This window comes from Collimonas sp., assembly GCF_035566375.1.
Classification (GTDB): Bacteria; Pseudomonadota; Gammaproteobacteria; order Burkholderiales; family Burkholderiaceae_D; genus Collimonas.
In genome coordinates this window covers 1-57,671 of the sequence record NZ_DATMRK010000029.1, presented here as the reverse complement: position 1 = coordinate 57,671, position 57,671 = coordinate 1, and the positions used below count along the sequence as shown (strand labels likewise).

Here is a 57,671-nt window from a genome sequence, read left to right as displayed (position 1 = left end):
TTGCTTGTGCGTTGTTTGCGGCGATGGCTGGCTCCTCGCCGGCGACTTGTTCGGCAATCGGTTCTGCCGGGATTCCGGAAATGCGGCGGCGCGGTTATTCGCCGGGCTTCGCGGCCGGCATCATCGCCGCCGGCGGCACGCTCGGCATCTTGCTGCCGCCTTCGATCACCATGATCCTGTACGCGGTGGCGTCGGAACAATCGCTGGGGCGTTTGTTCCTGGCTGGAGTCGGCCCCGGTGTGCTGCTGGTGATCCTGTTTGCCGGCTACGCCGTGTACCGGGCCCGCAAGGAATACCGGATTGCGCACGAGGTCTATCGCCAGGGCGGGGTCAAATCCGCCTATCTGGATGATGAGCATTTCACCCTGGCGCAAAAAGTCGAAATGCTGCCGCGCGTGCTGCCTTTCCTGATTTTGCTGATCGGCGTGATGATCGCCTTGTATGGCGGTTTTGCGACGCCGTCCGAGACTGCCGGCTTGGGCGCATTGCTGGCGATCGTGCTGATCGCGGTGGTGTATCGCATGTGGCGGCCGCGCGACCTGGCGCCGTTCCTGAATTCGACCATCAAGGAATCCTGCATGCTGCTGCTGATTATCGGCATGTCTCTGCTGTATTCGTATGTGATGAGTTACCTGCATATCAGTCAGTCGGCGGCGCAATGGGTGGTGGCGCTGCATCTGTCGAAATGGCTGTTGCTGGCGGTGATCCTGCTGATGGTGATCGTGCTTGGTTTCTTCCTGCCGCCGGTGTCGATCATCCTGATGACCGCGCCTATCATCTTGCCGCCGCTGCGCGAGGCCGGGTTTGACCTGATCTGGTTCGGCGTGGTGATGACGGTGGTGATGGAAATGGGGCTGATCCATCCGCCAGTGGGCTTGAACCTGTTTGTCATCAAGAATATCGCGCCCGATATTCCTTTGTCGGATGTGATCAAGGGCACGCTGCCGTTCCTGCTGCTGATGTTCCTGGCGATCATCCTGTTGTGCCTGTTCCCTGGCATCGTGACCGGGGTGCCGGATCTGTTGATGGGAGCCAGGTGATGAATGACGCCAATGCCAACGCCAACGCGAACGGCAGCCGGCGCTGGGATTTGCGCAATGCCAATCGGGCACAGCGCTTGCAGCGCGCCGCTGGCGTCCTTGGCAGTGCCTGCAAAGGCAAACTGGTAGAAGCGGCAAGGATCGCCGATCTGCTGTACAGCGTGCTGGAATCCGGCGACCGGGTTTGCCTGGAGGGGAATAACCAGAAACAGGCCGATTTCCTGGCCAAGGCGCTAGCCAGGCTCGATCCGGCCCGCATCAACGGTTTGCACATGTTGTTGTCAGTGCTGGCCTTGCCGGAGCATCTGGATGTGTTTGAAAACGGCGTCGCCGAGCGCCTGGATTTTTCTTTTTCCGGGCCGCAGGCGGTGCGGCTGGCGCGGCTGGTGGCGGCCGGCAAACTGAATATCGGCGCGATCCATACTTATCTGGAATTGTTTGGCCGTTATTTCGTCGATTTGACGCCACGCGTAGCGCTGGTGGCGGCGCAGGCAGCAGACCGCCACGGCAATCTCTATACCGGGCCGAATACCGAGGACACGCCGGCGATTGTCGAAGCCACCGCCTTCAGCGGCGGTATCGTCATTGCGCAAGTCAACCAGATCGTAGACGTCCTGCCACGGGTGGATATCCCGGCTGACTGGGTCAGCTTCGTGGTGGAGGCGCCGACGCCGCACTATATCGAGCCGCTGTTTACCCGCGATCCGGCGCAGATATCCGAGATCCAGGTGTTGATGGCGATGATGGCGATCAAGGGTATCTATGCCGAATACCAGGTGCAGCGGCTGAACCACGGCATCGGTTTCGATACCGCCGCGATCGAACTTATCCTGCCGACCTATGCCGCATCGCTGGGTTTGAAAGGCAAGATCTGCCAGCACTGGGCGCTCAATCCGCATCCGGCACTGATCCCGGCGATTGAAGCGGGTTTCGTCGAGTCGATCCATTGCTTCGGTTCCGAACTGGGGATGGAGGATTACATACGGGCCCGCTCGGATGTTTTCTTCGTCGGCGGCGACGGCTCCATGCGCAGTAATCGCGCCTTCAGCCAGATGGCCGGCCACTATGCTTGCGACATGTTCATCGGCTCAACCCTGCAAATCGATTTGCAGGGCAATTCATCGACCGCCACCGCCGGCCGCATCGCCGGTTTCGGCGGTGCGCCGAACATGGGCGCCGATGCGCGTGGACGGCGCCACGTCAGCCCGGCCTGGTTGAAAGCCGGACGCCAGGCGCGCGACGGCAAGAATCTGATTCCGCGTGGACAAAAACTGGTGGTGCAAATCGTCGAGACTTTCCGCGAACACATGCAGCCGGCCTTCGTCGAACGGCTGGACGCCTGGGAACTGGCAGAACAAGCCGATATGGCGCTGCCGCCGGTGATGATTTATGGCGAAGACGTGAGCCACATCCTGACCGAAGAAGGGCTGGCCAATTTGCTGTTATGCCGCAGCGACGAAGAGCGCGAACAGGCAGTGCGCGGCGTCGCCGGCTACACGCCGGTCGGGCTTGGGCGCGACAAGCGCATGGTGGAGAACCTGCGCGACCGCGGGATTATCCAGCGGCCTGAAGATCTCGGGATAGACAAGCGGCTGGCGACGCGTGACTTGCTGGCGGCGAAAAGCATGAAGGACCTGGTGCGTGCTTCTGGCGGTTTGTACAGCCCGCCAAAACGCTTCAGAAACTGGTAAAGACGGATGAACAGGCTCTAGGAGCTGGTGAATGGAAACCTTGAATTTTCGTTTTGAACACGGTCAGCGTCGCTTGCCTGCTACTGCCCAGTTATCCGGTGTAGTCAGCTCGGGCAATCTGGAAGTGCTGGTCGAATCAGCCGCGCTAAACGGCGCTTGCACGATTGAAATCAAGACCGCCGCACGCGGTTTCGGCGCCATCTGGGAAGCGGTGCTGGGTGATTTCCAGCAACGCTGGCAACTGGCCGATGCGCGTATCGCCATCAACGACATGGGTGCCACGCCGGCGGTGGTCAGCCTGCGCCTCGACCAGGCGCTGGAAGCCATGACAGGGGGCATGCCATGAGCAGTTACCTGGAAGCGAATGCGCGCGAACGTTTATCCGCCGTGCTGGACGCTGGCAGCTTTTACGAATTCCTGCCGCCCGCATTGCGGTTGGTCAGCCCGCATCTGGATCAACTGGATGCGCCGGTATCGTTTGACGACGGTGTCGCCATCGGCCAGGGCCGCTTGTTCGGCGAGTGTGTATTCGTGGCGGCGCAAGAGGGCGGTTTCATGGGCGGCGCGGTGGGCGAGGTGCACGGCGCCAAACTCACCGGTTTGTTGCTGCGCGCAGTACGCGAGCGACCGTATGCGGTAGTGCTGCTGCTGGAAAGCGGTGGCGTGCGCCTGCACGAAGCCAATGCCGGCCTGATCGCCGTGTCCGAGGTGATGCGCGCCTTGCTGGAGGTGCGCGCTGCCGGGATTCCGGTAATCGTCCTGATCGGCGGCTCCAACGGTTGTTTCGGCGGCATGGGCATCGTCGCCCGCTGCGCCAATGCGATCGTGATGTCGGAAGAAGGGCGGCTGGCGATGTCGGGGCCGGAAGTGATTGAAACCGCCAACGGCGTCGAAGAGTTCGATTCACGCGACCGGGCCCTGGTATGGCGTACCTGCGGCGGCAAGCATCGTTATCTGCTGGGCGATTGCCAGCTGCTGGTGGCTGACAGCAGTGCAGCGTTTCGCCAAGCCGCGTTTGAGCTGGCGCAGCAATGCCACGCCAAGGCCGACAGCATCGGCTTGACGCTGGCGGCGCTGGAGGCCGAACAACAGCTATTGCAGGATCGCGTCGACCGCTTTGGCCAGGCTGCCGATCCGCTCGATATCTGGGCCCAGATCGGGATTGCCGATGCTGCCCGGTTGCCGATGCTGGAAGCAGAGGCTTTCGTGACCGCTACCGCCGCACTGCGCTTGGGAGCATGAATATGAGAAAAAGCGTGAGCACAAGCGTGGATTGGAAAACCCTGGCGGCGACGCTGTTCCCGGGCGGCCATACGGTGGTTGAACAAGATAATTTTTTAACCGGTACGGCGCAGGTCGACGGCAACACCGTGACGGTGATCGGTACCACCGGCCATGCGGCGATCGGGGTTGAAATCGCCTTGATGCAGGCGCAGGCGATCCTGGCCACGGTGCGTAATTTTCCGCAGCGGGCTATCGTGATCCTGGTCGACACCCAAGGTCAGCGCCTGCGTCATCGCGATGAAATGCTGGGCATCAACAGCTATATGGCGCAACTGGCAAAATGCATAGATCTGGCGCGGCGCCGGCAACACAAGATCGTCGGCCTGGTATACGACCAGGCCCTGTCCGGCGGCTTTATCACCAGCGGCTTGATGGCTGACGCTTGCTACGCCTTGCCGCAAGCTAGCATCCGCGTCATGGGCCTGGCCGCCATGGCGCGGATTACCAAGGTGCCGGAAGCAAGATTGACGGAACTGGCCAAGAGCAATCCGGTATTTGCGCCCGGCGCCGTCAATTATCTGCATATGGGCGGCATCGAAGCGATCTGGGATGCCGATCTGGCGCAGCAATTGATACTGGCGCTGAATAGCGCCAACCCGCAAGACCAGCGCAGCGCAGCCGGCCTGCAGCGCGGCGGCCGCAGCCAGGCCTGGACGGTAACGCAGGCGGTGATCGATCATGCTGGCCCGCCATAACCTGGTCTGGCTCAGCGCCGACGGCTGGCAACGCGCAGCGGCTTCGATGGCGGCGGACTATAGGGCTGTGCTGGAGCGCTGGCAACTGAATGCCTGGCCGGCGGTCATGCGTCGGCGCGAAGCCGATACCCCGCCGGATCAATTGTGCCTGGGCTTGGCGCTGCCGCCCGACGCCAACGGCGACAAGACCCGCATTCCGTTCAAGGCGCAGCTTGCCGACATCCAGCGGATTACCGATCCGCTCACATTGAGATTAGCCCTGATGCACGCGCCACCTGGCTGGAGCCCAGCGCTGCACGCCTTTGCCGGCGATTGTCTGCACAGCGGCATCGCGCTGCGGATCTATGGCTCATGGGCATGGCAAATCCTGACGCAGCAAGACTATGTACGCTCGGCTTCGGATATCGATCTGCTGTTTGCGCCCCGCACCGTGGCTGAGTTCAATTGTGGCGTCGGCTTGCTGGCGCAATATGCAACGCAGCTGCCGCTGGATGGCGAGATCGTTTTCGCTGACGGCCAGGCGGTGGCCTGGAAGGAGTGCCTGCAAGCGCTGCAGGCAGGCAGCCAGCAACGGGTATTGGTGAAGAGCGGGGACGCCGTCAAGCTGACACCGTTGGCCAGCCTGATCGCAACCCTGGAACACGCATGATGTTGAGCAACTTCCCGGCTGACTCACCAAGCAGAGCGGCGCTGCCGTCGCCACAGCTGCGCCGTGAAGACATGCAACGGCAGTGCGTGCGCCAGCAGCGGACGTTTTGCCTGAGGCTTGGGCAATTGGCCTTGCGCAGCCTGTATCGCGAATTGCAGCTTTATCCAAAACCCGGCCTGGTGTCGCCGCTGGACAGCGGCAGCCATGATGACATGGACGCCGGCACTTTCATGCGCAGCCTGTTTGCGCTGCGCCATTATTTCATCCGGATTACACGGGCCGGCATGGCAGGCAAGGAATTCGCCATGTTGAAGCAATTGGGCATGGACGCCGAGCAAACCATGTTGCAAGCCACCGGCGGCGTCAACACCCATAGGGGCGCGATTTTTTGCCTCGGTTTGCTGTGTGCTGCGGCCGGTTATTGCCGTGGCCGCAGCATGCCCTTGCCCTTGTCGGCCGCGGCGATCCGCGCCACCCTGCTGATCCAGTGGGGCGATGGCTTGAGTCGCCATATGCAAGAGCGGGCGGTGATCTCGCATGGCCGCCAGGTGGCGCAACAATATGCGGTCAGCGGCGCCAGTGAAGAGGCAGCCCTGGGTTTCCCATCATTGTTCGAGATCGCCCTGCCACGCTTTCTGCAGACGCTGGGCGCCGCGCGCGGCTACGATGCGGCCGCGATCGATACCTTGTTCGCCTTGATGGCGAGCATCAGCGACACCAATCTCTACCATAGGGGCGGCCCGGCCGGGGCCGACAAGGTAAGAAGCAGCGCACGCCAGTTCCTGGAGGCGGGCGGCAGCGCAACAAATGATTGGCGCGAGCGTGCAATTAGTTGTCATAAGGTATTTATTCGGGATAAGCTATCACCCGGTGGCGCAGCCGATTTATTGGCCGCCACTTATTTTCTGCATGGGCTTAGCTACCTGCGGTGATCGAGCGCCTGTGCCGATCGGCCCAGCCGTTATCGGTCTACACGCACTCCATTGAATTGACAGTGATCGGCAAGGATGGTTACGTACTGCTGTATTCCACAGCGTCCACATAGAGATCGAACATGACTGCGCGCCTGGCGCTTCTGTGCCCGGGGCAGGGCGGGCAGCATGCCGCCATGTTCGATCTGGCGGGCTCCGATCCGGCTGCCGCAGCATTGTTGCAGCAGTGGTTGCCAGAGACGCAGCTAGGGCAGCCGCTGCAGCAGATACTGGCTGACGATGCGCTGCTGTTTTCGAACCGGCTGGCGCAGCCCCTGATTGTGGCGGCGACAGCCGCGGTCTGGTCGGCTTTGCAGCCGCTGTTGCCAGGTCCCGCATTGGTGGCCGGTTATAGCGTAGGCGAGATCGCCGCCTACCATGTCGCCGGCGCTGTTTCGGCGCCGCAAGCGATCCGGCTGGCGGCTTCGCGCGCAGAATTGATGGATGCTTGTTTGCAGGCGGAATCACCTCAGGTCTTGTTCGCGGTGAACGGCGTCGCTGTCCGCTCATTAGCCGCCTTGCTCGCGCAGCACTCTTTGTATGTGGCGATCGAGACCGACGCCGATAGCTGTATCGCCGGTGGGCTGGCGCGGGATATGCATCTGGCGGCAAAGGAGATTGCCCATCTGGGCGGCAGAATCCGCCTGCTGCCGGTGACGGTGGCTTCCCACACGCCCTTGATGGATGGCGCTGTGCTACCGTTCGCGCAGCAGTTGCGGCAGGAGTTTTCAGCAGATCCGCAGTTGCCTGTGTTGTCGGGATTAAGCGGCCAGGCGCTGATAAAAAAAGAACAAGCGATAACCGTGCTGTCGCAGCAAATGGCGCAAACCATACACTGGAGCGCATGCATGGACGCCTGCGCCGAGCAGGGTGTGACGGCGGCGCTGGAACTGGGCCCGGGAGCGGCGTTGGCGCGCATGTTGCATGCCCGTCATCCGCAAATTGCCTGCCGCTCGGTAAGCGAATTCCGTTCGCTGCAGGGTGTGCGCAGCTGGCTGCAGCGCTTGTAAGATGAGCAACAGAAAACAAGGGCTGCTGCTGATTATTTACGTTTCGTCTACGCGATCAATCAGCATGTTTACAAAATATTTACCTGGTAACTGCTAGTCTTATTTACGAGCCTGCCGGTAGCCACGATTGCGGACGCGATCATGCCGTCAGTTTTTTTGTAAGCGAGATGAAAGATGCAAAAGATACTGGTCCCGGTTGACGGCTCTGACTATGCGTTGCGAGCCGTGCAATACGCCGGTTCGATGGTCAAGAGCGTGGTCAGGAGCGGCACACCCGCACAGATCCATTTATTGAATGTGCAAGAACATCTTGATGGAAAAATTCAAGCTTATTTATCTCTCGATAAAATCAAGGCGATGGAAACTGCGGCGGCCGATCAGGTATTGCAGCCAGCCAAACGGATGCTCGAAGAGCTAGACGTTCCTTACATCGCCAGCACCCGTATCGGCCCGATTGCGAAAAGCATCGTTGATTACGTTCAAGACGAAAAGTGCGACTGTATTGTCATGGGCACCCATGGCAGAGGAGCTCTGGGCAACCTGATCCTGGGTTCCACCATGAACAAAGTGATTCATCTGGTGCATGTGCCGGTGACGCTGATTAGATAACCGAATGCGCGCATCACGTCGTCGTCAAAGGTTTTATGTGTAGCCAGCCCCGGTAGTCAGCCCCTCAGCCCACCTTCATCGGCAGCAGCACCATGTGCTTGCCCGTCAAGTGGAGGCGTTGCTGAATTTCCAGCGGCGTCTGGTTATGCAGCCACGCGGTGAGGAAATTGACGCGCGCGAATACCAGCTTGCTGGCGAAACATACGCTGTTGGGGTATTCATCCATGACTTTTTCGGCGAGCGTGGCGAACTCCGCAACCGGATCCGTGCCGAATGCGACGCGATACTCTGTGGCCAGCTGGTGCCGGTTGCAACTCGCCGCGTAGTAGCGCAAAGAGGCTTCGATCACCTCCCGCAGGCGATGCAACTGCTCCTGGCCTTCGTAACTCTGCGCATCCACCTCGCCCACGGCGAGGAACACGAAGTTCTTGAAATGGCCCGGGAACAAGCGCTGCACCCATAACAAGGCGTGCATGCTGGCGCCACGGTGTTTCCCCACCAGCACTATCGCGGTCGGCAGTTCATGATCGATCTCAGGTAAATCGCCAGCTTCTGTGACGGGCGCCGGTTCAGAAAAAATTGCGTCAGCCTGAGCCAATTGCTCCCGCGTTTCGTTGTAATGGCGGCGGATCAGGAAACACAGCGCGATCACGCTACTGGTGATGACAACCGTCAGCCATCCGCCCGCCGCAAATTTCTCGTACAAGGTGACCGCCAGCACACTCGCTGTGAGGGTAAAACCCATGGCTGACAGTCCCAGCCGCAGCAGCCAGTTGCTTGCTTCTTTGCGGTTGCGCCACCAGTAAATGCACAAACCGAATAATGACAGGCTGAACGTCAGGAACACGTTGATGCTGTACAGGACCACCAGCACCGACACATCGCCGCGCGTCCATAGCAGTATCGCGAGGCTGGCGGCGCCCATCACGATCACGCCGTTTTGCCGCACCAGACGGGTCGACAAGTCGCGGAAATGGCGTGGCACCCAATAGTCGGACGCCATGTTCGACAGCACCGTCGGGCCATCCAGAAAGCCGGTTTGCGCGCCAACCAGCAGCAAGCCCGCTTCCAGCGCCAGCACCAACGCCAGCAAGCCCTGTTGCAGGACAGGCGTGCCCCATCCGAGCTGCTCGATGATCCGATGAAACACCACCGCATTCAGGGTTTGTCCGGCAACCGGCTTGGCTTCCCACAAGACGTATAGCAGGATGATGCCGCCGGCGGTAAATGCCAGCGACGCCGCCATGTAAAACATGGTCCACTTGCCGTTGAGTACGCGCGGTTCCGCCAGCATATTGACATTATTGGAAACCGCTTCAAGTCCGGTATACGTCCCGCCCCCCAGGGAATAGGCGCGCAACAGCAAGGAAGCGACGAAGATCCAGCCCATGTTATGCGACAGGGTAGACGTCACCTCCAGCGTATGGGGAATCAGCATCGGCAGGTGTTGCGCGTGGCTGAACACGCCATACAGGATCAATCCCAGATGGAGCACGACGAAACCGACGAAGATCGGCAGCAAGACCAGGATCGATTCCTTCATCCCCCTGAAATTCAGAACGCACATCAACAGGATCAGAATCAGTTCGGTTGCCAGCTTGAAGGTCTGGGCGCCGAGCGGCAGCAGGCTGAAAAACGCATCGACGCCGCTGGCGAGCGAAGTCGAGATGGTGAGGACATAGTCGACCAGCAGTGCGGCGCCGGATACCAGCCCGGCACGCGGCCCGAGCAGTGCGGTGGCAACCTTGTAGCCGCCGCCGCCAGTTGGGAATAACTCGATGACCTGGTTGTAGCCGACCGAGATGATGAACACGGTAAGCGCCGTGGCCAACGCTAAAAACAAACCTAGTTGCGGATAGGAACCAAGGGCCAGGAAGGCTTCTTCAGGACCATAGCAGGATGACGAGAGACCATCCGCACCGAGGCCGACCCAGGCAAGTATCGGTGTTACGGCAATGGCATGGCGCGTGCTCGGATTCAGCGGATCAAGAGCGGCGCCGATAACGAATTCGCGGATTTTTTTTAGGGAAGCCATGTTGCTCCCGTGTAAAGCTTGGATGCGTTGTCGAATATGCCGATACGCGCATCCCGTGGCAATCACGGAGAGCCGTATCGTTCCATACTAATCCACGGATCCAGGCTTATCAATCTGATTACGCGCAGATTTGCTGCGCTCGGGCGCAGCGGTGCGGCGATATCGATCAGAGTCCGGGATATCAATTCAGTTACAACTCAGTTGCGACAGTGGGTCAAATCAAAATTCAGCACCCCTTCGTAAGCATTCATCATGTGGGCCAGCTCAGAAACCGAGCTGCCTTTCTTGCTATCAATGGCGAAGGCGATGAAATGCCATTTCGCATGTCTGTCCTGAGAATTGATCGACAGCGAGCCGGCGGCAATCTCATAGCCATGCTCCAAAGCGATCTTGCGCAGCGCATCCTCGCGCGGGACAAAGCCCTTTTCGAACTCAACCAGGACGGCCACGCCGGCACGCGACGGCAGCCAGTATTCAAGCTTCGCTACCCAAACCATGCACATGGTGGATAGCAGCGTGAGCGATATCGCCGCTATGTAAAAGCCGACACCCACCAGTATCCCAATCGCCGACGACGCCCAAATCGACGCCGCGGTGGTGAGTCCCCTGATATTCAGGCCTTCTTTCATGATTACACCGGCGCCAAGAAAGCCGATGCCGGTGACGATACCTTGCACTACCCGGGTCGGGTCCGGATTGATGGGCAGGCCGGCGTGGCCGCCGTACCAGAGCGCCGGGTAGCCGACGAAGACAGTCAGTCCGGCCGAAGCCATGCATACCAGGCCGTAGGTGCGCATGCCGGCGGCGCGGCCGTGATAAGCCCGTTCGTAACCGACCAGCGCGCCTAAAAACAAGGCTCCCAGCAAGTTGAAGAATATGAGGATATTGGCTGTGGTCTCGGGGGCAGACCAATACGCGGCCAGCGCATTAAATGAAAGAATGTCCATACCTTTTCTTTTTGGGTTTTTTTTCAGTATCCCGGGAATCGGCTTTAGAGTAAACCTCACTGTGAAATGGCGCCTTTGGCGTCGTCGGTGAAGTAAGAGATCGTTGCCAGGACCGTAAGCAGCAGGCTGAGCGGGTTTTTGTAGCGATGCCACAAATGCTTCCACCAGCGCAAAGTCTGCACCTGCCCGATTTCATTGAGCTCGCCGTTGATAACGGCTGGTGCTATTCAAACGCAGCTAAGTGGGGTCAGAGTGAACTTTCTGCGCGCCTTTTGCAGAAACTTCACTCTGACCCCACTTAGCGGGCCACGGAGTACATACCTCATCGCTGAAGAAGTACAAGACCACTTGGTGCGCTCTGCCTTTCTCCGAATCCGTCATGTGGGGTCGGAGTCAAGTTGGCGATGAAGCACTGCAGAAATTGACTAACCCCGTTGACTCTGACCCCAGATGACTCTTGCTGTGGCGATGTCCTCAGCCCTGCGCTGTTTGCGCCGGCAGAATTATCTCAACCGCATGCTCATGCTTGTCGTCCTGCAGCGCAATCACCATGTCCGCCTGCGCCACCCCGTCCACGGTGACTTGCGTGCTGGCGCCATCTGCACCGCTTTGTTTCACCACGATCTGGTACCCGGTGTCGCGATAACGGTAATCGATGCGATAGCCGTCCCAGTAATGCGGCAGGCATGGCGTGACGTATAGTTTGTCGCCTTCCAGCTTCAAGCCCAGCAGCGATTCCACGATCAGACGGTACATCCATCCGGCCGATCCGGTATACCAGGTCCAGCCGCCGCGGCCGCTGTGCGGCGCGCCGGCATAAACGTCGGCTGCAACAACATAAGGCTCGACCTTGTAAGTGGCAATTTTCCGGGCAGTCTTGCCATGGTTGATCGGGTTGATCAGCCGCATCAATTCCCAGGCTCGCCGCTGGTCGCCGAGCTGGGCAAACGCCATCACGGTCCAGATCGCCGCATGGGTGTACTGGCCGCCGTTTTCGCGCACGCCGGGAACATAGCCACGGATATAGCCAGGGTCTTGATCCGATTTGTCGAACGGCGGATCCAGCAGCTGGATGATGCCCTCGTTGCGCCGCACCAGGTGCTGGTCGACCGCCAGCATTGCGGTCCGTGCCCGTTGCGGATCGCCGGCGCCGGACAAGACTGCCCAGCTTTGCGAAATCGAATCGATCTGGCATTCGACGTTCTGGGCGGAGCCAAGCGGCGTGCCGTCGTCGAAATAGGCGCGCCGGTACCAGCCGCCGTCCCAGCCGTTGGCGTCGATATTCCGTTTCAGCAGCAGCGCTTCAGCCTGACAGCGGTCGGCGAACGCCTGGTCTTTGTGACCGGCGGCGATGGCGGCAAAGCCTGTCAGCACCTCATACAGGAAAAAGCTGAGCCAGATGCTTTCGCCCTTGCCTTTGTCGCCGACCTTGTCCATGCCGTCATTCCAGTCGCATGATCCCATCAGCGACAAGCCATGCACGCCAAATCGCAGGCCTCTCTCGATGGCGCGCACGCAATGCTCATACAGCGTCGCCACCTGACTGGAACGGGTCGGCAGGTCATAGTAGGAATCCTCATCCGGGTTGAGTGCGCGCCCTTCCAGAAAATGCGCACTCTCGTCCAGCACGGTGGCGTCGCCGCTACTGCTGATATAACGATGGACTGCAAGCGGCAACCACAGATAATCGTCGGAGCAATGGGTGCGCACGCCGCGATCGCTAGGCGGATGCCACCAATGCTGGACATCGCCTTCGATGAATTGATGGGCCGCGCACAGCAGCAGATGGGCGCGCAGCAGCTGCGGCTGGCAGTGCACCAGCGCCATGGCGTCTTGCAACTGGTCGCGGAAACCGAAAGCGCCGCCGGACTGGTAATAACCGCTGCGCGCCCACAGACGGCAGGCGATGACCTGGTACATCAGCCAGCCGTTGGCGAGCAGATTCAATTCCTGGTCCGGGGTTTCGACCTGGATTGCGCCCAGCGTGCACTGCCAGTACGCGTGCACCGCTTGCAAGGCCTCATGGGCGGCAGCCGCACCGCGATAGCGTTGCACCAAGTTGCTGACATCGGTGTGGCGGGTATCGGCCATGCCGAGGATAAAGACGATCTCGCGTTGCTGGCCTTGGTTGAGTTCGAATTGCATCTGCAGCGCGGCGCAAGGGTCGAGACCGGCGCCGATCTTGCCTGACAGGCGCTGCCTTTCCATTGCCGCCGGCTTTTGCAGAGAGCCGTTGCGGCCGATGAATTCATTGCGGTCGCCGCTGACGCTGCGCGCACTTGCATCGACATCGAAGAACGCGGTGCGCTCGGTGAATTCGGTGTTGTAGGGATTGCGTGCAAACAGCGCGCCGGTGGCCGGATCGGTTTCGGTGACAATGTGCATCGCGGTTTTTGGGCGCAGATCGCCGAGCACCCATTCGACGTAGCCGGTGGCGGACAGCTTGCGCATGCCGTCGGATTCGTTACGCACTCGCAAAACCGAATATTTGACCGCCGCATCCATCGCCACATACACCGTCAGCTCAGACACAATGCCATCCTCGACATGTTCGAACACGCTATAGCCAAAGCCATGCCGCGTTACGTAGTCGCCCGTGCCGCGCCGTGGCAGCGGGGTGGGTGACCAGTAGCGCCCGCTTTCCTCATCGCGCAGATAGAACACTTCGCCGCCGAGGTCGCTGACTGGATCGTTGGCCCATGGCGTGAGACGGAATTCATGCGCGTTTTCGCCCCAGGTATACGCTTGTCCGCTTTCCGAAACGACGCTGCCGAACTCCGGATTAGCGAGGATGTTGACCCAGGGCGCGGGTGTGAGCTGGTCGCTGGAAGTTGTGATGACATATTCCCGGCCGTCAAGCGTGAAGCCGCCGACGCCGTTGGCCAGTTGCAGATCGCGGCCAGGCAGCTTGAATTCCCGGGCGATTGCCGGCGGCGCCGATTCGAATGAAGACGCAAGTGGCGATGTGAATGAAGACGTCAATCCAGGCGTCAGGCGCGGCACGCGGATTTCCATCAGGCTGCGGCGGTTGATCTGTTCGGCCAGCGTGCCGCTGCTGTCGCTCAGGATGATCCGCGCCACCGATTGGAACAACACCCGGTCTTCATCGGAAATCTGATCGATCAGGCGCACGAATATGCCGCCCGGGCGGTCGATCTGGTGGGCGCCGGTAACCGATGAAATCAAGCCCAGGATCTGCTCTTGCAGCAATTGCCGATAACTGGCGTGGTCCTCGTTCCAGATCACCAGGTCAACCGCCAAGCCTTTAGAACGCCAATAGGCGTGCGCCTGCACCAGCTGGCGCACCAGTTCGATGTGTTCCTGGCTCTTGAGACGGACTAGCACGATCGGCAGGTCACCGGAAATGGCGTAACCCCACAAGCCGGATTGGCCCCGGTGATTGCGGAGCAGGACGCTGGCGTCGGCGCGCAGCAGCGGGTTAACGTAAATCACCGAATTGGCGAGCCGGCTATAGAGTTGCGCATCGGCTTCGCTGGCGTTGAGCTGGCGCAGCACCACCTGGCTGTGCGGCCAGGACAACTCGACTACGCGGTCAGCCAGATGGCGGTCCTGGTATTTCTCGATCAGGCCGAGGCAGATATCGCGTGAATCGCCGATGCCGGTCACCATGTCGATGGTGGCGGTTTGTTCTGCATCCAGCGTGATCTGGTAACGGATGGCGACGATAGGATCGAGCACCGGGCCGGCGTTGCCTGCCAGCGGCCCCGGCTCGCGCATCGCTCGCGGCGCGGCGACGGTATTGCCACGGCCGATAAACTGCATGCGATCGGTCTCATACGACACCGTGCCGATATCGGCGCCATGCAGGGCCATCAGATGGAACATCCATGGCATTTTTTCATGCATCGAACGCGGCCGGCGGGTGCACAGGATGGCGCGCTGCGGCGCCACAATTTCGGTTTGTACGAACAGCTTGCTGAAGGCCGGGTGGGTGGCGTCGGCCGCGGCCGGCGCCAGCACCACTTCGGCGTAGCTGGTGATGTCGATGGTGCGGCGGCTGTGCGAACGATTGACGATGCGGGTCCGGCGCAGCTCGATATCATCTTCTTGCGAGACGACGATTTCGGTATGCATGTCGAAATTATTGTCGCGCCGGCGGAATTCGGCGCGGCCTTCGGAGAAAATGACTTCATAACTATCCGCTTGTGTCAGCGTCGGCTGAAATGCGGTTGACCAGAAATTGCCGGGTTCGCCGTCGTTCAATTCACGCACGTAGCAGAAGGTGCCCCAGTTGTCGCGCGTGCTGTCTTCCTGCCAGCGGGTGACGGCCTGATCGTTCCAGCGGCTGCGGCTGCCGCCGGCGCTGGTGACCATCACGTGATAGCGGCCATTCGACAGCAGTTGCACTTCCGGGGTACGCGGATCGGGGCGTTGCAATAGCCGCATCTGTATCCCTTGATCAGCTGCGACGGTGCGGATGTCAGCCAGTTCTGTGGTGTTCGAATAAGTTGCGCTGGCTTTTGGCACACGCTCGTGCAGCAGCGACATGGTGGCCTGGAACATGGGGTCGGATTCGAAGCGCTTTTGCATCGGGCGCTCAAGCAGCAGGTAGGCTAGCGACAGGAAGCCCATGCCTTGGTGATGGGCCATGAAGGAGCGGATGACAACGCTGCTTTGTCCGCGCGGCAGGCGCGACGGCGTGTAGTCGATCGCTTCGTAGAAGCCGTATTCGCCCTCGAAACCTTCGGCCGACAATTGCTGCAAATTGCGGCAGGCTTCTTCTGGCGCCACCATCAAGGCCATCATCGATGCATAGGGAGCAATCACCAGGTCGTCGCCCAGGCCGCGCTTGAAACCGAGGCCAGGCACGCCGAAGGCGCGATACTGATAATTGAGACTGGCGTCGAAGATGTGATAACCCGATTCCGACATGCCCCATGGCACGCCGCGTTGTTGGCCGTAGTCGATTTGCCGCCTTACCGCCGATGCATAAGTCTGGCCGAGCAGGGTGTTTTCAAAGTTGGGCATCACCAGCAAAGGCATCAGGTATTCGAACATCGATCCGCTCCATGACAGCAGAATCGGATCGCCGCCGGCGATGGTGAGCTGGCGCCCCAATGCGAACCAGCTTTCTTGCGGCAGCTGGCCTTGAGCGATGGCGACGAAGGTGGCTAGCCTGGCTTCAGAGGCCAGCAGATCGTAGAAACTGCCATCGCGCCGGCGCTCGGTGACGTTGTAGCCGATGGCCAGCAGATGGGTGGCTGGATCGTACAGGAAGCCGTATTCCATGCGGCCGAACTCGGCGGCTTGCGTCACCAGCTGTTCGACCAGTAGCATGCGTTCGGCGGCGTGCTGGCTGCCTTCGGCCACTAGCCGGCTGAGCAGCGATAGCGTTTCGGTCTGGCGCTGATCGGTGTGGCCGAGAGGCTTCGCTTCAAACAGCGGCGCCAGATCGGCATGGATACGCGCCAATTGACGCAGCGTCGGGATCTGATCGAGTTGCGGCAACTCGCCTATCCATTCCGCCGGCGCCAGCGCGGCTATCCACGGCGCCAGGATATTCAGTTCGTCCAAGGCTTCGCGGCACTGGCCGGCTAAGGCGCGAGCCCAGACATTGAGCTGGGTATCCGGAACGGGGGTGAGGCCGGCGACGAAAGCGGCGGCGCAGTGGCTGAGGCCTTGCAGGCAATCGTGGGCCACGGTCAAGGTGGCCGGCGCCGATTCGCAAGTGGCCATCAAGTCTTTTTCGAAGGAAATCAGTTTCGCCAGCGGTCCACCGCCCGCGGTGTCGCGCAGGATTTCGTAAGTATCGCGGATGCCGGTGAATACGCGCGCATTGAATATAGGCGTATCGAGCAGGTCGCTCAAGCCCGGCCGCAGCGTCAGCAGATGGCCGGCCAGATTGCCGCTATCCACCGCCGAGACATACATCGGGTGCAGCGGTTTCAGATACTGGGTGTCGTACCAGTTATAGAAATGTCCCTGGTAGCGCTCCAGCGAGGCCATGGTCTGGAAAGTGTTCTGGGTTCGCTCCAGCAGTTGCCCCGCAGGGATGTAGCCGAAATCATAGGCTGCCAGATTGGCCAGCAGGGACAGGCCGATGTTGGTGGGGGAGGTGCGCCGCGCTACCACGGCAACCGGGTATTCCTGCACATTGTCGAGCGGCAGCCAGTTGTCCTCCGGGCCGACATAGGTTTCGAAAAACAGCCACATCTTGCGCGACAGCGATTTCAGGAAGCGTGTCTGTTCAAGCGACAGCTGCGCCGGGCGGCGTGCAATCGGCCGGCTGATCCAATACGCAATCAAGGGCGAGAGCCACCACAGCAGCAGGATCGCCGCAGCGGCGCCCAGCGCGGATGGATTCTTGACCACTAACCCGGCCGTCGTCGCCAGCGCAAGGGTGGGAGCGATCCACATCATTCGATAGTAGGACAACAAGCCGGACAACCAGCCGTTGCTGGCCTGGCGGTTGAGTTCGCTGGATGGCTTCCATTCCAGCAGTTTGCGGTGCGAGATCAGTATCCGCCACTGGGTGCGGATGATGGCGTCGAGGTTGAGCGCAGCTTCATACGGCAGGAAAATCAAGGTCAAGGCCGCATGCGAGAAATGCTGGACGGCGGCCCGCAGCGAGGCCGAGAAATGCTGGCGCAACAGCACATCGTCCGGCTTGCGCAGCAAACTCAGGATGCTGGCGCAGATGGATGGCGTCAGCAAGATGCCGAGCCCGGCGCAAGTCCAGAACCAGGCCGCAGGCAACGCTATCCAGCCGATCAGCAGCAAGACCGTCAGCGCCAACGGCGCCACGCTGCGCCGCAGATTGTCGAACAGTTTCCAGCGCGACAAGGCAGACAGCGGATTGCGTTGATGGCCGATCTTGCCGCTGGCAACATCGCGGGCGCCCGGTACCCTGGGCAGCAACCAGGAAGCTATCTGCCAGTCGCCGCGGATCCAGCGGTGACGGCGGCTGATATCGGCGCTGTAGCTGGATGGATATTGCTCGTACAACTGGACATCGCTGAGCAGGCCGGCGCGTGCATAACATCCTTCCAGCAGGTCATGGCTGAGCACCCGGTTCTCGGGCATGCGGTCCTTCAATGCTTGTTCGAAGGCGTCGACATCGTAGATGCCCTTGCCGACGAAAGAGCCTTCGCCGAAGATATCCTGGTAAACATCGGAGACGGTGCGGGTGTAGGGATCGATGCCGGTTTCGCCGCCGCACAGCAGTGCGTAGCGCGAGGCGCCGGCGCCCGGCAGGCTGGCCGCGACGCGTGGCTGCAGGATGCCGTAGCCGTCGATCACACGCTGGCGGCCGGCGTCGTACAAGGCGCGGTTCAGCGGGTGCGCCATGGTGGCCACGAACTGCCTGGCGGCGTCGCGCGGCAGTTCGGTATCGGTATCGAGAGTGATCACGTAGCGGACGTTGCCCAGTCCTTCTGTATTGCCGACGATGCGCGAGAAGGCCGCAGTGGCAGCCGCGCCAGCGCGCAAGAAGGCGTTCAGATCAGCCAGTTTGCCGCGCTTGCGCTCGTAGCCCATCCAGGTTTTTTCTTGCGGGTTCCAGAGCCGCGGGCGATGCAGCAGCAGGAAACTGTCTTCCTGATTTTCTTCCTGATTTCCTTCCTGCCTCTGATGGTATTTTTTGTTCAGTTCCAAGATGTTGTGTTCGATGTGTTGCAGCAAGCCGTCATCGCCGGGCATGATTTCGCTGTCGGCGTCGGCGAAATCGGTCAGCAGGCAAAAGCGCAGGTTGATGTCGCAATTGGCAAGGTAACGGACCTCAAGCGCTTCTGTCAGGCTATCGATATTCTGTTGTTCCGAGAGTATCGTCGGCACCACCACCAAGGCCCGCGATGCGGCCGGAATGCCCTCTGAAAAATCCATGCGCGGCAACGGGTGCGGTATGGCGATCACGGTAATCAGCCAGTTGACCATGGCGTGCGCCAGCTGACTGCCGGCGATCAGGGCCAGCACTGCGACCAGCGCCAACAGCCAGTCGCTGGCGCCGCCGGCATAGGCTTTGGCAACGATGGCGCCGCTGACGATCAAGGTGAGCAGCAATATGCTGGACAGATAGCTGCTTAGAGGCGTGGCCTTGCCTGCGCGTCGCAGCGTCTCTATCGAGGGTACTTTAAAAGCCACGGCTTGTTCCAGCTGCGGCAGGCCTTGGCCGATCAGGTAGTAGCCGACATGCGCGCTGCGCTGATCGGCGCCGTTCGGTATTGCATCCTTGCTTGCAAGCCGGATTGCGTGCTCGGCGATTTCAGCTTCCGTGAAACTGCTGTGCCTGGCAATTCTTTCAATCACATGCCGATACTGATCGCGCGTAGAGAAATCCATGCGGGCATAGACGTCGACCGGATCCTTACGCAGGGTATGGTCAACCACGCTCATGGTTTCGACGAACTCGCGCCAATCCATGGCGCTCAGAAAACGCAGGCTGCCGATGCTGTTGCTGATCGATACCTGATCGGCGGCTTGTTGCTGGGTTTCGATCTGGACCAGTTGTTCTATGGTGTGGCCGGATTCCGCCAAGCGTTGCGAGAGCCAGGTCAAGGGCAGGGTCAGCGCCGAGCTGTGCCCTTGCAGGCGGCGTACCAGTTCTGCCACGAATGAACTATCCAGCGGCGGATTGGAGCGCGCCATGTCGGCTACCAGCAGGATCAGGTTGCTGGGGTCGCTTTCGGCGCTCTCCACCATGGCGTCGGCCCAGGAATCGGCCAGGTTGCGGTTGAGGCGGGTCTGCGCCAGATGGGCGGCGACGCGCCGCAGGTTTTCGATCAAGGCCAGGCGCAGCATGATAGGAATCGCCCACAGCTCACCCAGTTTCAGCGGCGTGACTTGCTGGTAGGCGGCGACAAAGCGGCTCAGGCTTTCAGGATCGACGCGGCCGTCGCCGTGCGAAATGGTTTCCAGCGCAATGTCGTACACCCGTGGCCGTCCGGCCGAGCTGCCGCGCAGCAGACGGGGCAATTGCTTGCTGTAGTTTTTTGGCAGATGGCGCTTGGCGGTGCGGATCTGTTCTTCGATCAGATAGAAATTATCGAGCAGCCATTCCGCCGCCGGCGTCACCTGGCGCCCGGCCTTGATGGCCTCGGTCAATTGGCTGCAGGCGTCGATGATGGTGTTTTCATTGTCGGCCAGACGCGCCAGCAACTGGTCGCGCCAGCGCTCGCTGCTGAGCTTGTGAGCATTCGCCAGGACCCGGCCATGTTGCTCCATCTGCAGGGCGCTGAACAACTCTGCGCGCAGCGGCAATTCATCATTCGCCGGACCATTGCGCGTGCTGCCGGGCAGCAAGGCGTGTTTGATGTCGAGCAGATTATCGGCTAGGGATTTGTTGTCTGATTTCAATTCTGGCGTTTCTTTTTATGCAATGAAACTGGAGGAATCGGATCACACGGTGTAGATAAGATGTCAATGATCTGATTCAGGCCCTGTCGGGCATCGCTTGTGTTTGCTTGTGTCGCTTGTATCGAAGCCGACAACGAAGCAGACAACAGAAGCAGACAACAGAAGCAGCTTGCCGCAGCGGCAGCAAACGCAGGACAGGGGACGGTAGAGATTGGGGCCGTAGGAATACCGACGAATGCGCCGCGGATTGATTTCCTGCGGACCGTCCTACTAGGAAACGAGCATACACCGATTTTTGCGGATGACGGCGGTATCGATGCGTGGCGTAGGTGCGCTGGCGCACAGAATTCACCGCTTGCCAGGCATATCTTGTTGGTAGGTCCTGCCGGGATAACGCCCAGACCTGCACTCAAGTGCAAGCGACGAATACGGTATTTCCCATTGAATGGAGTCTGATATGAAACTGAAAACAATTATTTCCGCCCTCATGGCTATATCCCTGGCCACAGGAGGTTTTGCCTTTGCTCAAAATTATGGCGATCGCAATGAGCAGCAACAACGCAACGATCAAGGCGATCGTCGCGACAACCAGAAATGGCAGCAGGACCATCGCGATAACCAGGGACGGCCGCAAGATAATCGCGATAACAGGGGCCGCGGGCAGCTCAGCGGCGAACAACGCGGTGAACAACGCGGCGAGCAACGAGGTGAGCGGCAAGGTGAACGAGGCGCGGGCCCCGACCATCAGTTCTACCGAGGCCAGCGCCTGCCGCCCGAATATCGCAACCGTCAATACGTGGTCGATGACTGGCGCGGCCACCATCTGAGTGCGCCGCCACGCGGCTACCATTGGGTGCAAGCCGGCGGCGACTATGTGCTGGTGGCGAATTCCAACGGCGTCATCTTCCAGCTTTTTCTGAGTAACTGATAAAACTGCGCCTGCCGTCTTGCATCTGATGGCAAACACACAGGCCCTTCTGATCAGGCGATCAGAAGGGCCTGTGTGTTTGCTGTGTGAGAAAGCAGCTCATTCTCCCAGCGTCAAAAACATCGTCAATACGGCAAGCGCCATGACCCCGGTGCAGACCCAGCCCAATATCTTCAATCTGACGCTGATCACGAATTGCCCCATGATTTTGGGTTGCGCCGCCATCAGCATCATGACCGCCATGATGGGTACCGAAATGACGCCGTTGATGACCGCGCTCCAGTACAGCGCCTTGATCGGATCGATGGGCGTAAAACAGAGCGCCACACCGATGGCGGTTGAGACCGCAATGATGCCGTAGAATTTTTTGGCTAGCAGAGGTTTCAACTCCAGGCCGTTTTTCCAGTGGAATGCTCCCGCCATGGCGTAGGCGGCGGAACCTGCCAGTACCGGAACCGCCAGCAGCCCGGTGCCGATGATGCCGGCGCTAAACAGCCAAAAGGCAAACTCGCCGGCGATCGGCCGTAGCGCCGACGCCGCTTGCGCCGAAGTCTGGATATCGGTAACGCCGTGCAGGCCGAGCGCCACCGCCGTGGTCAGCATGATGAAGTAGGCGACGATATTGGAAAACCCCATGCCGATAATGGTGTCGATCTTGATCCGGCGAAAGTTGGCGTTAGCCTGGTCCGGCGCATCTCGCAACGGTTTTGCTTCCGGCCTGGCTTGTTGCTCCTGGACTTCCTGCGAGGCCTGCCAGAAAAACAGATATGGGCTGATGGTGGTGCCGAAGACCGCGACCATCGTCGTGATATAGGCCGGCTTCCACGATAAGCGCGGCCAAGCGGTTCTGGTGAAGACTTCGGTCCACGGCGTATGTACCACGAAGGCGGTGGCGACATAGGCCAGCAAAGCCAGCGTTAGCCATTTCAATAAACGCACGTAGCGATTGTAGGGGATGAATATTTGCAGCAACAGCGACAGTGCGCCGAACCCCAGCGCATAAAAATGCGCGGGGCCGCCCGCCAGCAGTCTCAAAGCCTCACCCATGGCGGCGACATCTGCTGCGATATTGATGGTGTTGGCAATCAGCAGCAGGCCGACGATGGCATATAGCAGCCAGGGCGGATAGTGGCGGCGGATATTGGTGGCCAGGCCGTGGCCGCTGACGCGACCGATTTTTGCACTGATAACCTGAATCCCGACCATCAACGGATAGGTGAAAAACAAGCTCCACAGCAGATTGAAGCCGAACTGCGCCCCTGCCTGCGAATAGGTGGCAATGCCGCTAGGGTCATCGTCGGCGGCGCCGGTAATCAAGCCTGGCCCGAGTTTTTTCAGCCAGGATTGTTTTGAGGTCGGCATTGTCATTGGTGGGCTGTCTGTCGGAAAGTCAGTCTTTTTAGCCGATTGGCCATTCGCCCGGGTCCGGCGCCTGCCTGTCGTGCGCATCGGTTATAGCAGGTATTTCATGCTATTGCTAAAATGAATCCTACGGCGCGAAGACTATTCAAGTCTGTACGCTGGCCCACTAGTCCGGTGGCGCCGGAATCCTGTGTGCGAATGTTATGAGCTTGCTAAAAAATTCTCCTGTTTGTTGCGCGGCTGCGTCAGCGCTATGTGCGTCAGCGCACCGATTTCTCATCCTGTTCGTCATACATTGAGCGCATTGTATTGGCGTTGCTGAAACCCGCTTGACCACCAATTCGAGGAGAATATTTTGTTGGAATCAAATTTGAAAGCCGTCAATGATGACGTGAAGAAGCTGACCAAGGACGCGCAAGCCTTATTCCAGGCAGCCGCTGAACTGAGCGGAGAGAAGGCAGACGAAATGCGCAATCGCGGCATGCGTTTGCTCGACAGAGCCGTGCTTACAGCCCAGGATGCGCAAGCCAGCGTCAGGGTCGCCGGCAAGCAGATGGCGGATTCGGCGGAGAGCTATGTGAAAGAAAATCCATGGGGCGCGTTAGTGACAGCCGCCGGCATCGGATTTTTGCTTGGGGTGATCATTACCAAGAAATAGCGCTATTGCTGTGGGTAGCGATAGCAGATTGTGCACCGGCCTCGAAGGGCGCGGCGTGGCGCAAATCGCGCCACGTTTTGCTTGATTGCGGAAGTGTTTTTAAAGTCGCCCGGTCAGCAACATGACGATCAGGATGATGACCAGCAAGCCGGTGATCCCGCTCGGGCCATAACCCCAGCTACGGCTATGTGGCCAGCTCGGCAAAGCACCGATGACAATCAGGATCAGCAAGATGAGTAAGATGGTGCCCATAGTAGGCTCCTAGAGAAGTTAAACGGCTGGTGAGCAAGCAAGAACGCAGAGCTTGCAACAGGAACTTAGTGCTGTGATTTGCCGTGATTCATCCACCAGCTAAGTCTGCAACCAAGGTATGCCGGAAAGATCACAAGGTCTGTGCGCTGCCGTACAAAAGCGGAGCGCAGTGCTGTCGATATTTACAGTGGTAGGATTGAACAAAACATGGTCTGATCGAAAACACTGCGTTTATTGTGACAGAATACAAAGTCCAACAGATGCCGGCAAACCGTTCTGCACACCGTCTGGAGATTGCAATGCGTACCGAAACAATTGGCGAATATGAAATCGAATATTCTGGAATCCAATTACCTGACAGCGAAGACTGGGTCGCCAACCTGGCGATTTATGCGCCATCCACCAATCCCATGCATAGAAATGATATTTTCCCGTCGCAACGGGTGGCGGTTGACAGCGTTTTTCCCAGCGAACAGGAAGCCGAGGCGGAGGCGCGCGTGTTTGCCCTTTCGCTGATAGAAAAAGGAAGAAAAAGAGAGACCTGACGGGCGACGAAACAGGCGATGAAAAAAACGCTTGGCGCAGCCAGTTCGTAGCCAGTATCCGGAATAAAGATTATTCAGCGAGGAGATGCACAATGCAGCTAGGGATGATTGGATTGGGGCGCATGGGCGCCAATATGGTGAGGCGCCTGACCAAGGGCGATCATCAATGCGTGGTGTATGACTTGCACCCCGAGGCGGTCCAGGCGCTGCTGCATCCCGGCGCAACAGGGGCTTCTTCGCTGCAGGATCTGGTCAGCAAATTAAGCCGGCCGCGCGTGCTGTGGCTGATGTTGCCGGCGGCCGTGGTGGATCAGAACCTGGCCTTGCTGACGCCTTTGCTGGAGGCCGGCGACATCGTCATCGACGGCGGTAATTCCTACTACCACGACGATATCCGCCGTGGCGCCGAACTCAAAGCCCGCAACATCCATTACGTTGACGTTGGCACCAGTGGCGGCGTCGCCGGTTTCGATCGCGGCTATTGCCTGATGATAGGTGGCGAGAAAGAAGCGGTGCAGCATCTGGCGCCGATTTTTGCCACGCTGGCGCCGGGCGTCGATGCCGCCAGCGCCACCCCCGGCCGCAACAGGTCAGATAGCAGCGCCGAGCAAGGTTATCTGCATTGCGGCCCGCAAGGCGCAGGACACTTCGTCAAGATGGTGCACAACGGCATCGAGTACGGCATCATGGGCGCCTACGCCGAGGGTTTGAATATTCTGCGCAACGCCAATGTCGGCAAGCGCAGCGGCGGCGATGCGGATGCGGAAACAACCCCGCTGCGCCATCCGGAATATTATCAATACGACCTGGATCTGCCCGAGATCACGGAACTTTGGCGGCGCGGCAGCGTGATCGGTTCATGGTTGCTGGATCTCACCGCCGGCGCGCTCTTGAACTATCCGAAACTCGAACACTATGCCGGCCACGTATCGGATTCAGGCGAAGGGCGCTGGACCATCAACGCTGCCATCGATGAGGCGGTGCCGGTGCCGATTTTGAGCGCCGCGCTGTTTGCGCGCTTCAGTTCACGCGGCGAGGGTGATTTTGCCGCCAAGGTGTTGTCGGCGATGCGGCAGGGATTCGGCGGCCATGTAGAAAAGCCGGCTGATCCGACAAAGCAACAACGGGACTGACGACGGCAGCGTAAAAAATGTCACTGTCCACTGCCCAGGAAAAATATCATGCAAATAAACCCCCTGGCCGGCAAGCCAGCGCCTTTGGCGTTGCTGGTGGACGTGCCGAAACTGGTCTCCGCTTACTACACGAATAGCCCTGATCCGGAAGTGCCTGAACAGCGTGTCGCTTTCGGCACCTCGGGTCATCGTGGCTCATCCTTCGAGCTCAGCTTTAATCAAGCGCATGTGCTCGCCATTACCCAGGCGATTTGCGCCTACCGCAGCAAGCAAGGGATCAACGGCCCCTTATTCCTCGGCATTGATACTCACGCACTGTCGGTTCCCACTGCCGCCAGCGCACTTGAAGTGCTGGCTGCCAACGGCGTTGATGTGATGCTGGCGGAAGGCGATGAATACACGCCGACGCCGGCGGTTTCGCACGCCATCCTCAAGTACAACCGCGGGCGTAGCAGCGGCTTTGCCGACGGTATCGTGGTCACGCCGTCGCACAATCCGCCGCAGGATGGCGGCTTCAAATACAACCCGCCGAACGGCGGCGCCGCCGATACCGATGTCACCGGCTGGATCGAAACCGCAGCCAATGCACATCTGAAAAACGCTCTCAAGGATGTCAAACGCATACCGCTGGAGCGAGCCTTGCGGCTGTCCACCACGCATCGCTACGACTATTTGAATACCTATGTGAATGAGCTCGACCAGGTAATCGACATGGCCGCGATTCGCAGCGCCGGCATCCATCTCGGCGTCGATCCGCTGGGCGGGGCCGGCGTGCATTACTGGCAAAGAATAGCTGAGCGCTACCGGTTGAACCTGAGCGTGGTCAGTGACGAAGTCGACCCAACCTTTCGCTTCATGACGGTGGATTGGGATGGCCGGATTCGCATGGATCCGTCATCGTCTTACGCCATGCAACGCCTGCTTGGAATGAAGGATCAATACGATATTGCCTTCGCCTGCGATACCGATCACGACCGCCACGGCATCGTCACCAAAAGCGCCGGCCTGCTGCCGGCCAACCACTATCTTGCAGTTGCCATCGACTATCTGTTCCAGCATCGCGCCCTATGGTCGAAGACGGCCAGCGTCGGCAAGACCGTCGTCAGCAGCCAGCTCATCGATCGTGTCTGCGCCAGGTTGCAGCGCCATCTGTACGAAGTGCCAGCCGGTTTCAAATGGTTTGCCGACGGCTTGAGCGATGGTTCACTCGGGTTTGGCGGTGAAGAGAGCGCAGGCGCCACCTTTCTGCGGCTTGACGGCGCGGTCTGGACTACCGACAAGGATGGCCTGGCGCCGGCCTTGCTGGCGGCAGAGATCACGGCGCGCAGCGGCCGCGATCCGGGGGAAATCTATCGCAAATTAGCCGCCGAGCTGGGTGATCCTGTCAGCACCAGGGTCGAGGCCAGCGCTACGCCGGCGCAGAAAAAAATGCTGGCGGCGCTATCGCCGCAGCAGATACACAGCAGCGATCTGGCCGGTGAAAAAATTCAAACTATCCTCAGCCAGGCGCCCGGCAACCACGCTGCGATTGGCGGCATCAAGGTAGTCGCCGCGAACGGCTGGTTTGCGGCGCGGCCGTCCGGCACGGAAGATATCTACAAGATCTACGCCGAGAGTTTTCAGGGCGAAGAGCATTTACAGCGCATCGTGCAAGAGGCGCAGGCGATTGTCGATGCCGCGCTGGCTGGCAGTCCGCAAGCGCCGCCTGGTGCCAACAAATGAGCCGCAAAGCGCTGACACTGCCCGCCGAGCTGGATATGCTGCAGCGCGAATCGTTCAGCTATTTCATGCACGAGACCAATCGCTGCAACGGCCTGGTGATCGATAAAACCGCGCCCGGCTGGCCCGCTAGCATTGCCGCCGTGGGCCTGGCGCTGGCGGCATATCCGGTGGCGGTGGAGCGTGGCTTCATCTCGCGTACGGCGGCGCTCAGGCGGGTGTTGCGGACTTTGCAATTCTTCTGGAACAGTCCGCAAGGGCCGCAGCCGGACGCCACCGGCTATAAGGGTTTTTATTATCATTTTCTGGATATGCAAAGCGGCCGCCGTGCGTGGCAATGCGAGCTGTCGACCATAGACACCACTTTTCTGCTGGCAGGCGCTCTGACTGCGGCCGCCTATTTCGATGCGGCCAGTACGATCAGTGCGGACGAAGCGGAAGTGCGGCGGCTGGCGGAAGCGCTGTATCTGCGGGTCGACTGGCCCTGGGCGCAGGATGGCGGTAAGGCTGTGTCGATGGGCTGGAAGCCGGAATCCGGCTTTTTGCGCAGCCGCTGGGATGGCTACGACGAGGCGTTGCTGCTATACGTGCTCGGACTGGGTTCGCCGTCGCACCCGTTGCCGGCGGATAGTTATTGCGACTGGACCGCGGCCTATCAATGGCAGCATAACTACGGCTACGATTATTTCTATTCGGGCGCCATGTTCACCCACCAGCTATCGCATATCTGGGTGGATTTTCGCGGCATACAGGATGGCGCCATGCGCAGCAAAGGCATCGATTATTTCGAGAACAGCCGCCGCGCCACCTTGGTCCAGCAGCAATATGCGATAGCCAATCCCGGAGGCTTTGCCGGCTACGGCGAGTATTGCTGGGGCATCACCGCCAGCGACGGCCCTGGTCCGGCGGTACTTGAGGTCAACGGCGTCAAGCGCGAGTTCTACGATTATATGGCGCGCGGCGTGCCGCATGGTCCGGATGACGGCACGATTGCGCCGTGGGTGGTGGTGGCCTCGCTGCCGTTTGCGCCTGAAATTGTGTTGCCGACCATCGCCTATTTCGTGCATCAGGTCGCACTGAAAACCGGCAACCCTTATGGCTTCAAAGCCACTTTCAATCCGAGTTATCCATGCAATTGCGCTAACCCATATGGCTGGGTCTCGCCCTGGCATTTTGGCATCGACCAGGGGCCGATCATTTTGATGATAGAGAACTACCGCAGCGAAATGCTATGGCATTTGATGCGCAACTGCCCCTATATTGTCACCGGCTTGCGACGCGCCGGATTCAGTGGCGGCTGGTTAGGGAGTGCTTAGTTAGGGCCGAACTAAGGCCAGCGCCCGTTGGCACACATTAGCTACGCTAAAACCGTATTCGCGCATCACAATTTCACCCGCAGCCGAGGCGCCGAAATGCTCCACGCCGAGCACCTCGCCATGCGCGCCGACATAACGATGCCAGCCCTGCGTCACGCCGGCTTCTACCGCCAGTTTTGCGCCAACCGCGGGTGGCAATACCGAATCGCGATAGGCCTGTGGCTGCTCATCGAACAATTCCCAGCTTGGCATCGAAACTATCCGCGCCTGGATGTCTTGCGCCAGCAATTGCTGGCGCGCAGCGACAATCAACGCCACTTCCGAACCGCTGGCAATCAGGATCAGATCCAGTTTGCCGTCTGGCGCATCGGCCAGAATGTAAGCACCGCGCCGTAACTCTTCGGCCGCAGCAAATTGGGTGCGATCCAAGGTCGGCACATTCTGCCGTGTCAATACCAGCGCCACCGGCCGTTGATGCGATTGCACCGCTACTCGCCAGGCCACCGCAGTTTCGTTGGCATCAGCCGGGCGCAGCACCAGCAGATTGGGGATCGCGCGCAAGCCGGCCAGTTGCTCCACCGGTTGATGGGTGCCGCCGTCTTCACCCAGCGCGATGCTGTCATGGGTAAACACATAAACCACGTGCAAGCCCGTCAGGGCGGCGAGGCGGATCGCCGGCCGCATGTAATCGGAGAACACCAGGAAGGTGGCGCCGAACGGCAAAGCGCCGCCATGTGCCGCCATGCCGTTGAGAATCGCGCCCATGGCGTGTTCGCGCACGCCGAAATGCAAGTTGCGGCCGGTGTAACTCCAGCCGGCGCTGTCAGAACCTTGCCTGTCGCCGGCGGTGATGTCGTCAGCTTCGAAATCGCCCAGTCCTTTCAATGCGGTATAAGTCGAGGGATTCAGATCTGCCGAGCCGCCGATCAGTGCCGGCAGATGGGCGGCGATAGCATTCATCACCAGGCCCGATGCGACCCGGGTCGCGATGCCTTTGGCGTCCGCTGGAAAGTGCGGAATAGCGGCGTCCCAGCCAGGCGGCAAGGCGGCTGCGCCACCTTGCATAAGTTGCTGCAATTCCAATCCAAGCACGGGGAATTGTTGTTGGTAGACGGAGAATTTTTCGCGCCAGGCCGATTCAATCTTTTGTCCCAGTGCATTGGTTTCCAGAAAATGCGCAGCTGCTGCTTCGGGAATATAAAAAGAAGGCTGTTCTGGCCAGCCGAGTTTCTGTTTGGTCAAACGCAGTTCTTCGACCCCGAGCGGAGAACCGTGCGCTTCGAAACTGTCTTGTTTATTGGGCGAGCCGTAACCGAGATGCGTGCGTACCAGTATCAGAGAGGGTCGTCTGGTCTCACCGCGAGCGGCGTCCAGTGCACGCGCTAGCGCCGCCAGATTGTTGCCGTCTTCTACCGTTTGCGTGTGCCAGCCATAGGCGTCGAAGCGCCGTGCGCGATCTTCGCTAAAGGTGATGTCGGTGCCGGCGGAAAGCGTCACCCGGTTGTCGTCGTACAGGTAAATCAGTTTTCCCAACTGCAAGTGGCCGGCCAGCGACGCCGCTTCCGAGGCGATCCCTTCCATCAGGTCGCCGTCGCTCACGATGCCGTAGGTAAAATGATTGACGATATCCAGGTCGCCGCGATTGTAGCGCGCCGCCAGATTCGCCTCCGCCATCGCCATGCCGACGCCGTTAGCAAAACCCTGGCCGAGCGGCCCGGTAGTCACCTCGACGCCAGGTGTCAGACCGCGTTCCGGATGGCCCGGCGTGCGGCTGCCCCACTGCCGGAATTGCTGAAGCTGCGCCAGCGGCAGATCGTAACCGGTGAGATGCAACAGACTGTATAGCAGGGCCGAACCGTGGCCTGCCGAAAGGACAAAACGATCGCGGTCGAACCAGTGCGGATTAGCGGGATTGTGTTTGAGAAATTGTGTCCACAGCACATAGGCCATCGGCGCCGCGCCCAGCGGCATGCCGGGATGGCCGCTATTGGCTTGCTGTACGGCGTCGACCGCCAGGAAGCGCAAGGTATTGATGCACAAATCGTCGAGTGTAGAAGCGGCAAGCGTTGAGCTCATTCGGCAACTCCTTGAATTCGACAGGTGGATTTGCTGCTGCAGTCCGATGCAAGTGTACTTAAAGGCGCACTCAAAAGCGCAAGCAAAGAAGATAGCATTCTTTGCGACGTTTTTCGTCGGTTTAATGTAACTGACCTGGCAGGGGAGTTTGATGAGAGTGGTGCTGGTATGTTTCCCGACCGCCAGCCCCGGTAGTCCGATATTTACACTCACTTCTTCCGATGAAACTGTCTGGAAAACAATCTCGTCTTCAAAGCGCACGCAGCGTACTTATCGCTAAGCTTAAACTACCAGGCTTCGGAGGCCGGGCAGGGAAGATGGGAGTACTTTAGCTAACTGCCGCGGGATTATCTGTGCGCTAAGTAACATAGAAAAATTTATATTTTTTGACCAGGGAGATCGCGCTGGAAGTGGTTTGTGCCGGCAATTTCTTCCTTGTTTCTTTCATGGATATCGGTGTGCCGCCGATTGCCGCTTTCAGGATTTTGCGCGATACAACGCCAACTCTTCAGTCAGCGCCCTGGCTATGCTCGGGCGTTGCAACTGCCGCGCATAATAATCTTTGACTTGCGGCCACCGCGCCAGATCGATGGCGCAATGCGGCGCCCAGTTAAGCACGACGAACAGATAGGCGTCGGCGACGCTGAAACGGTCGAGCAGGAAATCGTGGGTAGTGAAATGTTCCTGCAAGTGGCCGAGACGCAAGACGACTTGTTCGCGGGCGTAATCCTTTACCGGCTCCGAGGCGTCCGGATCAAGCAGCGGGAAAAACAAGCCTTTGTGCAGTTCGGTGCTGATGAAACCCAGCCATTGCTGCATCCTGGCGTGCTGCAAGCGGTCCACCGGCGCTAGATGTGCTTCAGGGAAAAGTTCTGCAACGTAGGGCAGGATAGCGGTGTTCTCGGTCAGCAGAGAGCCGTCGCCGGTGCGCAATACAGGCACTTGCCCGAGCGCATTGATGGCGTAAAAATCGGAACCGTCCTGCAATAGTTTTTGTTTTAGATCGACCTGGATATAGTCGATTTTTGCATCAGCCTCATAGAAGGAAATCCGGGTAGCCAGCGAGCAGGCGAGCGGAGAAAAGTATAGATTCATCTGGAACTCCCTTGGGTTAAGTGTCTGTATTAGGTGTCTATGTTTGGTGTTTTGTACTATAGTGTACAAAAATACCTTTGTCACTATTTTTATACTGTATGGAACAAAAAGAAAACAAGCGAGCCCGAGGCCGGCCGCGCGCTTACGATCCGGAGCAAGCCTTCTCTAGCGCACGGGATGTGTTCTGGCGCTCCGGCTATGCCGGCAGCTCGCTGGACGACCTGAGCGCAGCCACCGGCATGAACCGGCCCAGCTTATACGCCGCCTTCGGCGACAAGCACGCGCTGTATCTGCAAACGCTGGATCGCTATATCGAGGCCAGCCGCCAGAAGATGGATCAGGTGTTGGCCGCCGATCTGCCCTTGGCGCAAGCTTTGCAGCGCATATACGATCTGGCGCTGGCGATGTACCTGCCGTCCGGCGACCAGGCGCGCGGCTGCCTGCTGATCGGCACCGCGGCGACGCCGGCACTGGCGGATATCGAAGTGCGCGACAGGCTGGGCGATGGCTTGCGCAGTTTCGACCAGGCTTTTGAGATACGCTTGCAACGGGCGCTGGAGCAGGGCGAACTGGCGGCCGGCGCGGAACCGGCGCTGCTGGCGAAACTGGCCTCGGCGATTTTGCATACCTTGGCGCTGCGATCGCGCGCGGGCGATACCCGTGCATCGCTGGAGGCGACCGCAGCGGCCGGGGTCAAGCTGATCTGCGGCGTCTAGAGGAGAGAGAATATGTTCAATTTCGATCCCAATCATTATCCTTACGCCTCTCGCCGCAGCGCGGTATACGCCAAACGCGGCATGGTCGCCACTTCGCAGCCGCTGGCGGCGCAAGCCGGGCTGGCGGTGCTGCAAGCCGGCGGCAACGCAATCGATGCGGCGATCGCCACCGCCGCTGCGCTGACGGTGGTCGAGCCGACTGCCAACGGCATCGGCGGCGACGCCTTTGCGCTGATCTGGCATCAAGACCAATTGCACGGCTTGAACGCCAGCGGCGCTGCGCCGCAGGCCATCTCCATCGACAAACTGCGCGCCGCCGGCCATCAAAGCATGCCGAAGTACGGTGCGCTGCCAGTCACCGTACCCGGCGCGCCGGGGGCATGGGCCAGCATGGCCGAGCGCTTCGGCAAGCTGCCGTTGCAGCGCTCCATGGCCGGCGCCATCGCGCTGGCGCAAGACGGTTACCCGGTATCGCCGACGGTGGCGTTCGCCTGGCAGCAGGCTTACAAATTATTTCGCCAGGAATTCAAGGAAGCACATTTTAAATCCTGGTTCGATACTTTCAGCATGCATGGCACGGGCGCCGCAGGCGGCACGGACAGCATCGGCGGCCGGGCGCCGCGTGGCGGTGAAGTCTGGCGTTCGCAAGACCATGCCGATACCTTGCGCGCGATCGCTGCCGACAATGGCGCCAGTTTCTATCGTGGCGCATTGGCGGAAAAGATCGCCGCTTGCGTACGCGCCGCCGGCGGTTACCTGGATAGCGCCGACCTGGCGGCATTCCAGCCGCAATGGGTAGCACCGATCAGCAGCCATTATCGCGGTGTCGATGTCTGGGAGATTCCGCCCAACGGCCACGGCCTGGTGGCCTTGCTGGCATTGAATATCCTGAAAGGTTTCGATTTCAGCGAACGCGATACCTTGTTGACCTATCACCGTCAGATCGAAGCCATCAAACTGGCCTATGCCGACGGCCTCGCGCATATCGCCGATAGCGGCCATATGCAGGTTGCGGTCGAGGATCTATTGTCCGACGCTTATGCTGACGAGCGACGCCAGCTGATAGGCGCGCGTGCGGCCTTACCGTTGGCCGGCCAGCCCTCGCGCGGCGGCACCGTGTACCTGAGCACTGCTGATGACGAGGGCAATATGGTGTCCTTCATCCAGAGCAATTACATGGGCTTCGGCTCTGGCCTGGTAGTGCCGGGAACCGGCATCGCCCTGCATAACCGCGGCAACAATTTCACGCTCGACGCCGCCCATCCGAATTGCCTGGCGCCGGGCAAACGGCCTTATCACACCATCATCCCGGGTTTTCTGACCAGGAATGGCAAGGCGCTAGGCCCGTTCGGCGTGATGGGCGGCTTCATGCAGCCGCAGGGGCATGTACAGATGGTGATGAACACGATCGACTTCGGCCTCAATCCGCAAGCCTCGCTGGACGCCCCGCGCTGGGAATGGGAGGGGGTTGACAATGTCAGCATCGAGCATGGCAACCCGGAGCATTTATTCCGCGGCTTGCGCGGCCTCGGGCATGAGGCGTCCTGGTCAGCTAACCAGCTCGGTTTCGGCCGTGGCCAGATCATCTGGCGCGATCAGCACGGCGTGTTGTGCGGCGGCACCGAGCCGCGCACCGACGGTTGTGTGGCTGCTTGGTAAAATGAGCGGCCTCTTGCTGCGGGCCTGGCGCTGTGCCTTGAATTGAAAATATTAAATCGATAATGGAAACCAAGATGCCTGAAGCGGTCGAGCTCCAACATATTTACCCCGTCATCATGACGCCTAGCCATGACGGCAAGTTTTTCCAGAACTATGTGACATCGTTATTGAATTTTACGATTCAAGCCGAACGCGCCGGCATGCCATTGCAGATCATGATGCGGCAAGGCGAAAGCCTGGTGACGCGGGCGCGCAACCAATGCGTCGCCGATTTCCTGGCTAACCCGCAATGGACCCATTTGTTCTGGATCGACGCCGACATCGGATTCTCCGCCGAAGCTGCTTTCCGATTGTTGCGTTCAGGTTACGACATCGCGGCCGGAGTCTACCCGTTCAAGCGGGAGAACTGGCCGCAGCAAGGTCTGCCGGCAGGCACTACCCAGCAGCAATTCGAAGCGGGCTACACACAGTATCCCGTGAACGCCAGGCTGGCCGAAGGCGACAACGAGATCCATCTGACGATACAAGCCGACGGCTTCCTGCGCATGGACGAAGCACCGACCGGATTTATGGTGATCAAGCGCTGCGTATTCGAGCGGCTGATCGCCAGCTACCCCGAATATAACTACGTACCAGATACCATCGGCGTCCCCGATCAGGGGCTGCATTACCGCTTCTTCGACGTCATGGTCGATCCTGTTACACGCCGCTATTTGTCGGAAGACTACGGTTTCTGCCGACTATGGTCAGGGCTCGGCGAGTCGATTTACATCGACGCCAATTCAAACCTGACGCATCAGGGCGCCAAGTTGTACCGGGGCGATTTTGCCAACTCCTTGCTGACTTCCTTACCCCACGCGATCGGCGGCCCGCGTGGGGTTCAGATGCGGCTAAAAGGAGCGGAGTATTTGCAGCCGAATCCTGCGCCGTTTTGACTGGCATTGCGCTGCAAGAATCATCTGACCCCAGTTAGCTGCGTTTGTTAAGCGCACTATAGCGCCGCACCCATCACCAGATCCGGGAACCAGGTAGCGATTCCAGGGAACAGGCAGAGCAGCGCGACAGCCACGAACATCAGGCCGACAAACGGCATCACGCCCCAGATGACATCCTTGAGAGGGATGTCGGGCGCGACGTTCTTGATCACGAAAATATTCAGCCCCACCGGCGGATGGATCAGCCCCATTTCCATGACCACCGTCATCACCACGCCGAACCAGATCAAGTCAAAGCCGGCTGCCTTCAGCGGCGGCAGGATGATAGGCGCAGTCATCAGAATCATCGATACCGGCGGCAGGAAGAAACCGAGCAATATCACCATCGCCAGGATGGTCGCCAGCAACACCCATTTCGATAACTGCTGGGCCACGATCCACTCCGCCGCCGACTGGCTGATATGCAGATAGCTCATCACGTAGGAATACAGCAGCGACATGCCGATGATGAACATCAGCATGGTCGATTCCTTCAAGGCGCTGCTCAGGATCGGCTTCAGCTGGCTCGGGCGCCAGATGCCGTACACCAGCGCGATCAGCCCCAGCGCCAGCACGCCGCCCAGGCCGGCGGTTTCGGACGGCGTCGCATAGCCGCCATACAGCGCCACCATGACGCCGATCAGCAAGATGACGAAGGGCAGCACGCGCGGCAGCATGCGGGTCTTGTCGGCCAGTGTCAGTTTCTGTTGCTCCAGGTAGGCCGATTTCCGGCCGCCAGCTTGATACACGTCCAAGGCCTGCTTGTATTCTTTCTTATAACGCCATGCCGCATAGGCGGCGAACAAGCCCACCAGCAGCAGGCCGGGACCGACGCCAGCCAGGAACAGACGGCCGAGCGACTGTTCCGCCGCCACCGCAAACAGGATCATGGTGATTGACGGCGGCAACAAGATACCCAGCGTACCGCCGGCGGCGATAATGCCAGCGGCAAAACCCGGCGAATAACCGCGTGCCCGCATTTCCGGAATGCCGGCGCTGCCGATGGCGGAACAGGTAGCCGGGCTGGAGCCCGCCATCGCGGCGAACAGGGCGCAGGCAAACACATTGGCGATGCCCAGCCCGCCCGGGATTTTTTGCATCCAGGCGTGGATCGCCGAGTACAGATCGGCGCCGGCGCGTGATTTGCCGATGGCCGCGCCCTTGAGGATGAACAAGGCGATCGACAGCAAGGTGATGCTGGCCATTTCTTCATAGACGTTCTGGGTCACCGTATCGAGCGCCGAGCCGGGCATGAAAAAGAACATGAAGATGACCGCGATCAGACCCAGCGCAAAGGCGATCGGCATACCCGAAAACATCAGCAGCAAAGTGCCCAGGCCGTAGAGGGCGCCTATCAGACCGGTGCTCATGCTTGCTCCTTGGTCGGGACGAAATGAACACAGGTTTGCAGCAGCAGTTGCAAGACCAGCAGCGTCATGCCGGCAGCCATCATGCCGTAAGGAATCCACAAAGGCGGCGCCCATGCGGAAGAGGTGGTCTGGCCCTCCAGCCAAGCCTCGCTGAACAGCAACCACGACTTCCAGGCAAAGAAGCTGCAGAACAGGCAGGAAGCGGCGTCGCAAAACATTTGACGCAGCCGGTTGGCCCACGGCGGCAGCAGCCCGGCCAGCGATTCGATGCCGACATGACCGCGCTGTTGCTGAACGTAAGCGCCGCACAGGAAAGTGGCGCCTACCAGCAGGAATACGGCCGCTTCGTCCTGCCAGTCGGTCGGGAGGTGTAGAAAGTAACGTAGGAAAACGCTGGTGGTGAGGATGGCGCCGGCGGCCAGCAAGGCCAGCATGGAGACGCCGAGAATGGCGCGGTTGATGTGGGCCAGGCTGCGAGCGACCCAACCCAGCACGCCGCCCGCCGACGGTAGAGTCAACGCTTTGTTTTCCTCAAGTTCGAGACCGTGGCTGCCGTGGCTCATGCGCTCACCTTTTCCGCCAGCTGCAGGAAACGCGCGCAGTTGGGTGACTTGGCGGCGTAATCCTTCCAGGCGCTGTCGCGCGCCACGGCGCGCCATTTTTCGACGCTGGCGGCGTCCAGGTCATAGATCATGGCGCCGGCTTTCTGGTATGCCGACGCCAGATTCATGTCGTCGGCCTTGACCGCATCCAGTCCGTATTTTTCGATTTCGCCGCCGACTTGCAGCAGCAGGGCTTGCTGTTCTTTCGACAGTTTCTCGAATACCGAACGCGACATCAGCAGCGGCACCGCCATGAACCAGAATGATTTGCTGCGGCCGGTGGTGAGGTGTTTGGACACTTCTTCCAGACGGAAAGAGAGCAAGCTGGTGGATGAGGTAATAGCCGAATCGACGGCGCCGGTCTGCATCGCGGCATACAGGTCGTTGGAAGGCAGCGTAACCACCGCCGAACCGGCGGCCTTCAGCATCAGGTCCACTTCGCGGCTGCCGCCACGGATCTTCATGCTTTTGACGTCGGCCGGCGCGATCACCGGCCGGGTCTTGCTGGCGATGCTGCCGCCTTCCCACACCCAGGCCAGCGGCACCGCGCCTTTGTCGATCAGCAGGTCGTTGAGCGCCTTACCGATCGCGCTGCTCTTCCAGGCGAAACCCTGTTCGTAAGAAGTGACCAGGCCCGGCATCAGGGCGATGTTCAATTCCGGCACCTCGCCGCCGGCGTAGGAAATCGGGAACAAGCTCATGTCCAGCGCGCCACGGCGCAGCGCGCTGAACTGGCTGTTGGTCTTCATCAGCGAGGCGCCCGGATAGATATTGAACTTGAGCGCGCCGGCCGAGCGCTTTTCCACTTCAGCAGCGAACAGCCGGCACAGGCGATCGCGAAAATCGCCGTTGTTACCGGTCGAGCCGGGGAACTGGTGGGAAATCTTGAGGGCGGAAGCAGCTTGGGCGAAGGCGCTGCCCGAGATGCCTGCCAGGCCTGCCAGCGGCAGGCTGGCGAGCGAGCCGCAGAGCAAGCGGCGGGTGGAATTGATGGTGTCAGTCATGATGTCTCCTCCATTGAAATGGATGTAAAGAAATGGGTGTAAAGCAGTTTTCTGGGGGCGGCGCTCAGGCCGCCGTGCCGGGTTTGCCGTACAGCTCGCGCAGTACGTTCTTCAGCACTTTCCCCATGGCGTTACGCGGTAGTTCGGCAATGAAGTGAACCTGCTTGGGAACCTTGTAGTTGGCTAGTTGAGCCTTAAGTGGAGTGATCACGGCGTCGCTGGTAAGGTCTGGGCACTGACGCACCACCACAGCGGTTACCGCTTCGCCGAAATCGCGGTCCGGCACGCCGATCACAGCCGATTCGAGGACGCCGGGCAGGGCGTCGATAGCCAGTTCCACCTCCTTCGGATAAACGTTGTAGCCGCCCGAGATCACCAGATCCTTGGCGCGGCCGACGATGGTCAGGTAAGCGTCGCTGCTGAGAATGCCGAGGTCGCCGGTGCGGAACCAGCCGTCGGCGCTGAATTCCTCGGCGGTTTTTTGCGGTTGGCGCCAATAACCTTTCATCACGCCGCTGCCGCGAATCTGGATCCCGCCCACCTGGTCGCAGCCTAGCGGCCGGTCGTCGCCATCGGCGATCCGCACTTCGACGCCGGCGATGGCCTGGCCGACCGAGCCTATGCGCCGTTCGCCGCTGCAGGGGTTGGAGCTGATAATGGCGGATTCGGTCATGCCGTAGCGCTCCAGCACGATATGGCCGCTGCGCTGCAGGAACTCCCGGCTGGTTTCCGCCAGCAGCGGCGCCGAACCGGAGATGAACAGGCGCATATGCGCGGCGCTGGCGGCATCGAAGCTTGGTTGATCGAGCAACCGGGTGTAGAAAGTCGGCACGCCGACCATCACCGTGGCGCGTGGCAGCAAGGCGCTGACTTGAGCGGCGTCGAACTTATCCAGGAATAACATGCGGCTGCTGGACAGCAAGGCGCAATGGCAGGCGATGAACAAGCCGTGGGCGTGGAACAGCGGTAGCGCGTGCAGCAATACATCGCGCTCGCTAAAAGCCCATAGCTGAGTCAGGGCGCGGCCGTTGCTGAGCAGGTTGGCGTGGGTCAGCATGGCGCCTTTGGGGCGGCCGGTGGTGCCCGAGGTGTAGATGATGATGGCGACATCCTCGGCCTGCATCTGGCTGGTGGCAAACTCATCGGCCTCGCTGGCGATCAGCGCATTCAGGCTGCCGCTGCCGTCGGCGGCCAGCGTCAGGGTATGGGCGACGCCGTTGCGGCTGGCCATTTCGCTGGCGGCCAGGTAATTGGCGGGGGTGCAAACCAGCAGGCGCGGTGCGGCGTCTTGCAGGAAGTATTCCAGTTCGTTCAACTGGTAGGCAGTGTTAAGCGGCAGGTAGATCGCGCCCATGCGCAGGGTGGCCAGATACAGGCAGAAATTCTGCAACGATTTATCTACCTGTACTGCGACCCGGTCGCCGCTCTCGACGCCGAGACGGCGCAGGGCGTTGGCGTAACGTGCCGTGAGGCTGAGCATCTGGGCGTAGCTGAGGGTTTGGCCGTTGCCGGATTCTATGAGAGTGGCGTCGCCGGCGTCACGGGCGATGGCTTCAAAGGTGGCGAACAGATTGGCGTTGTTGGTGGGCATGGTTGAGGAGGATCAGGGTTAACTAGAGACGGTGTCGGCGATGCCGAATTCGGCGTATTGAAGCAAGTCGGCAGCAACGGTAGCGGCGGCAGGGTGAGTCAGGATGTGGTCCAGGGACGATTGCGGCAAAGTACTGACGCTGCCGCCAGCTGCGATATCCACTGTGGAGGCAGCGCCGGCAGCGGCAATATAGATGCCGCCGGAGATGGCGCCGCAGATACGCACATGCAGCGCCGCGCCAGCCCTTACCCGCTGGCGCAGAGTCTTGGCCAGATGCACTAGATACTGGCTCAGCAGCAGGCGCTCGTCGCCCAGCTGCACGCTGTGGCCAGGGCAATCCAGATACAGATCCAAGACGCCGTCTGCGGCGGCGGCCACGCTGGCCAGGTGCAGCACCTCAGCCGCACCGATCAGAGCCGTGCCGCAACAGGACAGGGTGTTGCTGGCGCTATCAAAATCGATGGCGGTCGCTTTGCCGGCTACGCGCGGATTGCTGCGCAGGCGCTGCTCAAGGCTGTGCCGTTCGTCGGCGATGGCGCTAGCCGCTTGCGCCACGGGACCAGCGGCCAGCCATTGCCGCAGGGCGTCGGCGTAGCTGCGCAGGCTATCCTCGACCAGTTGTTCGGAACTGCTGCAATTACTGCCGCAGCGAGCGCTGCCGTCGATGGCGGCGATGACCTCAGCCCGCCCGATGGCGCCGGCAGCCTGCAGCACGCGCGGGCCGGACATCGCCAGCAAAGTGTCGGGCGCGTAGCAACGGTGGCTGGCAGCGAACGCCAGCATGCTGGCGCCGCCAAAAACATTGCGCCCGAGCAGGGCGATGATGGGCAGGCCGTCCAATCCAGCATCCAGCAGTTCAGTCATTACTGAGCGCAGCGCGCCCTGAATCGGCGGCCCGTCATAGAGCCGGGCGCCGGCGGAATCGAGCAGCAGGATCAAGGGCAGCTGGCCGGCGCGCGCCAATCCGATGGCGTTGCGCAAGTCAGCACATTCGGCGATGCCGAACACGCCTTTTTCGCAATCGGGATCGGTTGCCACGGCGATCACCCGGCGGCCATCGACCGTGCCGGTCATGCAGTGCAAGCTTGAGTTTGAACTTGAGGCCGGCGCAGCCAACGGGATGGCGCAAGCGAAATCGAAAAGGGCGGCCAATCGCTCTTCTGCGCTGGCGCTGGTGAAGCGGGAATGCGGCAAGGTGCTGTCTCCTGTGTGGTGTTCTGGTATGCCAGAACTTGTATTTGTTGGGGTCCAAGCCACGCCGCTCTGTTTTTCACATAAAGCCAGCCGACGTCGATAAATGCTGCTTTGCCGCCATCTCGCTGCCTGATAAAGGTCGGCAGGAGGGTGCCGTTTGATAAAAATATATACCAATAAATTATTTTGGTATACCAAAATATAAATTTGGTTCTTAATTTGAGTGGCGTGACTGTGCCAGATCTCGTATAAACTGAAATCCTGTATGATTTGCAGCTTCTTTCTGAGGAGATCCAATGTCACAAGACGAGAGCGTCTCGCAGGCCGAGCGCATCAGCCGCGCTATCGAAGCCGATATCCTGAGCGCCGCCTATCCGCCGGGCGAGCGTCTGGATGAGCGCCAGCTCGGCGCCCGTTTCGGTGTTTCGCGCACACCGGTGCGGGAGGCGCTGAACCGGCTGGTGGCAGATGGCTTGGCCGAACACCGGGCTCGGCAAGGCGTGTTTGTCGCCCGCATTTCGCTGGCTAGCGTGTTTGAGTTGTTCGAGATGCTGGCGGTGATGGAATCCGCTTCGGCACGCTTGGCGGCGCGCCGCATGAAAGCGGACGACGTGCAGCGTTTGCTGCAATTGGCTGATGAGACCGTGCTGGCCGCGGCTAGCGACGACGCCACGGTTTACACCTCGGCGAATACCCGTTTTCACGAGCTCATCTATACCGGCAGCTGCAATCGCTTGCTGGAAGAGTCAGCCAAGCAGCTACGCCGCCGCGCCGCCCCATATCGCGAGCACATCCATCGGGTGGCAGGGCGCCGCAGCGCCACCGCGCAGGAGCACGTAGCGATTGCCGCCGCGATCCGGGCCGGCGAGGGGCAACTGGCGGCAGATCTGATGTTCCAGCATCTGGATATCCATCGTCCGGAATTCGCCGACTATGTTTTCATTCTGTCGCGCACTGTGGAAAACGTCATGGCGTGAGTTGCCTGTGCGGATGGGCCGGAGCGATCCGACCCATCCGCGCTATTCAGGTTATAGCTGGGCTATAGCTGAATGTTGGTGGTGGCGTTGAACCTGGTATTCAGATTGGTTTCCAGATTAGCGATCGCAGCTTCCAGGATGCCGAAGATTTTCGCGCGATCGGCTGTGGTGCTCAAATCCAGCGTGGCGCTGGCGCTGACCGCGGTCGAGGTCAAAGCGCTGTTGAATGCAGTCTGCGCCTGGGCCGCCGAAATATAGACCGATTGTCCCGCACTGTTGACGTAAGCCAAGGTCTGGAATACGTTCGAGAACACCGTTTCCAGTGCCGGGATATTGAAGGCGACATGGTTGGCTGGCGTGGCGAAGGTAGTGGCGCTGGTGGTCGGGATCGGGTTGTCGTAGAGCTGGTCGAGGTAGTAGCGCACCTGATACGGGTATTGCTGGTAAGTGTCGCTCACACCCCACACCGAACTGTAGGCGTTGACGCTGCTGACCGTTGCCGCGGTAGCAGTCGCGCCCAGTTTGCTGTAGCTGGTCATCAGCGTGCCGTAGTAACCCTGGTTGTAGGCAACGTTCAGCAACACATCGAAGAAATTATTCGGCAGTTTGGTAAAGTTGGCCAATGCATTGTCGTAGTACGGTTGCCACGGCGTGGTCCAGCCGCCAGCGCCTTTACCGGTCAGTATCAGCGCCACAAAATCGTTGTAATGAAAATACGCGGTCAGCATCGGTCCGTAGTATTTGTTGTTGAACGACGGCGGCGTCACCTTGGCGTATTGCTGAGGCGCGGCGGCCATTGTGTAGCCGATGTTTTTCTGGATGGCGACGTAGTTGATCAGCGAGTGGCCGCCCGGCGTGTAGGAACCGGAAACCATGTCGGCCGCGTAATTGTTGATCTGGTAGGGGCCGCCCTGACCGGCGCCCATCACCGCCTGCTGGTCGGGCGACGGATCGATCAGGTCGCTAGTGTTGGTATACAAGCCGGTGGCGATGTTTTCCTGCAGCAGCTGGCCCATGATCGAGCCGTACAGATAGTCTTTCTGGAACCGTATGCCGGGATAGTATTGCTGCACCAGATGGCCGTACATGACGCCGGCGATGATATTCGACATGATCAAGTCATTGTAATTGCCACCGTCCAGAAGCAGCTGGTCTTGCGCGGCGCCTGCGCCCAGCAGCAAGTGGAAATTGATGGCGCCGGTGGTGGCGCCGGGAGTTGGCGTGACGGGTGGCGGCGTAACCGGCGGCGTCGAGCTGCCGCAGGCGCCGGTAGAAGTCCACGGTTTTCCGCTGCCGCTGCCGCCGTTATCGGTCGATGGATTATTCCCTTGCGTCCACCAGTTTGCAGTGTAGTTAACGTTGCTGTAGCTGGCGCTATTGCCGCCGACATAGATGGCCGTGGCGCTCCAGGCGGCGGCGCAAGCCGGGGCGCTGGCTTTGGCGGAGACCTGTTGCAGGCTTGCGCTGGCAACGCCCGGCGAACTGCCGTCGCCGCAAGCTGTCAGCATGGCGCCGGCCAGGCCTAGCAAGCAGATGTTGAAGGCGCTTGTTTTGCTGCGTGTTGTTCCCATGTGTCCCTCCTCAATTATTCAGAGTTTCATAATTCATGACATTGCCACGGTAAGAGTCATCTGGGGTCGGAGTCAACTTTCGCAGTGCCTCATCGCGAAACTTGACTCTGACCCCACTTGACGGATTCGGAGAAAGACAGAGCGCACTAGGTGGTCTTCTACTTCTTCAGCGATGACGCAGGTACTCCGTGGCCCGCTAACTGGGGTCAGAGTGAACTTTCTGCAAAAAGCCCGCAGAAAGTTCACTCTGACCCCAGTTAGCTGCGTTCTGTTTGAAGCAGAGTTGGACGTACTACAACAGTTTAAATTTGGAGGATCACAATGGCGTCTGTCACAGATCAATCCCAGCTGCTGTCCGTCACCGCTCACATCGGCGATTGCAAGACCCTGTTAGCGTTCAACCTGCTGCAACCCCAAAGCGCCAGGAACCTGGCGGGTTTCACGATCCGCTGCCAGCCCAAGGGCCAGGCGCCGTACTATCTATACAACACGCTGCAATTCGAGAACCCCAGCGCGCATGCCCAGGATCCCCGCGAGCCGTCGAATTCAAGCGTCAATGCGCCCATCCACAAATTCCGCTGGCTGCATGTGCCGGGCTCGGCTCACCAAGGGACAAATCCTTTTTTCGGGGACTACACCTATACCGTGTTCCCGCGCTACTTTGACGACCAGCAATCGCTGCTTGCGCTGGATGCGACGCTAGGGGTAGCGCTCAGCGCCTATGTCGGGCCGTTTGCAAAAAACAATCTCAAACTCGGCTTTACTCGCGGCTATACACAGTCCCAAGCCTTTACCCATCATTTCGGCGTCAATGCGCTGATCCGTCCCAAAAACGAGGAGTTGCTGTTCGATACCGCGCAAGTGTCAGGCACCGATGCTGCCGGCGCCCAGTACACCTTTGCCGACGAATACGCCTGGCTCGGGCTGACTGCGCGCGAACGGATTTTCGAATTCTTGAACGAAGTGCTGCAAGACAGCTCGCAATATCTCGATGTGTTCGCCTATGATCTGAACGAACCCGATCTATGCAAGATCTTGCTGGCGCTGGCCAGCCAAGGCCGCCTGCGCATCATCCTGGACGACGCCGCACTGCATCACTCGGCGGCAAAAGCGACGCCTGAAGATGAATTCGAGACGCAGTTCCGAGCTGTCGCCAGCAGTCCCTCCGCTATCTTGCGCGGCCATTTCAAGCGTTACGCGCACGACAAGGTGTTCGTTTCCTTTAACAAGAAGAGCGCGCTGAAGGTATTGACCGGATCGACCAATTTTTCGGTTACCGGCCTGTATGTCAACTCCAACCATGTAATAGTCTTCGACGACCCCAGCGTAGCCGCCGAATATGGACAATTGTTCGAGACCGTATGGCAAGGCGGTGTCAAGCTGGGCGCCTATCTCCAATCGCCATTCTCATCGGCCACCTTCTCGATCCCCAAGGGCGCATCGCCTCAGACCGACATCACGTTCGCGCCTCACACAGCGCAATTCGCCAGCAAAAATCTGGGCGATATCGCAGCACGGATTCAACAGGAAGCAACCAGACCGGCCAAGAACGGCAGCGTGCTGTTCGCCGTGATGGAGATCGACAATGGGACCAGCCCGGTCTACACGGCGCTGAAGAATTTGCACGCTGACGACAACGTTTTCAGCTACGGGATTTCAGACAGCAGCAGTGGCATTTCCTTGTACGCGCCCGGCAAGAAAACCGGGGTGCTGGTGACTGGCAAGCCAGGTAAAGCCATCCTGCCGCCACCGTTTGACCAGGTCCGCTCGATCGGCGGTATCGGGCACCAGATCCACCACAAATTTGTCGTCTGCGGTTTCAATGGCGATAGTCCGGTGGTTTACTGCGGCTCCTCCAACCTTGCCTTGGGCGGGGAGCAAGCGAACGGCGATAACCTGCTGGCGATCTACGATGGCGACATCGCCACCGTGTTCGCCATCGAGGCGGTGGGACTGGTGGATCATTTCCAGTTCTTGAATCGGATGACGGCGAATGCGCCGGCGCCAATCAAAGGACAGATGCCGGCGTCGAAACAACAGGCTGCGATTGCCGCCGGCTGGTTTTTATCCACCACCGATGCTTGGGCCCAGCCTTATTTCAATCCTGCGGATTTTCATTACACCGATCGCTTATTGTTTGCATGATGTTTTGTGCCGAGCGCCGGGACATCGCCTGCGGCGGTTTGGCGCAAAATGACGCATTTGCATAGTATTTAAGCAGGTGACTGAAGGAATTACGCATCATCCTTTTTTTGCGGCGACGATGGTGTCGGCTCTGCGCTGGTGACTTTGGCCGGGCCTGTTGGGCGCAGGCGGATGGAGTTGACGATACTGTCAAAAAGTTTAATGGCTTGGTCGTCTGTCAGCGACGGGCGAACGGTGCGTTCGCCAGCATGGCCCTGTCCGGTAAACATCTCGACATGGACGTTCGGCGAGAATGCTGCATTGGGCTTGCCGGGCGAATCCCAGGCAAACTGGTGAATAAAATAGCCGGCATCGGTCGGATATGCTTGCACTAGTTCCTCACCAGCCAATGATCCGACTTTGCGATCGCCTTTGCGGAATGTTTTTATGCGACCAATGACGTCTGCGTATTCCGTGTGAATTGGTGATTTCGCATAGCGTTCAGGCAGCGTGTCGTCGAGCTTATCGCCATTCTCTCTTGTCGTGAAGACGATCAATACGTCGGGCCATGCCTTGAAGCAGAAACCGATTTGACCATATTCTGCCTGATCTTTACTCCCATCGTCAGCAATGAACCCATCCTTGATGCAAAAACCTGGTTCGGTAGGAATTTCCTCTGGTTGGCGGGACCGAACCGCAGGAAGAACAACTGATTTTAGCCGTTCAACTAGCTGCGGAAACGATTGACCGAAGCCCGTTGCCGCCATGGAAAAAACTGTGCCGTGGCTTAAACGATATGCCTCTAATCCAGTCGATGGCAGATCATTTGGGAAAAGGTCGAATGCACGTGACAGCTTAAAAATTCTACTATCGACGGAAGGGGAAAGCACCTCGGCTAGTTTGAATTTGTCTTTTTGCTTACCAGCCCTAAGTTCATCTTCCCGCTTTTCCATCCGTGCAGCAAAATTCTTCGCATCGATCCCAGTCCGTTCGGATTCGATTCGGCCAAATATGAATTCATAACCCTGTCCATTAATCTCAGCGTCTTTCGGCGCATCGACCAGGAAACGCCCGACGCAGTATGTTTTTGTTTCACTCATCACAGGTTCCTTAGCATAAGCGGTCAGGATGCCGAAGCCGGCGAGGGTTGCGAAGCCGATTCGGAAGAGTCGCTGGCAGAAGCCGGGGCGGGAGTGGAACATGTTTCTCCTTTACTTTGTGGCGGGTCCTTGGCCGGTGTCGCGTCTTGAATAATATGTGCGGCTTTTTCAACGCAGTTCGCAAAACGCCAAGGTTTCACGCCGCTCGGGGTTCAGATCATTCGCATAGTATTTAAACAGGCATCAAGATTTGCCAAAATTCGACAGGCTCGAAATCAGAGTCGCGCCACAACTTGTTTTATGTCCATCGAACGCCACTGCCAGGCCACCGACCATGAAATTCGGGTCGCCCTCGACAATGACGCAAACAGTGTGGCCCTGAATTGGGCAAATGCAGGTATCGCCAACGCGGGCCACCGCGATTCCTTCGACGATGAACGGAGCGCTGGCCGAGACGACCTTGCCGCCATGATCGGTTGCATCACCGAGCCTGATTACGTTTGGCATGTGGTCTCCATCTACGCCAATTAACCTGGGGAACCTGGGGTCGGCTGGTCAGGGAGTGTTGTCCCTGGCGTGTCGTCGCCATCAGTCTTAGCAATGGTCGCACTAGGTGCTGCCGTCACTTCCTCATAGGCGACCAGAGACCACACCGTGTTTAAGGAATGGCTAGGCCGCTGACCACGTAGCGTTTGCCAGATATTGGCGTCACCAAGAAGCACTGCAACTGGCATCGCTTCGCCAGCTTTGAAGAAACGTCGACGGCCGCCGTCAACATTTCCGGTTTCGACGCATTGCCACCAGCCAGTCTGCGGGCATATCGAGCCGGTAGCGACAATCTCACCCAATGGCGCTTGGGGCGATGATGGTGTCGGTTCTGCGCTACTGACTTTGGCCGGGCCTGTTAGGCGCAGGCGGATGGAATTGACGACACTGTCGAATAATTTGGTAGCGTCATCATCGCTCAAAGTAGGACGTCGAGGATGTCCATTTAGGGGAGTGCCGCTTTCGTATTCGAGTACGAGATCAGGCAACAAGACTTTGTCTTTTGTTCCACTTGCCTCCCATCTAAACGAATGCTGCTTAATCCCTTCGTCTGTCGGCAATAGCTCCAGAATTTCTTCTCCTTTACGGCCACCGACATCATGTGTACCTCGTCGCAGCGTTTTCAGCTGTCCTGCAACTGACGCATAAACTGCTGGCAATGGATGACCATCGATTCGCTGCAGTAACGTTTTCTCACCGGCTTTATTTACGGTTGCCGTACTGACAGTAATGACCAAATCTGGCCAGCGTGGGAAATGGAAGCTAATGCTCGCATTCTCATATTGAGTCTGGGCAGCATTATCGGCAATGAACCCATCTTTTATACAAAATCCAGGTTCTGACGGGATTTCGTCAGGCTGACGATTCCGTAGATGAGGAAGTAAATCATTTTTAAGGCGGTTAGAGACTTCGTTGCGGAACACAGCCTCGTCAAAATTTTTCTGCTTCAGAGAAAACAGCCGATCGTGGTCCAGTTTATACGCCTCAAAACCATAATCTTTGTCGCCATACACATTTTCAAAGGTCACCAATACTTTCCCGGTCGGCCCAACAGAGTATGCTTCTTTCAACGACCTGCTTTTGTCTGGATTGATAGCTTTAAGCGTGGCCTCACGCTTTTCCATTTGAGCAGCAAAAGCTTTCGAATCGACCTGAGTCTTTTCGGATTCAATTCGTCCATATATAAATTCGTTACTTTGACCATTGATTTCAGCGTCTTTCGGCACATCAATCAAGTAGCGGCCTACACAGTAGGTTTTTGTCTCACTCATCACAGGTTCCTTGGCGTAAGCGGTCAGGAGGCCGAAGCTGGTGAAGATTACGAAGCAGAATCGGGCGAGTCGTTGGTAGAAGCCGGGGCGGGAGCGGAACATGTTTCTCCTATACTTTATGGCAGATCCTTGGCCGGTATCGCGCCTTGAATAATATGTCGAGACGGCCTTGCCGCCATGATCGGTTGCATCGCCGAGCCTGATGACGTTTGGCACATGGTCTCCATCTACCTTACTTAACCTGGCGTCGACTTGTCAGGGAGTGTTGTCCCTGGGGTGTCGTCGGCATCGGTTTTAGTAATGGTCGCACTAGGTACTGCCGGTACCTCCTCATAGGCGACCAAAGACCACACCGTGTTTAGGGAGTGAGTAGGCCGCTGACCACGTAACGATTGCCAGATGTTGACATCCCCAAGAAGCACCACGGCTGGCATCGCTTCACCAGCTTTGAAGAAACGTCGACGGTCGCCGTCAACATTCCCGGTTTCGACGCATTGCCACCAGCCAGTCTGCGGGCATACCGAGCCGGAAGCAACAATTTCACCCAATGGCGCTTGGGGCGACGATAGCGTCGGCTCTGCGCTACTGACTTTGGCTGGGCCTGTTGGGCGCAACCGTATCGAATTGACGATGCTGTCGAATAATTTGATTGCTTGATCGTCGCTCAGCTTTGGGCGAACATTTTGCCCCTTTTCTTTCCCTTGCCCATTTCCGGTAGAAAATTCCAGATGCAAAGTCGGTTTGAACGGGTCATTCATTGCACCTTGGATCTCCCAAACGAAGTGATGAACTTTGACTCCTTCTTCAGTAGGAATGACATCCAACGTTTCTTCGCCAGCATAGTTTCCTACAGAGTGAGCACCTTCTCTCAAATTCCGTACCTGCCCAGCTACCGATGCAAGTTCCGCTGGTAGTGGATTGCTAGCGATACGTTGCAGTAAAGTTTTTTGCCCGGCATTGTTGACGGTCCTACTGTAAACGGACACCCACAGATCTGGTTGGTCTTTAAAATTAATCTGGATTCGCGCCTCCTCAAGGGCACGTCCACTACCGTCACTTGCGATAAAACCACTCTTAATGCAAAAGCCTGGCTCTGCGGGAATTTCGTCTGGTTGACGGATGCGCAACTGAGGAAGTAATTTGTTTTGGAGACCGTCAAGGATGGAATCTATTTTCGTGGCGCTGAACGATTCTTGTTTTATCGAAAATAGCTCGCCATTTACTACCCGCCCTGCGTCGAATGCATATGCGGTACTTCCAAATAGTGTTCTTGATGAAACAAGTATTTTGGTGTTGGGTAATGGCGATAGAGATTTCGAGAATTTATATTCGCCGGTCTCGGTAACCGCTTTAAGTTCTGCTTCTCGCTTGTCCATCCGCGCAGCAAATTTTTTTTCATCGACTTCTGGCCCCTCTGATACAACTGGGCCAAACATGAATTCAGATTGTTGCCCAATTTCTTTCACTTGGCTGCCTTCCGGCAAATCGATCAGAAAACGACCGAAACAGATGCTAGATACTTTATTCATCGCAGTATCCTTGGCATGACCAGTCACGAGGCAGAAGCCGGTGAAGATCGCGAAGCCGAGTCTGGCGAATCGGTGGGGGTACCAGTAGCGGTGCATGTTTCTCCTTTACTTTGTGGTAGATCTTTTGCCGGTATCGCGCCTTGAATAATATGTGCGGCTTTTTCAACGCAGTTCGCAAAACGCCAAGGTTTCGCGCCGCTCGGGGTTCAGGGGAAAATCGCCGGTAATGGATTGACGCAAAATGACACACTTCGCATGGAATTTGAACAGGCCTCATGCGTCATCCATGTTTAGCAGTGGCTTGATGCTTAATTCCCAGGCTTGACGGCTTCACGAAGTCGTCCCGCTTATCCGATGGCGGCAAGTATTTCCCGGCCGATTTCGGTTCGCACATTGATTGTCAGTCGTTGATATTTAGCGTTGATGGCCACCGATATCAAGATTTGCCAAAATTCGACAGGCTGGAAATCAGACTCGCGCCGCAACTTGTTTTATGTCCATCGAATGCCACTGCCAAGCCACCCACCATGAAATTCGGGTCGCCCTCGACGATGACGCAAACAGTATGCCCCTGGATCGGACACGTGCACACATCGCCAACGCGGGCCACCGCGATCCCTTCGACGATGAACGGAGCGCTGGCAGAGACGACCTTGCCGCCATGGTCGGTTGCATCGCCGAGCCTGATTACATTTGGCATGTGGCCTCCATTTGCACTAGTTAGCCCGGGGGTGGTTGATCAGGAAGCGAAGCCCCTGGCACATCGGGAGCATCAGTTTTAGCTGTAGCTATAACAGGCGCAGCCGCCGTTTCCTCATAAGCGACCAGTGACCACACTGTGTTTAGGGAGTGGCTAGGCCGCTGACCACGTAACGATTGCCAGATGTTGGCATCCCCAAGAAGCAGCGCGGCTGGCATCGCTTCGCCAGCTTTGAAGAAACGTCGACGGCCGCCGTCAACATTTCCGGTTTCGACGCATTGCCACCAGCCAGTCTGCGGGCATATCGAGCCGGTAGCGACAATCTCACCCAATGGCGCTTGTGGTGACGTCGGCTCCGCACTGCTGACTTTGACCGGGCCTGTCGGGCGCAGACGGATTGAGTTGACGACACTGTCAAAAAGTTTAATGGCCTGGTCGTCTGTCAGCGACGGGCGAACAGTGCGCTCGCCAGCGTGGCCCTGTCCGGTAAACATCTCGACATGGACATTCGGCGAAAATGCGGCGTTTGGTTGACCAGGTGAATCCCAGGCAAACTGGTGAATAAAATAACCGGCATCGGTCGGATATGCTTGCACTATTTCCTCACCAGCCAACGAGCCGACTTTGCGATCGCCTTTGCGGAATGTTTTTATGCGACCAATGACGTCCGCGTATTCCGTGTGAATTGGTGATTTAGCATAGCGCTCAAGCAACGTATCGTCGAGCTTTTCGCCATTTTCTCTCGTCGTGAAAACGATCAAGACGTCCGGCCATGCCTTGAAACGGAAACCGATCTGGCCATATTCGGCCTGGTCTTTGCTCCCATCGTCAGCAATGAAGCCATCCTTGATGCAGAAACCTGGCTCAGTCGGTATTTCGTTGGATTGGCGGGCGCGCAGATGAGCGAGTAGATTTTTTTGTAAGCGGTCAACTACAGAATCAATCTTTTCTGGGCCGAATGAGTCCTGTTTCATCGAGAATAATATTCCACCATCTAACCGATGCGTATCGATGGCATAAGCCGTGCTCCGAAACAGAGTTCTTGACGCAACAAAAAGTCGTGAGTTTGGTAACGGAGTTAACGTTTTTGTGAGTTGATATTTTCCTTCCAATGCACCGGATTTTATATCTGCCTCACGTTTTTCCATTAGCGCTGTAAAGCCCTTCGCATCGACTCCGCTACGTTCTGACTCAATCCGACCAAACATGAATTCATAGCCTTGCCCATTAATCTCGGCCTCTTTTGGGGCGTCGACCAGAAAACGGCCAACACAATATGTTTTTGTTTCACTCATCACAGATTCCTTGGCGTAAGCGGTCAGGAGGCCGAAGCAGGCGATGCCTGCGAAACAGAATCGGGCGAGTCGATGACGGAAGTCGGGGCGGGAGCGGAACATGTTTCTCCTTTGTTTTGTGGTAAGTCTTTGGCAGGTATCGCGCCCTGAATAATTTTCCCTAGACAATACAGCACATTCTCGATGACGTTTTCATTCTTGTAACTCGCGGCATGGTCAAAACCTTTCATTTTGAAAACATGCGTCGCATTTTCACCAACGAGAGCCGCAGACTGAACGGGAACCGTGCTATCACCCGCATCCGGGTCATCGTCGCTCTTCGGCTTTGTTTTATCTTGTAGCTTGAAAGTTATCCCGTCATTTTCAGTGCCGACCTCTGCTTTACCATACTTAGTCCATCTTTCAGTAGGTAACCCGATCAATCCTGTCTTTACGCCGCTCGGCAGGTCCGCAGCGGTGACCCAATGCACACTACCGAAAGAAATCTGTTTGGCATCCGCACCGTAATGAGCATATGTATTTGGATGGCTGTAAAGTCCGGCTTTGTCGTGGAAATCCCTCGCCATATCTAGGACCTTATTAAAATTCTCGATTGGCTTTGCTCCCAGCTTTGCAATTGATCCTGCGGGATCAATCAAGGTTTCATCAATCATTCCCCACCAACGATCTTGCACACGATATGAATAAATTTCTTCGTAAGGATCCGATATAGGTAGAGTGATTAGCTGCTCGCGATCACTGCTAGTCTTTCTTTCCATATGGAGCCAACCTTGCGGGAAATGTTTGGTCGGAAGTAGCTCCATCGGGCCAGCGGAGTTGGCCATAACACAGGTAATTTCCGCTGCACTCCATCCAATAATTACTGCCGCCACTGCGCCCGGGAGATCGAACATACCGCCGACCTCAGTGCCGGCACGGAAACGACGATACACGACTGGCGCACCACCAACGGGCTGTACGCTATTCACCACGCCAAGGATTTTGTCACCGCCCAATTGTGCGGCCCTGCGAGTCACCATGCCGCCCATCGAATGGGTGACGATGATGACCTTGCCTTCCGGGATGAAATATTTGGTTTTGCCATACCAGGCCAACGCCTCATCGATCCGTTTCAGCAAAGTTTGTGCAGATTGCTCATTACTTTGCAGCCAGTTGTAACCACACCCCCACACCGGATAATAGTAATCATCCAAACGCGTGAACTCAGCATTGGTCAGCCCAGTTACGTCTCCTTTAATCGGGTTCCAGGTCTTGAGAATATCTTCCTCTTTACCTGGCTTTCCTTTTTTCAAGGTTTTGGCTAATTTCCACACATCCATTTCTTCAGGGTTGGCTGTGCCGGGATTGATGTATTGATCGTTGAGAGAGCGCTCCAGCTCGGTCAGCACCTGGCCGTAGCTATCCCAATGCAATTCCCCCCACCCTCTGCGCCGAGCCTCTTCTGCCGTGAGCGTATCGACGCCACGAGGCATGGATATTTTGCCAGTCGGGTCTACCTCGGTAGTATCCGGATTCATCTGCTTTTGCCGCTCGACGGCGCTCTGGAATGTGCGTGAGCCGCCTTCAGCCAGACCGGCCATTTTTCCGTTAGGTGGGTCCCAAGCGGACTTATTTTTATAACCATCGGACTTCGCATTGCCGCGCAAATTCGTTCCCATGATGCCCGGTACAAAAATCACAGGAATCACATGGCGCGGCGGCACGACGGCCACGGATCTACTCCTAAAGCTTTTCGGGCTACAGACTGTGGCGAAGGTCGGTTCGCCGTCTTTATCGAACTGCAGCGTCAATCGGCGCGTGGCTTCCGGGAGAACTGGTTCACTCATGTCTTATCGAACCTTCAAGGTTTCAGATGCACGGTCAACGCCTTGATGACGCTGTCCGTGATGGTATTTTGTGTGGCGCCGTTCGCAGCGGATTTACCGGCGTCCTGCACGGCGCCGGCGGTGTCGCGGACTTCATACGGAAGGTTTTCCCGGCCTTTGCCACTACGTCCGGAAAACGCGATCCGCTCATCGGTAGCCAGCGTCGAATGCGGCATGTTGGGCAGATCCGTATTGCCACCGCCGCCGCCACCAAAGTTGAACGACGGTGCTTTGACTTCGACCGGCGCCGACGAGGACATCACGATCTTGCCGTTGCCGATGATAATTTCCGCGCCGTCAGTACGCAGCACAATCTGCGGCGCCTCGAACAGCAGCGATTCGAGCGAATAGACGTGCATGCGCTTGGCTGCGCCCAGCTCCATTTCATTTGCCTGCGCTTGAGCCTGGATCTTGCCGGTTGCAGCAATCAGTTTCGCGTCTTCCTGAGGCACGAACATCGACAAGCCTTGTCCGGCACGCACCTGCACCTTGCGGCCTGCGCTCAGATTGGCGTCCTGGACTGCGATCATGTCCAGGTTGGTGCCAGCTGCAGTCGTCACTGAATTGGGGCTGGATACAGCGACACCAGCCGCGCCAGACACTGCGATTGCCGCCGCGCCGCCCGGTTTGTCCGTATCCCAGTTTTTGATCTCGTCAACGAGTTTCTGAGCAGGAGCTGTGTCGGTGCCGCCGGCCTCATGGGTAGTCGCAAGTTCTGCCAGCTGTTTAGCGATGGCCAGCGCCGTTTCCAATTGGCCTATCAATTCCTGCCGATCCAATACTTGACCGCTCGCATTGGGCCGGGCGTCGGTGCTAATCAAGAGGCCCTGAGCGGCTCTGATGGCTCCGGCAAGATCCGTGCGCGCTTCTAGTCCTTCCCCTCGCTTCTCGGAACTGCCATCCGTGCGCGGGTGGCCGATCCAGCCTTGATTGAGCTGCGTGGCGCCGACCTCGGATGACAATTTTGTTTTTGTTTCACCGGTACTATCGTCGAAAAGGAGCTCTCCGAAGCCTGTCCCTTTGACTTCCTTCGAGCGAATCCCGTACAGCGCCGAGTTGCCCGGCAACGATCCTTTGCCGGCAAAGCGCGTGGGCGTCCTGCTGGCGTTATTGATATTCGCCATGAACACCGGTTTATCTGGATCATTTTGCAGGAAGAAAACGATGCCTTCACTGCCCACACGCGGCCAGAAGGTGGCGCCGAAGCCGGCGTCGGCCCAAGGCGAAGCGACCCGCAGGCGCGCTGAATCGCTGGCTGTATCCGAGGCGCCAGTCTTGGCGTGTTCTTCCGGCAGGGTAAACAAAAACCTTACAGCTATGCGCCCCTGATCGTCTACATCGATCTCCTTATCGCCATTGCCAGTGACGCGCACGCTGATCGGTCCGACATTCGGTACGCAAGCGGGATCGTAGGTCGGGACGATAGGAACATTGGCGCGGACGCATTCAAAGCGGTTACTGTAAATCGGCCCTTCCACGTCCAGATGCAGCGCATTGCGCACGGTCGAATCCAGCAGCAGGTTGTTGCGTGCGGACAGCTCGATGCGCGTCAGCACGAAGCGTCGTTCGTCCTGCGAATGGGTATCGATCTCGGGATGGCCGGTGAGCGCAAACACGGTGGCAATGCTGCCGCTGAGAGCGCGAACGACGCCTTCGCCGCAGAAATGCTTGCTGAGATGCTCATAGGCCTGCATCTGCTTGCGCGCGACGCGCTCGAACTCTTCCTGGCTGTCTGCCGCATGCGGCGCGGCGTAGTGATATTTGGTGAGGCCGGCGGCCAGGGCATTGCCAGCCTTGCCCTGGTTGATCGCCGAGAGTTCGGTAGCGCTGTTGTTTCGCGTTGCCTTGTAGTCGTAGCTGGCGGCCTGATAGGCGCCAGGCACAAATTGCCGGTGCGACTCGAAGGCGGTAATGGTGTCTGTCCTCTCGGTGGCGTCGGCGCGGTGAAAACGGATGCTGCCGGCGGGATTGTCTTTCCAGGCATTGGGCGAATCGGCGAAGTGCAAGGTATGCACCGGCGAGTCGCCATCGATAGCGTGGCTGAAATACCAGCAGATGCCTTCGCGGCGCCATATGCGGGTCAGGAAATTGAAATCGCTTTCTCCCGCCTGCATCCTGAATTCGCGTGCGGCATACGTTTCTTTCAGGCCGTCGGTACTGAACTGGAATGAGCGCGCCAGCACGCTGTTGCGATGGAGATGTTCTGTCAGTATGGTTTCGGTGACGTCGCGTATGGACTGATTGCGGAAGATGCGCCAGGTGCTGCGGTGGCGCAGGATCGACAGGGCGTCTTCTATATGCAGCTCCAGCAGCGTAAAGCCGCCATCGGCGGCCAGTTCCGATGCCCCTGTGATGATCCCGCAGATGTCGCGCTGGCCGCCCTGGTCGTTTTCTATCGACATGGCCAGCGGCACGCCGATCAGCGATTTAAGCGGTACGCCGATATCGGTGGTGAGGCAGCGCAAACGATAGTCCATCGCCTCGCATATGCCCTCGCTGCCAGTGAGCTGATGCGGCAGAAAGGCGTCGGCGGAAAAGCCGGCATTAGGGGCAAATTTCACTCGGAGGATGCGGCGCTCCTGGCTAAATTTCAGTAGCGAATCGGCAATATTGGTGAGCAAAGAAGACACGACCAAACTCCTGGAGGGAAAGATTTGAGCTTGAATATTAGCAGCTTTTTATTGTCATAATCGCTATTTATTGACGTGAGACAATATTTCACAAATAACTGACGTCAATAAAACAACGGTCAGCGCTGGACTAATGGAATGAACCCCGGCATCTGGTCCAGGGGGGAAATTAATCAGGCGGGATGATTAAGCTGTGTGTGGTTGTGCCATCCCGAAACCACACGAGACGATTGAAGCCGTATAGCAGTACCTAGCCGTAGTGCGGATTTATTTTTAAAATGGCTACAAACTACAACCGGGAGAAAAGCATGAAGCTCAAGGGATCCTGCCATTGCGGCGCTGTCCGCTTCAGTCTGGATAGCGACACGCCCTACCCCTACCAGCGCTGCTATTGTTCGATCTGCCGCAAGACACAGGGCGGCGGCGGTTATACCGTGAATATCGGCGGCGACGCCAGGACCCTGAAGGTGCAAGGCCAGGACGACGTCAGCGTCTACCACGCCAGACTCAAACGAAAAGGTGAAACGCGTTTCCATACCAGTAGCGCGCAACGGCATTTCTGCCGGCGTTGCGGCAGCGCGCTTTGGCTTTACAGCCCGGAGTGGCCGGAACTGGTCCACCCGTTTGCCTCCGCCATCGATACACCGCTGCCGGTAGCGCCCGAGCATACCCACCTGCTGTTAGCCTATAAAGCGCCGTGGGTAGAAGTCCAGGCCGGCCGCAAAGACAAGCAGTTCGCCGAATTTCCGCATGAGTCTTTGTTTGAATGGCATCAGCGCCTCGGCCTGCTCAAGTGACGTGCCTCCGGGAAGGCACGCGCCGGCTTGTCGATCGGCAAGCCGGATGGTTGCAACAATTTAGAAAGAATGGCTGACACCAACGTAGCTGGCGTTCTGGCCGTGTCCCGGCAGAGGGTTGTCGAACTCGGTGGCGAAATCGGCATTGCCCTTGTTGCGCACGGTGCCGAGGGCGGCATACAACAAGGTGCGTTTCGACAGATTGTAGTTGGCGCCGACCATGAACAGGCTGGCGCTGCCGGCATCGTGGTTGAGCTTGTTATGGTAGGCAGCGCCGATCAAGGTCAACGCCGGTGTCACCGCATAGTTGACGCCCAGCCAGTAGTGATTGAGTTTGTCGGCAGCGGTGGCGATGGCGGTATCCGGTGCTGACAGGTTTTCGTAACCGGCAAACAGTTTCAGTTTATCCACCGTGTAAGTGCCGCCGACAATCAGGTCCTTGGAGGCGGTGTAAAGGTCGGTGTAATGGCCGCTGCTGTCGCGGATCACATCGTAAATGGCGCGCAACTCCAGGCCGCCGGTGGTGTAGACCAAAGAAACCCCGTCTTTGCGGCCGGCTTTGGTGGAACCGGCCTGTTCGCCCAGGCTGGTTTGCAAGGTGGCGTTGAAACCGCCCCAGGTTGGGGTTTGATACTCGATCACGTTGTTGGCGCCTGGCCAGTTGCGCCCATTCACCAGATTCTGGGTACTCAGGAATTGCTGGCCGGTAGGATCGAGGTACCAGACGTCATTGACGATGAACAGGTTCTTGCCGAACTTGATCGAACCGGCGCTGCCGTTCAAGCCGACGTAGGAACGGCGATTGAACAAGGCGCTGCCGTTGGTGGTG

At 58.5% G+C, this 57,671-nt stretch carries 44 protein-coding genes (1 of these 44 running past the window's edge); 21 read left to right on the top strand and 23 right to left on the bottom strand.

What is annotated here, in order from left to right:
- The 9 genes from VNZ60_RS08350 to VNZ60_RS08310 all read left to right on the top strand — a co-directional run.
- Positions 1-1,040, top strand: partial view of a TRAP transporter large permease gene (locus VNZ60_RS08350; protein ID WP_325658013.1) — the 3' portion only. 310 nt of this gene lie to the left of the window's left edge; 1,040 of the gene's 1,350 nt are visible here — the last part of the coding sequence; the start codon falls outside the window, past its left edge; it ends in the stop codon at positions 1,038-1,040.
- The gene (gene mdcA, locus VNZ60_RS08345) at positions 1,040-2,731 is read left to right on the top strand and encodes a malonate decarboxylase subunit alpha (RefSeq protein ID WP_325658011.1); all 1,692 of its coding nucleotides are present in this window, start codon (positions 1,040-1,042) and stop codon (positions 2,729-2,731) included. The genes VNZ60_RS08350 and mdcA overlap by 1 nt, the downstream gene beginning before the upstream one ends.
- 31 nt (positions 2,732-2,762) lie before the next feature.
- Positions 2,763-3,077 carry a malonate decarboxylase acyl carrier protein gene (gene mdcC, locus VNZ60_RS08340; RefSeq protein WP_325658010.1) on the top strand — a complete coding sequence of 105 codons (315 nt, stop codon included), beginning with the start codon at positions 2,763-2,765 and terminating at the stop codon, positions 3,075-3,077.
- A complete protein-coding gene (locus VNZ60_RS08335; protein WP_325658008.1) occupies positions 3,074-3,973 on the top strand; it encodes a biotin-independent malonate decarboxylase subunit beta in 900 nt (299 codons plus the stop codon). Before mdcC ends, VNZ60_RS08335 begins: the two co-directional genes overlap by 4 nt.
- 26 nt (positions 3,974-3,999) lie before the next feature.
- Entirely contained in the window at positions 4,000-4,710 is a 711-nt protein-coding gene (locus VNZ60_RS08330) for a biotin-independent malonate decarboxylase subunit gamma (protein WP_325658343.1), read from the top strand.
- Positions 4,694-5,359 carry a malonate decarboxylase holo-[acyl-carrier-protein] synthase gene (gene mdcG / locus VNZ60_RS08325; protein WP_325658006.1) on the top strand — a complete coding sequence of 222 codons (666 nt, stop codon included), beginning with the start codon at positions 4,694-4,696 and terminating at the stop codon, positions 5,357-5,359. Before VNZ60_RS08330 ends, mdcG begins: the two co-directional genes overlap by 17 nt.
- Positions 5,356-6,291, top strand: a complete 936-nt coding sequence (mdcB, locus tag VNZ60_RS08320; protein WP_414648799.1) for a triphosphoribosyl-dephospho-CoA synthase MdcB — start codon at positions 5,356-5,358, stop codon at positions 6,289-6,291. The genes mdcG and mdcB overlap by 4 nt, the downstream gene beginning before the upstream one ends.
- A 122-nt stretch (positions 6,292-6,413) precedes the next feature.
- Positions 6,414-7,340: an ACP S-malonyltransferase gene (locus VNZ60_RS08315; protein WP_325658004.1), complete on the top strand. Its 927-nt coding sequence runs from the start codon at positions 6,414-6,416 to the stop codon at positions 7,338-7,340.
- Between the two features lie 174 nt (positions 7,341-7,514).
- Positions 7,515-7,949: a universal stress protein gene (locus VNZ60_RS08310; RefSeq protein ID WP_325658002.1), complete on the top strand. Its 435-nt coding sequence runs from the start codon at positions 7,515-7,517 to the stop codon at positions 7,947-7,949.
- A gap of 64 nt (positions 7,950-8,013) precedes the next feature.
- On the opposite strand, the gene VNZ60_RS08305 is transcribed toward VNZ60_RS08310, so the two are convergent.
- The 4 genes from VNZ60_RS08305 to VNZ60_RS08295 form a co-directional block, all read right to left on the bottom strand.
- Positions 8,014-9,984 (bottom strand): APC family permease, encoded by a 1,971-nt coding sequence (locus VNZ60_RS08305; protein WP_325658000.1) that lies wholly within the window; start codon positions 9,982-9,984, stop codon positions 8,014-8,016.
- A 197-nt stretch (positions 9,985-10,181) separates the two neighbouring features.
- The gene (locus VNZ60_RS08300) at positions 10,182-10,931 is read right to left on the bottom strand and encodes an MgtC/SapB family protein (protein ID WP_325657998.1); all 750 of its coding nucleotides are present in this window, start codon (positions 10,929-10,931) and stop codon (positions 10,182-10,184) included.
- 56 nt (positions 10,932-10,987) lie between these two features.
- Entirely contained in the window at positions 10,988-11,122 is a 135-nt protein-coding gene (locus tag VNZ60_RS25240) for a hypothetical protein (protein ID WP_414648802.1), read from the bottom strand.
- A 283-nt stretch (positions 11,123-11,405) separates the two neighbouring features.
- On the bottom strand, positions 11,406-20,243 hold the full coding sequence (locus VNZ60_RS08295; protein WP_414648798.1) for a glycoside hydrolase family 94 protein: 8,838 nt from the start codon (positions 20,241-20,243) through the stop codon (positions 11,406-11,408).
- Positions 20,244-20,700: 457 nt separating this feature from the next.
- On the opposite strand from VNZ60_RS08295, the gene VNZ60_RS08290 reads away from it, so the two are divergent.
- Positions 20,701-21,171 (top strand): RcnB family protein, encoded by a 471-nt coding sequence (locus VNZ60_RS08290; RefSeq protein WP_325657996.1) that lies wholly within the window; start codon positions 20,701-20,703, stop codon positions 21,169-21,171.
- Positions 21,172-21,270: 99 nt separating this feature from the next.
- On the opposite strand, the gene VNZ60_RS08285 is transcribed toward VNZ60_RS08290, so the two are convergent.
- A complete protein-coding gene (locus tag VNZ60_RS08285; RefSeq protein ID WP_325657994.1) occupies positions 21,271-22,539 on the bottom strand; it encodes an NRAMP family divalent metal transporter in 1,269 nt (422 codons plus the stop codon).
- 349 nt (positions 22,540-22,888) lie between these two features.
- Between VNZ60_RS08285 and VNZ60_RS08280 the strand changes: the two genes are divergently transcribed.
- The gene (locus VNZ60_RS08280) at positions 22,889-23,191 is read left to right on the top strand and encodes an ElaB/YgaM/YqjD family protein (RefSeq protein ID WP_325657993.1); all 303 of its coding nucleotides are present in this window, start codon (positions 22,889-22,891) and stop codon (positions 23,189-23,191) included.
- Positions 23,192-23,290: 99 nt separating this feature from the next.
- Here VNZ60_RS08280 and VNZ60_RS08275 read toward each other — a convergent pair whose 3' ends face one another.
- Positions 23,291-23,443, bottom strand: coding sequence for a DUF3309 domain-containing protein (locus tag VNZ60_RS08275; RefSeq protein WP_325657991.1), 153 nt, complete (start codon positions 23,441-23,443; stop codon positions 23,291-23,293).
- Between the two features lie 236 nt (positions 23,444-23,679).
- On the opposite strand from VNZ60_RS08275, the gene VNZ60_RS08270 reads away from it, so the two are divergent.
- The 4 genes from VNZ60_RS08270 (at position 23,680) to VNZ60_RS08255 (ending at position 28,156) form a co-directional block, all read left to right on the top strand.
- Complete coding sequence (locus VNZ60_RS08270; RefSeq protein WP_325657988.1) at positions 23,680-23,988, top strand: hypothetical protein; 309 nt, start codon at positions 23,680-23,682, stop codon at positions 23,986-23,988.
- A gap of 92 nt (positions 23,989-24,080) precedes the next feature.
- Positions 24,081-25,121 (top strand): phosphogluconate dehydrogenase (NAD(+)-dependent, decarboxylating), encoded by a 1,041-nt coding sequence (gene gnd / locus VNZ60_RS08265; protein ID WP_325657986.1) that lies wholly within the window; start codon positions 24,081-24,083, stop codon positions 25,119-25,121.
- A 48-nt stretch (positions 25,122-25,169) separates the two neighbouring features.
- The gene (gene pgm, locus VNZ60_RS08260) at positions 25,170-26,843 is read left to right on the top strand and encodes a phosphoglucomutase (alpha-D-glucose-1,6-bisphosphate-dependent) (RefSeq protein ID WP_325657984.1); all 1,674 of its coding nucleotides are present in this window, start codon (positions 25,170-25,172) and stop codon (positions 26,841-26,843) included.
- Positions 26,840-28,156: a glucoamylase family protein gene (locus VNZ60_RS08255; protein WP_325657982.1), complete on the top strand. Its 1,317-nt coding sequence runs from the start codon at positions 26,840-26,842 to the stop codon at positions 28,154-28,156. Before pgm ends, VNZ60_RS08255 begins: the two co-directional genes overlap by 4 nt.
- On the opposite strand, the gene tkt is transcribed toward VNZ60_RS08255, so the two are convergent.
- A complete protein-coding gene (gene tkt, locus VNZ60_RS08250; RefSeq protein WP_325657980.1) occupies positions 28,157-30,232 on the bottom strand; it encodes a transketolase in 2,076 nt (691 codons plus the stop codon).
- A 477-nt stretch (positions 30,233-30,709) separates the two neighbouring features.
- Positions 30,710-31,327, bottom strand: coding sequence for a glutathione binding-like protein (locus tag VNZ60_RS08245; RefSeq protein WP_325657978.1), 618 nt, complete (start codon positions 31,325-31,327; stop codon positions 30,710-30,712).
- A gap of 98 nt (positions 31,328-31,425) precedes the next feature.
- On the opposite strand from VNZ60_RS08245, the gene VNZ60_RS08240 reads away from it, so the two are divergent.
- From VNZ60_RS08240 to VNZ60_RS08230, 3 genes are all read left to right on the top strand, one after another.
- Positions 31,426-32,043 (top strand): TetR/AcrR family transcriptional regulator, encoded by a 618-nt coding sequence (locus VNZ60_RS08240; protein ID WP_325657976.1) that lies wholly within the window; start codon positions 31,426-31,428, stop codon positions 32,041-32,043.
- Positions 32,044-32,055: 12 nt separating this feature from the next.
- Positions 32,056-33,702, top strand: a complete 1,647-nt coding sequence (locus VNZ60_RS08235) for a gamma-glutamyltransferase family protein (RefSeq protein WP_325657974.1) — start codon at positions 32,056-32,058, stop codon at positions 33,700-33,702.
- A 74-nt stretch (positions 33,703-33,776) separates the two neighbouring features.
- Positions 33,777-34,637 (top strand): hypothetical protein, encoded by an 861-nt coding sequence (locus VNZ60_RS08230; protein WP_325657972.1) that lies wholly within the window; start codon positions 33,777-33,779, stop codon positions 34,635-34,637.
- Between the two features lie 56 nt (positions 34,638-34,693).
- Here VNZ60_RS08230 and VNZ60_RS08225 read toward each other — a convergent pair whose 3' ends face one another.
- From VNZ60_RS08225 to VNZ60_RS08205, 5 genes are all read right to left on the bottom strand, one after another.
- Entirely contained in the window at positions 34,694-36,046 is a 1,353-nt protein-coding gene (locus VNZ60_RS08225) for a TRAP transporter large permease (RefSeq protein ID WP_325657970.1), read from the bottom strand.
- Positions 36,043-36,609: a TRAP transporter small permease gene (locus VNZ60_RS08220; RefSeq protein ID WP_414648797.1), complete on the bottom strand. Its 567-nt coding sequence runs from the start codon at positions 36,607-36,609 to the stop codon at positions 36,043-36,045. The genes VNZ60_RS08225 and VNZ60_RS08220 overlap by 4 nt, the downstream gene beginning before the upstream one ends.
- Positions 36,606-37,652, bottom strand: a complete 1,047-nt coding sequence (gene dctP, locus VNZ60_RS08215; RefSeq protein WP_325657968.1) for a TRAP transporter substrate-binding protein DctP — start codon at positions 37,650-37,652, stop codon at positions 36,606-36,608. The genes VNZ60_RS08220 and dctP overlap by 4 nt, the downstream gene beginning before the upstream one ends.
- Positions 37,653-37,716: 64 nt before the next feature.
- Positions 37,717-39,243: an AMP-binding protein gene (locus VNZ60_RS08210; protein ID WP_325657966.1), complete on the bottom strand. Its 1,527-nt coding sequence runs from the start codon at positions 39,241-39,243 to the stop codon at positions 37,717-37,719.
- An 18-nt stretch (positions 39,244-39,261) separates the two neighbouring features.
- A complete protein-coding gene (locus VNZ60_RS08205) occupies positions 39,262-40,437 on the bottom strand; it encodes a hypothetical protein (RefSeq protein WP_325657965.1) in 1,176 nt (391 codons plus the stop codon).
- 296 nt (positions 40,438-40,733) lie between these two features.
- Between VNZ60_RS08205 and VNZ60_RS08200 the strand changes: the two genes are divergently transcribed.
- Positions 40,734-41,414, top strand: a complete 681-nt coding sequence (locus VNZ60_RS08200; protein WP_325657963.1) for a GntR family transcriptional regulator — start codon at positions 40,734-40,736, stop codon at positions 41,412-41,414.
- Positions 41,415-41,476: 62 nt separating this feature from the next.
- Here the strand turns inward: VNZ60_RS08200 and VNZ60_RS08195 are convergent, their stop codons facing one another.
- Complete coding sequence (locus tag VNZ60_RS08195) at positions 41,477-42,985, bottom strand: chitin-binding protein (protein ID WP_325657961.1); 1,509 nt, start codon at positions 42,983-42,985, stop codon at positions 41,477-41,479.
- A gap of 321 nt (positions 42,986-43,306) precedes the next feature.
- Here VNZ60_RS08195 and VNZ60_RS08190 point away from each other — a divergent pair, with 321 nt between their 5' ends.
- Positions 43,307-45,130, top strand: a complete 1,824-nt coding sequence (locus VNZ60_RS08190; RefSeq protein WP_325657959.1) for a phospholipase D-like domain-containing protein — start codon at positions 43,307-43,309, stop codon at positions 45,128-45,130.
- Positions 45,131-45,219: 89 nt separating this feature from the next.
- Here VNZ60_RS08190 and VNZ60_RS08185 read toward each other — a convergent pair whose 3' ends face one another.
- From VNZ60_RS08185 to VNZ60_RS08150, 8 genes are all read right to left on the bottom strand, one after another.
- Positions 45,220-46,311, bottom strand: coding sequence for a T6SS immunity protein Tli4 family protein (locus VNZ60_RS08185; RefSeq protein WP_325657957.1), 1,092 nt, complete (start codon positions 46,309-46,311; stop codon positions 45,220-45,222).
- A 141-nt stretch (positions 46,312-46,452) separates the two neighbouring features.
- Positions 46,453-46,716 carry a PAAR domain-containing protein gene (locus VNZ60_RS08180; RefSeq protein WP_325657955.1) on the bottom strand — a complete coding sequence of 88 codons (264 nt, stop codon included), beginning with the start codon at positions 46,714-46,716 and terminating at the stop codon, positions 46,453-46,455.
- 20 nt (positions 46,717-46,736) lie between these two features.
- A complete protein-coding gene (locus VNZ60_RS08175) occupies positions 46,737-48,242 on the bottom strand; it encodes a T6SS immunity protein Tli4 family protein (RefSeq protein ID WP_325657953.1) in 1,506 nt (501 codons plus the stop codon).
- A gap of 20 nt (positions 48,243-48,262) precedes the next feature.
- A complete protein-coding gene (locus VNZ60_RS08170; RefSeq protein ID WP_325657951.1) occupies positions 48,263-49,555 on the bottom strand; it encodes a T6SS immunity protein Tli4 family protein in 1,293 nt (430 codons plus the stop codon).
- Between the two features lie 436 nt (positions 49,556-49,991).
- On the bottom strand, positions 49,992-50,255 hold the full coding sequence (locus VNZ60_RS08165; RefSeq protein ID WP_325657949.1) for a PAAR domain-containing protein: 264 nt from the start codon (positions 50,253-50,255) through the stop codon (positions 49,992-49,994).
- Between the two features lie 20 nt (positions 50,256-50,275).
- Positions 50,276-51,550, bottom strand: a complete 1,275-nt coding sequence (locus tag VNZ60_RS08160; protein ID WP_325657947.1) for a T6SS immunity protein Tli4 family protein — start codon at positions 51,548-51,550, stop codon at positions 50,276-50,278.
- 23 nt (positions 51,551-51,573) lie between these two features.
- Complete coding sequence (locus VNZ60_RS08155; protein WP_325657945.1) at positions 51,574-53,262, bottom strand: lipase family alpha/beta hydrolase; 1,689 nt, start codon at positions 53,260-53,262, stop codon at positions 51,574-51,576.
- Positions 53,263-53,390: 128 nt separating this feature from the next.
- A complete protein-coding gene (locus tag VNZ60_RS08150; RefSeq protein ID WP_325657943.1) occupies positions 53,391-56,045 on the bottom strand; it encodes a type VI secretion system Vgr family protein in 2,655 nt (884 codons plus the stop codon).
- A 308-nt stretch (positions 56,046-56,353) separates the two neighbouring features.
- Here VNZ60_RS08150 and VNZ60_RS08145 point away from each other — a divergent pair, with 308 nt between their 5' ends.
- Positions 56,354-56,842: a GFA family protein gene (locus VNZ60_RS08145; RefSeq protein ID WP_325657941.1), complete on the top strand. Its 489-nt coding sequence runs from the start codon at positions 56,354-56,356 to the stop codon at positions 56,840-56,842.
- Positions 56,843-56,902: 60 nt separating this feature from the next.
- Here the strand turns inward: VNZ60_RS08145 and VNZ60_RS08140 are convergent.
- The coding region (locus VNZ60_RS08140) for a porin (RefSeq protein WP_325657939.1) at positions 56,903-57,671 on the bottom strand (769 nt) is incomplete at its 5' end.

Coding starts and splice junctions, on each gene's coding strand:
- mdcA (WP_325658011.1), top strand. CDS start 1,040: ATGAATGACGCCAATGCCAACGCCAACGCGAACGGCAGCCGGCGCTGG.
- mdcC (WP_325658010.1), top strand. CDS start 2,763: ATGGAAACCTTGAATTTTCGTTTTGAACACGGTCAGCGTCGCTTGCCT.
- VNZ60_RS08335 (WP_325658008.1), top strand. CDS start 3,074: ATGAGCAGTTACCTGGAAGCGAATGCGCGCGAACGTTTATCCGCCGTG.
- mdcG (WP_325658006.1), top strand. CDS start 4,694: ATGCTGGCCCGCCATAACCTGGTCTGGCTCAGCGCCGACGGCTGGCAA.
- mdcB (WP_414648799.1), top strand. CDS start 5,356: ATGATGTTGAGCAACTTCCCGGCTGACTCACCAAGCAGAGCGGCGCTG.
- VNZ60_RS08315 (WP_325658004.1), top strand. CDS start 6,414: ATGACTGCGCGCCTGGCGCTTCTGTGCCCGGGGCAGGGCGGGCAGCAT.
- VNZ60_RS08310 (WP_325658002.1), top strand. CDS start 7,515: ATGCAAAAGATACTGGTCCCGGTTGACGGCTCTGACTATGCGTTGCGA.
- VNZ60_RS08305 (WP_325658000.1), bottom strand. CDS start 9,984: ATGGCTTCCCTAAAAAAAATCCGCGAATTCGTTATCGGCGCCGCTCTT.
- VNZ60_RS08300 (WP_325657998.1), bottom strand. CDS start 10,931: ATGGACATTCTTTCATTTAATGCGCTGGCCGCGTATTGGTCTGCCCCC.
- VNZ60_RS08290 (WP_325657996.1), top strand. CDS start 20,701: ATGAAACTGAAAACAATTATTTCCGCCCTCATGGCTATATCCCTGGCC.
- VNZ60_RS08285 (WP_325657994.1), bottom strand. CDS start 22,539: ATGACAATGCCGACCTCAAAACAATCCTGGCTGAAAAAACTCGGGCCA.
- VNZ60_RS08275 (WP_325657991.1), bottom strand. CDS start 23,443: ATGGGCACCATCTTACTCATCTTGCTGATCCTGATTGTCATCGGTGCT.
- gnd (WP_325657986.1), top strand. CDS start 24,081: ATGCAGCTAGGGATGATTGGATTGGGGCGCATGGGCGCCAATATGGTG.
- pgm (WP_325657984.1), top strand. CDS start 25,170: ATGCAAATAAACCCCCTGGCCGGCAAGCCAGCGCCTTTGGCGTTGCTG.
- VNZ60_RS08255 (WP_325657982.1), top strand. CDS start 26,840: ATGAGCCGCAAAGCGCTGACACTGCCCGCCGAGCTGGATATGCTGCAG.
- tkt (WP_325657980.1), bottom strand. CDS start 30,232: ATGAGCTCAACGCTTGCCGCTTCTACACTCGACGATTTGTGCATCAAT.
- VNZ60_RS08245 (WP_325657978.1), bottom strand. CDS start 31,327: ATGAATCTATACTTTTCTCCGCTCGCCTGCTCGCTGGCTACCCGGATT.
- VNZ60_RS08240 (WP_325657976.1), top strand. CDS start 31,426: ATGGAACAAAAAGAAAACAAGCGAGCCCGAGGCCGGCCGCGCGCTTAC.
- VNZ60_RS08235 (WP_325657974.1), top strand. CDS start 32,056: ATGTTCAATTTCGATCCCAATCATTATCCTTACGCCTCTCGCCGCAGC.
- VNZ60_RS08230 (WP_325657972.1), top strand. CDS start 33,777: ATGCCTGAAGCGGTCGAGCTCCAACATATTTACCCCGTCATCATGACG.
- VNZ60_RS08225 (WP_325657970.1), bottom strand. CDS start 36,046: ATGAGCACCGGTCTGATAGGCGCCCTCTACGGCCTGGGCACTTTGCTG.
- VNZ60_RS08220 (WP_414648797.1), bottom strand. CDS start 36,609: ATGAGCCACGGCAGCCACGGTCTCGAACTTGAGGAAAACAAAGCGTTG.
- dctP (WP_325657968.1), bottom strand. CDS start 37,652: ATGACTGACACCATCAATTCCACCCGCCGCTTGCTCTGCGGCTCGCTC.
- VNZ60_RS08210 (WP_325657966.1), bottom strand. CDS start 39,243: ATGCCCACCAACAACGCCAATCTGTTCGCCACCTTTGAAGCCATCGCC.
- VNZ60_RS08200 (WP_325657963.1), top strand. CDS start 40,734: ATGTCACAAGACGAGAGCGTCTCGCAGGCCGAGCGCATCAGCCGCGCT.
- VNZ60_RS08195 (WP_325657961.1), bottom strand. CDS start 42,985: ATGGGAACAACACGCAGCAAAACAAGCGCCTTCAACATCTGCTTGCTA.
- VNZ60_RS08190 (WP_325657959.1), top strand. CDS start 43,307: ATGGCGTCTGTCACAGATCAATCCCAGCTGCTGTCCGTCACCGCTCAC.
- VNZ60_RS08185 (WP_325657957.1), bottom strand. CDS start 46,311: ATGTTCCACTCCCGCCCCGGCTTCTGCCAGCGACTCTTCCGAATCGGC.
- VNZ60_RS08180 (WP_325657955.1), bottom strand. CDS start 46,716: ATGCCAAACGTAATCAGGCTCGGTGATGCAACCGATCATGGCGGCAAG.
- VNZ60_RS08170 (WP_325657951.1), bottom strand. CDS start 49,555: ATGAATAAAGTATCTAGCATCTGTTTCGGTCGTTTTCTGATCGATTTG.
- VNZ60_RS08165 (WP_325657949.1), bottom strand. CDS start 50,255: ATGCCAAATGTAATCAGGCTCGGCGATGCAACCGACCATGGCGGCAAG.
- VNZ60_RS08160 (WP_325657947.1), bottom strand. CDS start 51,550: ATGAGTGAAACAAAAACATATTGTGTTGGCCGTTTTCTGGTCGACGCC.
- VNZ60_RS08145 (WP_325657941.1), top strand. CDS start 56,354: ATGAAGCTCAAGGGATCCTGCCATTGCGGCGCTGTCCGCTTCAGTCTG.